This window comes from Caballeronia temeraria (assembly GCF_001544795.2).
Lineage (GTDB): Bacteria > Pseudomonadota > Gammaproteobacteria > Burkholderiales > Burkholderiaceae > Caballeronia > Caballeronia temeraria.
The window spans coordinates 115,343-171,909 of the sequence record NZ_FCOI02000008.1; the positions used below are offsets into that span (position 1 = coordinate 115,343).

56 protein-coding genes and 1 pseudogene (2 of these 57 running past the window's edge) are annotated in these 56,567 nt (G+C 61.3%); 36 read left to right on the plus strand and 21 right to left on the minus strand.

What is annotated here, in order from left to right; all coding sequences use genetic code 11:
• Both AWB76_RS14175 and AWB76_RS14180 read right to left on the minus strand, forming a co-directional pair.
• Positions 1-607, minus strand: the 5' portion of a protein-coding gene (locus AWB76_RS14175; protein WP_061160756.1) for a universal stress protein. 221 nt of this gene lie to the left of the window's left edge; only the first 607 of its 828 coding nucleotides appear in the window; it begins with the start codon at positions 605-607; its stop codon lies off the left edge, out of view.
• 50 nt (positions 608-657) lie between these two features.
• Positions 658-1,497, minus strand: a complete 840-nt coding sequence (locus AWB76_RS14180; protein ID WP_061160757.1) for a putative universal stress family protein — start codon at positions 1,495-1,497, stop codon at positions 658-660.
• Between the two features lie 206 nt (positions 1,498-1,703).
• On the opposite strand from AWB76_RS14180, the gene AWB76_RS14185 reads away from it, so the two are divergent.
• Genes AWB76_RS14185 through AWB76_RS14195 form a run of 3 tightly spaced genes read left to right on the plus strand, consistent with a single transcriptional unit; the run spans position 1,704 to position 3,585 of the window.
• On the plus strand, positions 1,704-2,210 hold the full coding sequence (locus tag AWB76_RS14185) for a flavodoxin family protein (RefSeq protein WP_063936349.1): 507 nt from the start codon (positions 1,704-1,706) through the stop codon (positions 2,208-2,210).
• 52 nt (positions 2,211-2,262) lie between these two features.
• Positions 2,263-2,703 carry a universal stress protein gene (locus AWB76_RS14190; RefSeq protein ID WP_061160759.1) on the plus strand — a complete coding sequence of 147 codons (441 nt, stop codon included), beginning with the start codon at positions 2,263-2,265 and terminating at the stop codon, positions 2,701-2,703.
• 57 nt (positions 2,704-2,760) lie between these two features.
• A complete protein-coding gene (locus AWB76_RS14195) occupies positions 2,761-3,585 on the plus strand; it encodes a potassium channel family protein (RefSeq protein WP_061160887.1) in 825 nt (274 codons plus the stop codon).
• A gap of 35 nt (positions 3,586-3,620) precedes the next feature.
• Here the strand turns inward: AWB76_RS14195 and AWB76_RS40895 are convergent, their stop codons facing one another.
• From AWB76_RS40895 to AWB76_RS14210, 3 genes are all read right to left on the minus strand, one after another.
• Positions 3,621-3,992, minus strand: a complete 372-nt coding sequence (locus tag AWB76_RS40895; RefSeq protein ID WP_157696125.1) for a hypothetical protein — start codon at positions 3,990-3,992, stop codon at positions 3,621-3,623.
• A 65-nt stretch (positions 3,993-4,057) separates the two neighbouring features.
• A complete protein-coding gene (locus AWB76_RS14205) occupies positions 4,058-4,468 on the minus strand; it encodes a DUF3564 family protein (protein ID WP_061160761.1) in 411 nt (136 codons plus the stop codon).
• A 20-nt stretch (positions 4,469-4,488) separates the two neighbouring features.
• Positions 4,489-4,839, minus strand: a complete 351-nt coding sequence (locus AWB76_RS14210; RefSeq protein ID WP_061160762.1) for a c-type cytochrome — start codon at positions 4,837-4,839, stop codon at positions 4,489-4,491.
• Between the two features lie 140 nt (positions 4,840-4,979).
• On the opposite strand from AWB76_RS14210, the gene AWB76_RS14215 reads away from it, so the two are divergent.
• Complete coding sequence (locus AWB76_RS14215; RefSeq protein WP_063936344.1) at positions 4,980-5,378, plus strand: DUF1488 family protein; 399 nt, start codon at positions 4,980-4,982, stop codon at positions 5,376-5,378.
• Positions 5,320-6,312 carry a zinc-dependent alcohol dehydrogenase family protein gene (locus AWB76_RS14220; RefSeq protein ID WP_061160763.1) on the plus strand — a complete coding sequence of 331 codons (993 nt, stop codon included), beginning with the start codon at positions 5,320-5,322 and terminating at the stop codon, positions 6,310-6,312. The genes AWB76_RS14215 and AWB76_RS14220 overlap by 59 nt, the downstream gene beginning before the upstream one ends.
• 9 nt (positions 6,313-6,321) lie before the next feature.
• On the opposite strand, the gene fnr is transcribed toward AWB76_RS14220, so the two are convergent.
• From fnr to AWB76_RS14235, 3 genes are all read right to left on the minus strand, one after another.
• On the minus strand, positions 6,322-7,110 hold the full coding sequence (gene fnr, locus AWB76_RS14225) for a fumarate/nitrate reduction transcriptional regulator Fnr (RefSeq protein ID WP_061160764.1): 789 nt from the start codon (positions 7,108-7,110) through the stop codon (positions 6,322-6,324).
• A 190-nt stretch (positions 7,111-7,300) separates the two neighbouring features.
• Positions 7,301-7,954: a response regulator gene (locus tag AWB76_RS14230; RefSeq protein ID WP_061160765.1), complete on the minus strand. Its 654-nt coding sequence runs from the start codon at positions 7,952-7,954 to the stop codon at positions 7,301-7,303.
• Entirely contained in the window at positions 7,951-9,297 is a 1,347-nt protein-coding gene (locus tag AWB76_RS14235; RefSeq protein ID WP_244173350.1) for a PAS domain-containing sensor histidine kinase, read from the minus strand. The genes AWB76_RS14230 and AWB76_RS14235 overlap by 4 nt, the downstream gene beginning before the upstream one ends.
• Positions 9,298-9,417: 120 nt before the next feature.
• On the opposite strand from AWB76_RS14235, the gene AWB76_RS14240 reads away from it, so the two are divergent.
• The 7 genes from AWB76_RS14240 (at position 9,418) to AWB76_RS14270 (ending at position 16,251) form a co-directional block, all read left to right on the plus strand.
• A complete protein-coding gene (locus AWB76_RS14240; protein ID WP_157696126.1) occupies positions 9,418-9,786 on the plus strand; it encodes a hypothetical protein in 369 nt (122 codons plus the stop codon).
• A gap of 78 nt (positions 9,787-9,864) precedes the next feature.
• A complete protein-coding gene (locus tag AWB76_RS14245) occupies positions 9,865-10,527 on the plus strand; it encodes a GntR family transcriptional regulator (RefSeq protein WP_061160767.1) in 663 nt (220 codons plus the stop codon).
• Between the two features lie 195 nt (positions 10,528-10,722).
• Positions 10,723-12,039, plus strand: coding sequence for an MFS transporter (locus tag AWB76_RS14250; RefSeq protein ID WP_061160768.1), 1,317 nt, complete (start codon positions 10,723-10,725; stop codon positions 12,037-12,039).
• Between the two features lie 146 nt (positions 12,040-12,185).
• Entirely contained in the window at positions 12,186-12,971 is a 786-nt protein-coding gene (locus AWB76_RS14255; RefSeq protein WP_061160769.1) for an SDR family oxidoreductase, read from the plus strand.
• Positions 12,972-12,984: 13 nt separating this feature from the next.
• Positions 12,985-14,118 carry a pyridoxal phosphate-dependent aminotransferase gene (locus AWB76_RS14260; protein WP_061160770.1) on the plus strand — a complete coding sequence of 378 codons (1,134 nt, stop codon included), beginning with the start codon at positions 12,985-12,987 and terminating at the stop codon, positions 14,116-14,118.
• Between the two features lie 19 nt (positions 14,119-14,137).
• Positions 14,138-15,019 carry an alpha/beta fold hydrolase gene (locus tag AWB76_RS14265; RefSeq protein WP_061160771.1) on the plus strand — a complete coding sequence of 294 codons (882 nt, stop codon included), beginning with the start codon at positions 14,138-14,140 and terminating at the stop codon, positions 15,017-15,019.
• Positions 15,016-16,251 carry a hydantoinase/carbamoylase family amidase gene (locus tag AWB76_RS14270; protein WP_061160772.1) on the plus strand — a complete coding sequence of 412 codons (1,236 nt, stop codon included), beginning with the start codon at positions 15,016-15,018 and terminating at the stop codon, positions 16,249-16,251. Before AWB76_RS14265 ends, AWB76_RS14270 begins: the two co-directional genes overlap by 4 nt.
• Before the next feature lie 51 nt (positions 16,252-16,302).
• On the opposite strand, the gene AWB76_RS14275 is transcribed toward AWB76_RS14270, so the two are convergent.
• Positions 16,303-17,208, minus strand: a complete 906-nt coding sequence (locus tag AWB76_RS14275; protein ID WP_061160889.1) for a LysR family transcriptional regulator — start codon at positions 17,206-17,208, stop codon at positions 16,303-16,305.
• A gap of 101 nt (positions 17,209-17,309) precedes the next feature.
• On the opposite strand from AWB76_RS14275, the gene AWB76_RS14280 reads away from it, so the two are divergent.
• The 3 genes from AWB76_RS14280 to AWB76_RS42895 all read left to right on the plus strand — a co-directional run bounded on the left by AWB76_RS14280 (position 17,310) and on the right by AWB76_RS42895 (position 20,325).
• Entirely contained in the window at positions 17,310-18,170 is an 861-nt protein-coding gene (locus tag AWB76_RS14280) for an alpha/beta fold hydrolase (protein ID WP_061160773.1), read from the plus strand.
• A gap of 88 nt (positions 18,171-18,258) precedes the next feature.
• On the plus strand, positions 18,259-18,765 hold the full coding sequence (locus tag AWB76_RS14285; RefSeq protein ID WP_061160774.1) for a YkgB family protein: 507 nt from the start codon (positions 18,259-18,261) through the stop codon (positions 18,763-18,765).
• Between the two features lie 129 nt (positions 18,766-18,894).
• A complete protein-coding gene (locus AWB76_RS42895; RefSeq protein ID WP_061160775.1) occupies positions 18,895-20,325 on the plus strand; it encodes an alpha/beta fold hydrolase in 1,431 nt (476 codons plus the stop codon).
• Between the two features lie 138 nt (positions 20,326-20,463).
• Here AWB76_RS42895 and AWB76_RS14295 read toward each other — a convergent pair whose 3' ends face one another.
• Complete coding sequence (locus AWB76_RS14295) at positions 20,464-20,805, minus strand: YciI family protein (RefSeq protein ID WP_061160776.1); 342 nt, start codon at positions 20,803-20,805, stop codon at positions 20,464-20,466.
• A gap of 159 nt (positions 20,806-20,964) precedes the next feature.
• Here AWB76_RS14295 and AWB76_RS14300 point away from each other — a divergent pair, with 159 nt between their 5' ends.
• The gene (locus AWB76_RS14300; RefSeq protein ID WP_061160890.1) at positions 20,965-21,456 is read left to right on the plus strand and encodes a flavodoxin family protein; all 492 of its coding nucleotides are present in this window, start codon (positions 20,965-20,967) and stop codon (positions 21,454-21,456) included.
• Between the two features lie 66 nt (positions 21,457-21,522).
• Here the strand turns inward: AWB76_RS14300 and AWB76_RS14305 are convergent, their stop codons facing one another.
• Positions 21,523-22,686 carry an acyl-CoA dehydrogenase family protein gene (locus tag AWB76_RS14305; protein ID WP_061160777.1) on the minus strand — a complete coding sequence of 388 codons (1,164 nt, stop codon included), beginning with the start codon at positions 22,684-22,686 and terminating at the stop codon, positions 21,523-21,525.
• Positions 22,687-22,707: 21 nt separating this feature from the next.
• Positions 22,708-23,550, minus strand: coding sequence for an HTD2 family dehydratase (locus AWB76_RS14310; protein WP_061160778.1), 843 nt, complete (start codon positions 23,548-23,550; stop codon positions 22,708-22,710).
• Between the two features lie 380 nt (positions 23,551-23,930).
• Here AWB76_RS14310 and AWB76_RS14315 point away from each other — a divergent pair, with 380 nt between their 5' ends.
• From AWB76_RS14315 to AWB76_RS14330, 3 genes are all read left to right on the plus strand, one after another.
• Entirely contained in the window at positions 23,931-24,716 is a 786-nt protein-coding gene (locus tag AWB76_RS14315; RefSeq protein WP_157696127.1) for a dienelactone hydrolase family protein, read from the plus strand.
• Between the two features lie 177 nt (positions 24,717-24,893).
• Positions 24,894-25,448 (plus strand): fasciclin domain-containing protein, encoded by a 555-nt coding sequence (locus AWB76_RS14320; RefSeq protein WP_061160891.1) that lies wholly within the window; start codon positions 24,894-24,896, stop codon positions 25,446-25,448.
• Between the two features lie 697 nt (positions 25,449-26,145).
• Positions 26,146-26,793 (plus strand): TetR/AcrR family transcriptional regulator, encoded by a 648-nt coding sequence (locus tag AWB76_RS14330; RefSeq protein WP_061160781.1) that lies wholly within the window; start codon positions 26,146-26,148, stop codon positions 26,791-26,793.
• A gap of 228 nt (positions 26,794-27,021) precedes the next feature.
• Here AWB76_RS14330 and AWB76_RS39170 read toward each other — a convergent pair whose 3' ends face one another.
• The gene (locus AWB76_RS39170; protein ID WP_074171348.1) at positions 27,022-27,333 is read right to left on the minus strand and encodes a DUF4148 domain-containing protein; all 312 of its coding nucleotides are present in this window, start codon (positions 27,331-27,333) and stop codon (positions 27,022-27,024) included.
• A 438-nt stretch (positions 27,334-27,771) separates the two neighbouring features.
• Between AWB76_RS39170 and AWB76_RS14335 the strand changes: the two genes are divergently transcribed.
• The 3 genes from AWB76_RS14335 to AWB76_RS43045 all read left to right on the plus strand — a co-directional run bounded on the left by AWB76_RS14335 (position 27,772) and on the right by AWB76_RS43045 (position 29,633).
• On the plus strand, positions 27,772-29,016 hold the full coding sequence (locus AWB76_RS14335) for a hypothetical protein (protein ID WP_244173351.1): 1,245 nt from the start codon (positions 27,772-27,774) through the stop codon (positions 29,014-29,016).
• A gap of 94 nt (positions 29,017-29,110) precedes the next feature.
• A complete protein-coding gene (locus AWB76_RS42165) occupies positions 29,111-29,440 on the plus strand; it encodes a hypothetical protein (protein WP_061160783.1) in 330 nt (109 codons plus the stop codon).
• Positions 29,352-29,633 (plus strand): phosphatase PAP2 family protein, encoded by a 282-nt coding sequence (locus AWB76_RS43045; protein ID WP_157696128.1) that lies wholly within the window; start codon positions 29,352-29,354, stop codon positions 29,631-29,633. Before AWB76_RS42165 ends, AWB76_RS43045 begins: the two co-directional genes overlap by 89 nt.
• 221 nt (positions 29,634-29,854) lie before the next feature.
• Here AWB76_RS43045 and AWB76_RS14345 read toward each other — a convergent pair whose 3' ends face one another.
• The 4 genes from AWB76_RS14345 to AWB76_RS14360 form a co-directional block, all read right to left on the minus strand.
• Positions 29,855-30,985 (minus strand): amidohydrolase family protein, encoded by a 1,131-nt coding sequence (locus AWB76_RS14345; RefSeq protein WP_061160784.1) that lies wholly within the window; start codon positions 30,983-30,985, stop codon positions 29,855-29,857.
• Between the two features lie 2 nt (positions 30,986-30,987).
• A complete protein-coding gene (locus tag AWB76_RS14350) occupies positions 30,988-32,295 on the minus strand; it encodes an MFS transporter (RefSeq protein WP_061160785.1) in 1,308 nt (435 codons plus the stop codon).
• An 81-nt stretch (positions 32,296-32,376) separates the two neighbouring features.
• On the minus strand, positions 32,377-33,651 hold the full coding sequence (locus AWB76_RS14355) for a CaiB/BaiF CoA transferase family protein (RefSeq protein ID WP_061160786.1): 1,275 nt from the start codon (positions 33,649-33,651) through the stop codon (positions 32,377-32,379).
• Positions 33,648-34,631, minus strand: a complete 984-nt coding sequence (locus tag AWB76_RS14360; protein WP_061160787.1) for a hydroxymethylglutaryl-CoA lyase — start codon at positions 34,629-34,631, stop codon at positions 33,648-33,650. The genes AWB76_RS14355 and AWB76_RS14360 overlap by 4 nt, the downstream gene beginning before the upstream one ends.
• A 157-nt stretch (positions 34,632-34,788) precedes the next feature.
• Between AWB76_RS14360 and AWB76_RS14365 the strand changes: the two genes are divergently transcribed.
• The 9 genes from AWB76_RS14365 (at position 34,789) to AWB76_RS14400 (ending at position 44,399) form a co-directional block, all read left to right on the plus strand.
• Positions 34,789-35,607 (plus strand): IclR family transcriptional regulator, encoded by an 819-nt coding sequence (locus AWB76_RS14365; protein WP_061160788.1) that lies wholly within the window; start codon positions 34,789-34,791, stop codon positions 35,605-35,607.
• Positions 35,608-35,648: 41 nt separating this feature from the next.
• On the plus strand, positions 35,649-36,161 hold the full coding sequence (locus AWB76_RS14370; protein WP_061160789.1) for a flavin reductase family protein: 513 nt from the start codon (positions 35,649-35,651) through the stop codon (positions 36,159-36,161).
• Positions 36,162-36,662: 501 nt separating this feature from the next.
• Positions 36,663-37,007 (plus strand): response regulator, encoded by a 345-nt coding sequence (locus AWB76_RS14375; protein ID WP_061160790.1) that lies wholly within the window; start codon positions 36,663-36,665, stop codon positions 37,005-37,007.
• A 110-nt stretch (positions 37,008-37,117) separates the two neighbouring features.
• On the plus strand, positions 37,118-37,336 hold the full coding sequence (locus tag AWB76_RS14380; RefSeq protein ID WP_061160791.1) for a hypothetical protein: 219 nt from the start codon (positions 37,118-37,120) through the stop codon (positions 37,334-37,336).
• 132 nt (positions 37,337-37,468) lie between these two features.
• Positions 37,469-38,680 (plus strand): DUF2252 domain-containing protein, encoded by a 1,212-nt coding sequence (locus tag AWB76_RS14385; RefSeq protein ID WP_061160792.1) that lies wholly within the window; start codon positions 37,469-37,471, stop codon positions 38,678-38,680.
• A 96-nt stretch (positions 38,681-38,776) separates the two neighbouring features.
• Complete coding sequence (locus AWB76_RS39180; protein WP_082864441.1) at positions 38,777-39,139, plus strand: HigA family addiction module antitoxin; 363 nt, start codon at positions 38,777-38,779, stop codon at positions 39,137-39,139.
• Positions 39,129-40,628 carry an ATPase domain-containing protein gene (locus AWB76_RS14390; RefSeq protein WP_061160793.1) on the plus strand — a complete coding sequence of 500 codons (1,500 nt, stop codon included), beginning with the start codon at positions 39,129-39,131 and terminating at the stop codon, positions 40,626-40,628. The genes AWB76_RS39180 and AWB76_RS14390 overlap by 11 nt, the downstream gene beginning before the upstream one ends.
• A gap of 31 nt (positions 40,629-40,659) precedes the next feature.
• Entirely contained in the window at positions 40,660-42,684 is a 2,025-nt protein-coding gene (locus AWB76_RS14395; RefSeq protein ID WP_244173352.1) for a hybrid sensor histidine kinase/response regulator, read from the plus strand.
• 554 nt (positions 42,685-43,238) lie between these two features.
• On the plus strand, positions 43,239-44,399 hold the full coding sequence (locus AWB76_RS14400) for a glycoside hydrolase family protein (RefSeq protein WP_061160795.1): 1,161 nt from the start codon (positions 43,239-43,241) through the stop codon (positions 44,397-44,399).
• A 115-nt stretch (positions 44,400-44,514) separates the two neighbouring features.
• On the opposite strand, the gene AWB76_RS14405 is transcribed toward AWB76_RS14400, so the two are convergent.
• Complete coding sequence (locus AWB76_RS14405; RefSeq protein ID WP_061160796.1) at positions 44,515-45,621, minus strand: NHL repeat-containing protein; 1,107 nt, start codon at positions 45,619-45,621, stop codon at positions 44,515-44,517.
• An 812-nt stretch (positions 45,622-46,433) separates the two neighbouring features.
• Between AWB76_RS14405 and AWB76_RS14410 the strand changes: the two genes are divergently transcribed.
• Positions 46,434-47,696 carry a YncE family protein gene (locus tag AWB76_RS14410; protein ID WP_244173353.1) on the plus strand — a complete coding sequence of 421 codons (1,263 nt, stop codon included), beginning with the start codon at positions 46,434-46,436 and terminating at the stop codon, positions 47,694-47,696.
• A gap of 166 nt (positions 47,697-47,862) precedes the next feature.
• Here AWB76_RS14410 and AWB76_RS14415 read toward each other — a convergent pair whose 3' ends face one another.
• Positions 47,863-48,837 (minus strand): ferritin-like domain-containing protein, encoded by a 975-nt coding sequence (locus AWB76_RS14415; protein WP_061160892.1) that lies wholly within the window; start codon positions 48,835-48,837, stop codon positions 47,863-47,865.
• Positions 48,838-49,092: 255 nt separating this feature from the next.
• Positions 49,093-49,823: pseudogene (locus tag AWB76_RS40145) on the minus strand (methyl-accepting chemotaxis protein); the annotation flags it as partial.
• A 208-nt stretch (positions 49,824-50,031) separates the two neighbouring features.
• Here AWB76_RS40145 and AWB76_RS14430 point away from each other — a divergent pair.
• Complete coding sequence (locus AWB76_RS14430; RefSeq protein ID WP_061160893.1) at positions 50,032-52,770, plus strand: MGH1-like glycoside hydrolase domain-containing protein; 2,739 nt, start codon at positions 50,032-50,034, stop codon at positions 52,768-52,770.
• 67 nt (positions 52,771-52,837) lie between these two features.
• Here the strand turns inward: AWB76_RS14430 and AWB76_RS14435 are convergent, their stop codons facing one another.
• Positions 52,838-53,794 (minus strand): GlxA family transcriptional regulator, encoded by a 957-nt coding sequence (locus AWB76_RS14435; RefSeq protein WP_061160800.1) that lies wholly within the window; start codon positions 53,792-53,794, stop codon positions 52,838-52,840.
• A 217-nt stretch (positions 53,795-54,011) separates the two neighbouring features.
• Between AWB76_RS14435 and AWB76_RS14440 the strand changes: the two genes are divergently transcribed.
• The 3 genes from AWB76_RS14440 to AWB76_RS14450 all read left to right on the plus strand — a co-directional run.
• Entirely contained in the window at positions 54,012-55,031 is a 1,020-nt protein-coding gene (locus AWB76_RS14440; RefSeq protein WP_061160801.1) for a nitrilase-related carbon-nitrogen hydrolase, read from the plus strand.
• 45 nt (positions 55,032-55,076) lie between these two features.
• Complete coding sequence (locus tag AWB76_RS14445) at positions 55,077-55,619, plus strand: carbonic anhydrase (protein WP_061160802.1); 543 nt, start codon at positions 55,077-55,079, stop codon at positions 55,617-55,619.
• 188 nt (positions 55,620-55,807) lie between these two features.
• On the plus strand, positions 55,808-56,567 hold the 5' end (the start) of the coding sequence (locus tag AWB76_RS14450; RefSeq protein ID WP_061160803.1) for an ABC-F family ATP-binding cassette domain-containing protein. The gene runs 935 nt beyond the window's last position; the window shows 760 of its 1,695 coding nt (coding positions 1-760); its start codon is at positions 55,808-55,810; the stop codon falls past the right edge of the window.

A 56,567-nucleotide genomic window follows, 5' to 3' on the forward strand; every position in this document is an offset into this window, starting at 1 on the left:
CGGAAATATCGATGCCGGCAGGCGCTTGCACGTCCTTGTTCCGCTCGACGGTGACGATCTCGATGAAGCGCGCGCGCCGCAAGACGGGCAGCGCATCGGCGACCGCACGGGCAGCTTCGCGGCTGTCGTCCCACGCAATGACCACATTCTCGCCGACGGTCCTGATATCGCCCGCGCGCGGCACGAGCAGCACCGGCCGTCCGGCGCCGATCACGACATCCTCGACGAAGTTCCGGACGACGAACGCGGTGGCATCGTCAGGATCGTCTTGCCCTAGAACGATGACATCGGCATGTCGGCCATGCAACAAGGCCGCATCGAGTACAGGGCCTGCCGGCGCGCGCCACTCCGCATTGATTCCCGCCGATTTCGCTGCGAGCTCGAAGGTTTCGCGCGCGTGGTCGAGTGCAGTTCGACGCTGTTGTTCGTAAGCACGCCGAAACAATGGCTCTGCCGGTTCGAAGATGTGATGAATCACGTCCTGACAAACCAGATAAAGGCCGATGACATGCGCATCGAAACGACGCGCGATGTCCAGCGCGAACTGCATTCGCGCGTCGCAACGCTGGCTGTCGTCGAGATGGACGAGAACGGTTTTCCACTTCATGACGTCGTCTCCTGCGAAAGGGTGATGTCGGGCTCCACGACCCGCCATGATCAATGCGACATCAGCACGGGCACGGTCATCGACGCGAGGAACGTGCGCGTGGCGCCGCCCAGCACGAGTTCCTGCCAGCGCGCGTGTCCATAGCCGCCCATGACCACGAGGTCGGCGCCCAGGTCCGCCGCGCGGGACAGCAGTATTTCGCCCGCGTCTGCCTCCGATGCAGCATCGGCCGAGACGACTTCCGCCTTGACATCGTGCCGCGCGATGCAGGTCGCGATATCGGCGCCGGGGATGCGGTCAGCGCGCGCGTCGCCACGGGCCGTATCGACGCTGACGATCGATACACGCTCGGCCGTCTTGAGAAAGGGCAGCGCGTCGTGCACGGCGCGCGTCGCTTCGCGGCCGCCATCCCAGGCGATCATCGGGTGCTTGCCGATCGAGGGAAAGAAGCCGGTGTAGGGGAGGAGCAAGACCGGCCGTCCGGAACCGAGGATCACCGTCTCGGGAAAACGATCGCCGACATAGGACTCGGGATCGGCCGGATCGTCCTGGCTCACGACGACGAGATCGGCGCATCGCGCAAAGCGGGCGACCGCATCGTTCGCGCGTTCCTGCGCTTCGATCCATTGACCGGAGACGCCCGCGCGTTTGAGTTCCGCATGAAAGAGGCGCTCGATCGCACCGCGTTGTTCGCGCCGTGTGGCCGCGTGCTGCTCGTAGTATTCGGCGGTCCCCGCCATGATGTTGAACGCGCGCGCATCCGGTTCGAAGATCGCGAAAAGCCCGATGACATGCGCATCGAAGCGTTTGGCCAACTGTAGCGCCGCTTCCAGTCTGGGGTGCGCGCGCACGCTGGTGTCCAGATGGACGAGAACTGTCTTGTAGCTCATCGCTGACTCCTCGGATCGAGACCGGTAAGGACGTGTTCGTCGGATAGGTATTGACGGCACCCAGTCTATGGACGCGGCGCATTCATCCGGTTGACTCAGGTCAAGGCTACGGTGCTTCGTCGGCACAAGTCACTGCGGTTGACTCAGGTCAATCGGCGATGCACGCGCAGGAATACAGTGGCCGCATCTGCTTGCCGAGAACGCACATGTCGAAAGTCCTCGTGGTCTGTTTTTCCCGCAGCGGCAACACGCGCGCCTTGGGCGCATCATTGGCCGAGCGCCTGCATGCCGATTTCGAGGCGATCGACGAACCTGTCGATCGTTCGGGTCCGCTGGGTTATCTACGTTGTCTCGTCGATGCAGTGTTCGCGCGGAGCGTGCGCATCGGCGCATCGTCATACGACGTGGCGCAATACGATGTGATCGTTATCGGGACGCCGGTATGGGCAGGCACGGTCAGCGCGCCGGTGCGCGCATGGCTCGCGCTCCATCGGCGCAAGCTGCCGCACGTCGCATTTTTCTGCACGCAGCACATGCGAGGCGATGCCAGCACCTTCAGGGACATGACGAAGCTCGCAGGCAGGCAGCCCATTGCGCAATGTGCGATCGCAGCCTCCGTTGGCGCGCACGATAAGCAGCGCGCCATCGATATCTTCGTGGATCAGATCGAGCGCAGGCTCACGCGTATCGACAATCTCGAATGGGCGGCATGAGATCGAAGATCAACGGTGGACATCATGTATCGGAACATCAACGGTGGACATCATGTATCGGAACATCATCATCGCGCTCGATGGAAGCGAATCGTCGCAGCGCGCCCTGAACGAGGCGATCCGCATGGCGAAGATTTCGGGCGCTCTGGTGCACGCGGTATTTGTCGCGGACACGGCGGCACTCTCGTCGTTCCCGGTGGGCTATCGCTCGGAAGTGTTCCGCGATGCACGCCGCATGCTCGACGAAGGCCGCGCGCGGGTTCGGGCTGCGGGTCTCGAATGCGAGACGCAATTGCTGGAGACGCACACTCCGGACGATTCGATCGCGGCGTGCCTCCAGCGCCGTGTCGTGCAGTTGCAGGCCGATCTCGTCGTGATGGGCACGCACGGCCGCAGCGGCGTGCGCAGGCTGGTACTCGGGAGCGTCGCGGAAGCATTTGTGCGAGATTCGACGTGTCCCGTGCTCCTTATCCGCTCGCAAGCTCAGACGTGACACGCGCGTGCGGTCGCGGCTGATCCGGTCGTCACGATGAAACAACGCGCTCTCAAGATGAGACATTGGCTACGCACACTCGGCTCGTACGGCGTCGCGGCCCACGATGCGCCCGCTGCGGTGCGGGCGTGGCACCGAATGCGCTGGCCGCTTTTTGCGGCGCTGCTGCTCTGCATTCCAGCGTTTTATCTCGAACTGCTCGGTCTTGACGTCGCGCTTGGCGTGGCGCGAGGCGTGTACGCGTTGGCCGGCATGACGTGCTCAGGCGTGCTGTGCCGCATGCTCGCGCTGACGCGCCACCGGGCGACGTTTCTGCGTCGCAATGCGCTCGACGTGGGACTGACTCTGGCCGCGCTCGCGAGCATTTCAGGCGGAGCCGTGCCGTGGTCCGGGCTCGAATGGATACTTCGACTTTCGTTCATGGGCGCACTCGCGCTGCGGATCGTGCTGACTTTGCGTGCGTTGTTCGTGCCTCATCGTCTGTTGATCCTGCTGGCGATCGGCGCGCTCCTGCTGCTGCTCGCGGGCGCGGGTTTTTATTGTCTGGAGCCGCGCGTGCACAGTTACGCGGACGGGCTGTGGCTCGCTTTCGAGAGCAGCGCGACGGTCGGCTACGGCGACATCGCGCCGACGACGCCCGCTTCGCGCGTATTCGCCGTGTTCATCGTGCTGCTCGGCTATGGAATGCTGTCGCTCACGTTTGCGAGTATCGCGGCGCTTTTTATCGGCGAAGAAGAGAAGCAGCTTCGACGCGACATGCACCGGGACATCAAGCGGCTGGAGGCGGAAGTGGCCGGCATGCGGGATGACCTGCGGGCATTGCACGGTCTTCTCGCTCGTGCGCAAGCGCGAGACGATGCCGGCGTCGGTTGTGATGAATAAGTTACGCCGCCTGAGCGTGCATCGCTTGATGTGAGTCAATCCGTCGATGTATCGAAAGCGGAGGATGTTTGATGTCGCACCGGCAAGCTGGCAATCATGGTTGTTGGGAGAGAGAGATCATGGGCCTCGCAATGCAGATCGTTTATCAGGGCTTTGCAGGAACGAACGACGTCGAGCGCGAAGCCGGCGTCGAGCTTGTGCGCCTCGAGTGCGCCGCGATAGACATCGCGAACTGCCACCTGACGATCGAAGCATATAGCGACCAGACAGGAAAGCGACGCTACGATGCCCGCCTCGATCTCGTCACGCGTCAATTCGACCTGATTCCAGTCGAGCGAGGTTCGGATGCCGATGTGCGCACGGCCGTTCATCAGGCGTTCGACAATGCAATGCGTTGTCTTGAACAACGACGCCTCACGTCGACGTGAGGCGCGCGGTCGCCGGCTCGGTGTGCGCAAGCCAGAATGTGCGCTTACGTGATCAGACCGCCCGCGACGTTGGGCTCGTCCGAAAAGATCTCATGTTCGGCGACGCAGTTCTCCCGATCGATGCATTGAATGTGCCACACGCCTCGATACAGCTCTGCGGCCTCGATCGATTCGCCGGGGCCATAGAATTCGGCGTGGCCTCGTTGGGATGTTGCAGGTTGAAGGCTGTCCTGCCCTTCGATCTTCAGGCCATCGAGCATGACAACGGGTGAGCCGGCAGCGAGACCGCGCAGGAGCAATCCGCCCTGCACGCGTTCCCACGTTCCCCAAGTAGGAAGCTCGATGCACTCATGAGCCTCCCGTGACCAGCGGCCGCTTTCAAGGTCCAGCCAAAGTACGGCGTATGCCGATCCGGCCGGGCGAGCGAACGTGTCGAGCTTGATCGTGATGCGCATGGCGTGCTCCAGAAAAGCGTTCAATGACGCAGCACCCACTCGACGAGCGTATGCGCGTCTTCAGGCGAGAGAGGACCGCCGCGTTCCGCGGGCGAGGGCATCGCCATATTGCCCCAATGCGCCCGGCCGCCCACACGCAGCTTGTGTTCCAGCATGACCTGCGCGTTCGGGTTATCGCGGTAACGGTTGGCGATTTCCTGAAACGATGGAGCGAGGAACGGTGCATCGTTGGTATGGCAGAACATGCAATGCTGCTGATCGATGAGCGCGCTCGGCTCGGGTTGAGCGAGCGCTTGCGACGCGACGAGCAACAGCGTAACAAGCAGCCCGACCCGTGCGACGTGCGCGTCGATAGAACGATGTGTGGGCATGGCGGATAAACAAAATGAGGACACTGTGATGATGCGGGTCCGCCTGACCCGGCTCGTTGATCTGCATCAACGCTGGCCACGCGTCGAACGCGAACACTTGATCCTGAGGCATGAGCCCATGTCGATCAGGAAGCGTCACCATGAACATCGTGTTTCCGGCGCAAACGCCGGTGTACCTGGGCGATAGACGCGCCCTCGCGTTTCAGGCTCTCGTGGACGGCGAGCCCATCGAATGCACCATATCGGCCGAGGCGCTGGAGGATCACTTCGGCGCAGAATCGTCGCGTGAGGACGACTTGCAGCATGCCTTCGAAAACAACCGCGCCGTGATCGAAGGGGCGGCCGAACAATTGCTGACCAGCGTCGGGTGCAGACCGGTCGTGCTCCGCAGCGGATACTTCCGCTGCAGCGGAGGCGGCACGTCGGCGGGCATGCGCGTCCGTTCGCAAAACAAGGAACCGATACACAAGGAGCCGAATGATGCGCGCCATGCTCTACGACGGAACCGCTCCGCTGCTGCGGGCAGCGACAGTCGATGATCCGGTCGCGGGTCCGGGACAATTGCTCATCGACGTGACGGCGTGCGGCGTATGCCGGACGGACCTGCATGTGGTCGATGGCGAACTGCCGCATCCGAAGCGCCCCGTGATACCCGGACACGAAGTCGTGGGACGCGTCGCCGCAGTCGGCCCCGGCGTGCCGGAGTTCTTCTCGGTGGGCGATCGCGTTGGGGTTCCGTGGCTCGGCCATACGTGCGGCGAATGCCCGTATTGCGTCGATGAACGCGAAAACCTGTGCGACGCGCCGGGCTTCACGGGCTACACCCTCGACGGCGGCTACGCGGAGCGTCTCGTCGCCGATAGCCACTTCTGCGTGCATCTTCCGCGAAGCTATACGGACGTCGAAGCCGCTCCATTGCTCTGCGCGGGACTGATCGGCTTCCGGACGCTGCGCATGGCGGGGCACGCGAGACGGATCGGCATCTACGGCTTCGGCGCCGCAGCGCACATCGTCGCTCAGGTGGCGCATCACCAGGGCCGCACGATCTACGCATTTACTCGTCCGGGCGACACGGCCGCGCAGCAACTCGCATTGCAGCTCGGCGCCGATTGGGCCGGCAGCAGCACCGAGCGCGCGCCGGACGAACTCGACGCCGCGCTGATCTTCGCGCCCGCGGGCGCACTCGTGCCCGTGGCCTTGCGCGCGGTGTGCAAGGGCGGCGTCGTCGTTTGCGGCGGCATCCACATGAGCGACATCCCGTCGTTCCCTTACTCGCTGCTGTGGGGTGAGCGGCGCGTTCTGTCCGTCGCCAATCTGACGCGTGCCGACGCGCAGGACTTCATGCGCCTTGCAAGCGAAGTCCCGTTGCGCGTGCGCACGCAGGTCTATCCGCTCGCCGAAGCGAATCGGGCGCTTGCCGATCTGCGTGAGGGCCGCGTAGTGGGCGCGGCCGTGCTGCGCGTCGCCGAATGACGACGCGCGCTACACGCGTTCGAGGCCTTCCTGATCGAGGATGCGCACTTCCTTGCCGCGCGCATCGACGACGCCGGCCTTTTGCAGCTTCGAGAACATCCGGCTGACGGTTTCCAGCTTGAGGCCGAGATAACTGCCGATCTCCTCGCGCGTCATCCGCAAGACGAATTGCGCGGGTGAATAGCCGCGTGCCTTCATGCGCGTCGAGATGTTGAGCAGGAAGGCCGCGACGCGTTGCTCGGCCGTCATTGTGCCGAGCAACATCATGAGGTTGGATTCGCGCACGATCTCGCTGCTCATCAGGCGATGAACATGATGCTGGATCGTCTTGACCTCGCGGCAGAGCAGTTCGAGCAGGTCGAAGGGAATGATGCAGACGACGCTGTCTTCGAGCGCGATCGCATCGCAGCCGTGATGGTCCGTGCTCACGCCGTCCAGTCCGAGCGCGTCGCCCGCCAGATGGAAACCGGTGACCTGTTCGTTGCCGTCGCGATGCACGACGACGGTCTTGAAGCAGCCGCTTTGAACGGCGTACACGCTCTGGAAGGCATCGCCGCTCCGGTACAGCGTCTCGCCGCGCCGCACGCTTCGGGTGGAACAGATGAGCGCATCGAGCCGCTCGAATTCATCCGACGAGAGACCGCTCGGCATGCAGATATGCTGCATCGAGCAGGTCGAGCAGCGCATGCCCGTGCGTGGCGCGCTCTTCGGCGAGATATCGGCGACCTGAAAAGTGCGGCGTGACTCCGGCGCGTCCGCTTGCCGGGCCGGGGATCTCGCTTCGCTGACTGGGAACATGCCGTGTCTCCTGTCGAACCTGGATTCACGCTCACGAGCCGGAAGAGGGAGGATCCCGGCGTTTCGATACGCGGCGGATAAATCCATGCGTTCGATTATCGGCCGCGCCATCTCGAAATTAAATCGGCCGCGGCGGAAAGTGCTGTAGGGATTTTGGCGCGCGTGTAGGGAAATCCTGACAGACGAGCGCTTACGCGTTGCCGGTATCGTCGTCGAACAGCTCGTGGCGCACCGCATAACGCACGAGCGCTGCCTCGTGCGGCATCTGCATCTTCTCGAGAATACGGGCCTTGTACGTGCTGATGGTTTTCGCGCTGACACAGAGCGACTCGCCAATCTGATTGATGGATTCGCCCGCGCAAAGCCGCCGGAACACCTCGAATTCGCGGTCCGACAGGCGTTGATGCGGCAGGGCGTCGGCGGGCTCGGTGAGGCTTTGCGCAAAGCGCTCGGCCATCGCGATGCTCACGTACGCGCCGCCCGCGGCGACCTTGGCCACGGCGGTCAGCAGCTCCGTACTCGCGCTTTCCTTCGTCAGATATCCCGCCGCACCGCTCTTGAACGCCCGGGCGGCGTACTGCTGTTCGGCATGCATGGTCAGCACGAGAACGCGCAGCGCGGGCTTCTCCTCCTTGAGTTGCTTGAGCAGATCGAGACCGCTGCGACCCGGCATCGACAGGTCGAGGACCAGCACGTGCGCCGGCGTCGAGCGTACCAGCGCGAGCGTGCTCGCTGCGTCGCTGGCTTCGCCTGCCACTTCGAACCCGCTCGCATTGGCGAGAATGTGGCGGAGTCCCTCGCGTACCATCGCGTGATCGTCCGCAATCAGCACTTTCGTGGTCATGGTCGCGATTCCTTGTCTCGCACCGTCTCGCGCGGAAGGACGACTGTCAGCACGAAGCCGTTCTCCGGCATCGAATCGATGAAAACACGGCCGCCCAATGCATTCGCGCGTTCGCGTACGCCGAGCAGGCCGAACGGTTTGTTGCCGGCAGCGGGCAAGGCCGAGGCGCCGATGCCGTTATCGCCGACGCGCAGGACGCAGTGGTGGTCGCCGGCACTGAGCGAGAGATCGACGCGGCTCGCATGCGCATGCCGCACGACATTGGTCAGTGCTTCTTCAATGATACGAAAAACCGCCGTTGCTGCGTCGGAATCGAATACGAGATCGCCGGTATCGAGACTGTGTTTCACGTCGATGCCATAGCGCTGGATGAAATCGCCGACGAGCCAGTCGACCGCCGCCGCCAGTCCGAGGTCATCGAGCATGACGGGCCGCTGATGCGCGGCAATGCGCCTGAGCGACGCGATGTTTCGATCGATCAGTCCGACCATACGCTGCAATTGCGTGGCGACGCCATCGTTCAGCAAGGTATGCGTGCCAAGCTGCGCGTGCAGCGCGAATACGTTCATCTTCAGCGCGCTGAGCGTCTGCCCGAGATCGTCGTGCAGTTCCCGGGCGATGCGGCGTTTCTCCTGCTCGCGCAACTGCTGGAGATTGGCCGAGAGCGCGCGCAATTCCTCGCGCGACTGCCTGAGTTCGGCCTCGGCCTTCACGCGCTCGGTGACGTCGCGCAGAATCACCGTGAAGAGCTTGCCATCGTGCGATATCGACGCCTCGATGGGAAACTCTTCGCCGTCGGCGCGCAGCCCGTACAGCACGCGCTGCGGACCCATCCGACGATCCGACACGCCGGTGCTCCCGAACTGCCGCACCTGATGCTCGTGCGCCGCGCGGTAGCGCTCGGGAATGAAGCGCGACAGCGGCCCGCCGATGGCCTCGCTCGCGGCGCAACCAAAAACGCGCTCGGCCATCGGATTGAACAGCAGGATGCGCTGCGCGGCGTCGATCGTGATGATGGCGTCGGTCGTGGAGCGGATGATGCCGTCGAGCCGCGCGTGGCTCATGGCCGTCTGGCCGATAGTCGCGGGTCTGGCGCGGTGCGTGGCGCGAAGAAGCAACAGGCCCGCGAGCAACAGCGCGCACGTTGCGGCGGCTGCCAGGACCCACCGCCGTGCCGCGAGGCCGGGCGGGCATATCGTGGGCAGGTATTGCATGCCGGCCCACCAGACGCCGAGGAGTGCCGCTCCCGCGAGGATCGCTTGCGCGATAGAAACGCGCGACGGAGCATGGCGATCACCTGGACTGTCCGATAGCGCGGGATGCCGGCCTTCGTGCTCGTTCATATTGGCCTTCGGTTGTCGGCTGCACAATGAAGGAAGTGGGAATCGAGTCTGCAGGCAGGCGCCCGGATCGCGATTGACGCAAATCAAACGATCACGTCGCGGCGTCGATGAAACAGTCCCTTGACCTGGCTCAAGGGTGCGCAGCGTGACATCCGTACAGTCGACGGCATCCGCGCACGCCAGCGCATATCCGCATCACTCAAGGGGAGAGCCGTCATGTCACTCAAGGGAACGGTGGACGACGCCAACTGGACCGTCACCTGCACGACGGAACAAACGCAGAAAGGGATCGAATGTTCGATCAGCGTCGAGCAGCATGACGTCGATGGAGGGCGCTTCATGCACCGGTTCAAGCATGCCTGTACCTTCGACAACGAACGCGAGGCGGTCCTCGCCGGGTTGCGCGACGGCATGACGTGGGTTCGTCTCAAGGCCGAGCATACGATCAACTGGACCACCGACGACGCGACCGTCGCCAAGGGGGAATGAGAGGCAACGCCGAACCCCTCCTGACTCATGCGACAATCGTCCTCTTAGAAAATACAAGCATTGGGCCTGGAGATACATATGACCACGCGAGCGGATGAGATTCTGACGACGCTTGAGAGCGAAATTCTTTCCGGCCGTCTGCCGCCCGGCTCGCGGCTGGAGGAAACGGAACTCTCAGAGCGCTTCGAATGCTCGCGCACGCCGATTCGCGAAGCGCTGCGCCAGCTTGCGTCCGAAGCACTCGTCACCATGCGGCCGCGCCAGCCGGCAATGGTCGCCGCGCTGTCGGCGCGCAAGCTGCTGGAAATGTTTCAGGTCATGGCCGAACTCGAAGGACTGTGCGCGCGCCTCGCCGCGCGCCGCGCGACGCCGCAGCAGATCGCGCGGCTGCGCGACACGCAGGTCGAATTGCGCGGCGCGCTCGATGCCGACCAGGTCGACAGCTTCTACGAGATCAATCGCCGCTTTCACGAACTCGTCTATGAGGCGAGCCAGAACGAATTCCTCGCGGATCAGACGCGCGGCCTGCGCAACCGCGTGTCGATCTATCGAAAGATGGTCACGCAAAAAGTGCGGCGCCGTCTCGATACGGTCGACGAACACGAACAGGTAATCGCCGCCATCGAGCGCGGCGACGGCGACACGGCCGCCAAGGCCATGTCCGCGCACGTCAATCTGCTCGGCGAGCAGATGCTCGACTTCATCGCCCTGTTCCCGGAACCCGCTGAAGCCGTCGAGTAAGCGCGCTTCATCCCCGGAAGGTTATCGACGCTTGCCGCCAAGGCACGGCGCGTCTCCGCACTCGCCCTTTTTTTGAAAATCTCCTTGTCATGTATTTTGTATCGGTATTATATGGATACAAGAAATCCGACATGAAATACAAAATGTCGGGTTTTCACCGACAACACCGGCCGATGCCGACACAAGGAGCAGGCGATGAGCGACACGCTGCATGCCGCGAGCGACGTAGAGCAAGCGCAGAGAACCGAAGACCGCGTATACCGGAAGGTCACGATGCGGCTCATCCCGTTCCTGATCCTCTGCTATGTCGCCGCGTATCTTGATCGCGTGAACATCGGCTTTGCGAAGCTGCAGATGCTGAGCGACCTGCAGTTCAGCGAAACCATCTACGGACTGGGCGCGGGCGTGTTCTTCATCGGCTATTTCCTGTTCGAGGTGCCCAGCAATCTGATGATGCAGCGCGTCGGCGCGAAGGCGTGGATCGCGCGGATCATGGTGACGTGGGCGCTCATTTCCGGCGCGTTCTTCTTCGTGCAGACGCCGACGCAGTTCTACGTGCTGCGGTTTCTGCTCGGTTCGGCCGAAGCGGGCTTCTATCCGGGCGTCGTGTTGTATCTGATGCAGTGGTATCCGGCGCGCCGCCGCTCGCATGTGCTCGCCATTTTCATGGTCGGCATTCCGCTCGCGGGCATCATCGGCGGGCCGTTGTCGGGCTGGATTCTGGAGGCGTTCAACGGTGCGCACGGCCATCCGGGCTGGCGCTGGTTGTTTCTCGTCGAAGCGGTGCCGTCGCTCGTGCTCGGTATCGCGGCGTTCTTCTATCTGAAGAACCGGCCGTCCGATGCGACCTGGCTTACGCGCGAGGAAGCCCGTCTGATCACCAATGCGCTCGATACGCCCGGCGACCGTCACGGGCGCATTTCCGAAACCGTCGGCCAGGTGTTCCGCGATCCGCGCATGCTGCTGATGGCGCTGATCTACTTCTGCGTGATCATGGGCCAGTACGGTCTGACTTTCTGGATGCCCACGCTCATCAAGGCGTCCGGCGTGTCGGGCGCGCTGAAAATCGGGGTGCTGTCGGCCATTCCGTTCGCGGTCGGCGCCATCGCGATGGTCTCGTTCGGGCGCAACTCGGACCGCACCGGCGAGCGCCGCTGGCATCTGATCGTGCCGATGTTAATCGGCGCGGCCGGCTATGCGATCACGGCGTCGTCGGGGTCGAACGTGCCGCTGGCGCTCGTCGGCCTGTCGCTCGCGGCGGCGGGCGTGCTGACGCCGGGGCCGCTGTTCTGGGCGTTGCCATCGGCGATTCTCGCGGGAACCGGCGCGGCGGCGGGCATCGCGGCGATCAACGCCTTCGCCGGTCTCGCAGGATTCGTCAGTCCGTATCTGATCGGCTGGCTGCGCGACCTAACGCATACGTCCGTGATCGCGATGTACGTCTCCGGCGGCGTGCTGGTCGTCGGCGCGGCCATGATCCTGCTGATACCGGCCAAGCTCGTGAATCGCTGATTCGCGCCCATTCTCATCGTTCGTCACAAAAACGGCATGCCGTAACGCATGCCGTTTTTTTGTTCCCGACGCTGGTGTTTTGTATTTTTAGATGGTAGTTTATGTATTCGTACAGTGGTTTTGTGGATACACAAGGGGCGACACACATGGAACTGAACTTCAAGGGCAAGTCGGCGCTGATCACCGGCGCATCGAAGGGAATCGGACTGGCGACGGCGTGGGCGTTCGCTGCGGAGGGAATCGAGGAGCTGTATCTGGCGGCGCGCTCCGCCGATGCATTGCATCGCGCGCAGGATGAAATCGCAACTAAGCACGGCACGCGCGTGCACGTGTACGCGACCGATCTGTCGGTCACGCAAAACGCCATCGAACTCGCGCGCGCCTGCTCGAACGTCGACATCCTCGTGAACAATGCCGCCGATTCCAGCCCCGGCCCGCTCGACAAGATGACCGACGAGCAATGGCGCGCGAGCCTCGACATGAAGATCTTTTCCTACGTGACGTTGACGCGTGAACTGTATGCGTCGATGAAGCAGCGCGGCAGCGGCGTGATCGTCAACGACATCGGCAATTCGGGGGAGAACTGGGACGCGAACTACATCATCGGTTCGACGGGCAACGCCGCGATGATGGCCTTCACGCGCGCGATCGGCGGCTGGGCGCTGGACGACGGCATCCGCGTGGTCGGCGTGAATCCGGGGCCGGTTGCGACCGATCGCATGGTCAAGCTCATGAAGCGGCGCGCGCTCGACTGGTACAACGACGAGAGCCGCTGGGAAGAACTCTTCGACAAATATCCGGGCAAGCGCGCGGCGCAGGCCGAGGAAGTCGCCGATCTCATCGTGTGGCTCGCGTCGGAACGCGCGGGGTACATCACGGGCACGGTCGTGACCATCGACGGCGGCATCGCATCGCGCCGCTCGATCATCTGAAGGAGCCGCAAACATGCGCCGATTCGAGGAACGCAACGCCTATTTCGACCGCCTCTGCAACAGCGAAGGACTGATGTGGCTCGGTCAGAACACCAATCACTTCGAGCCGCATCCGGCCGTGCGTCAGGCCGTGATCGACGCGCTCGACGGCGGCGAGTATCACGCGTACGCGCCGCCGCTCGGCTTCGAGGAACTGCGCCAGTTGATTCGCGATGACATCGGCCTGTCCGATGCATCCGTGATGATCACGGACGGCGCCGTCGAAGCGCTATACAACGTGTGCCGCAACATCTGCGAAGCGGGCAAGGACTTCGTCACGACGAATCCGAGCTGGGCCTGGCCGATGCAGTTCGCCGCGCGCGCCGGTTCGCGCGTGATCGAAGTGCCGATCTATTCGCCGGAACAGAAGTACAAGCTCACGCCCGCGCAACTGCGCGCGGCGGTCAACGAGAACACGGGTGTCATTTATCTCGTCGATCCCAACAATCCGCTCGGCACCTGCCATACCGAAGACGAGATTCGCGAATTCGCGGAGATCGCGCGATCGGTCGGCGCGTACTTCATCCACGACGCGACGTACTTCCAGTTCGCGGATCACTTCACGCCGGCGTATCGCTTCTATCCCGAGAAGACCATCGTCACGTACAGCTTTTCGAAGTGGCTCGGTCTTGCGGGCATGCGGCTCGGCGCGGTGATCGCACATCCGGATCTGATCGAGCGTTTTGCGTCCGCGCCGCCGAATAACCTCGGCAGCAACGTGTTGTCGCAGCGCGCGGCCATCGCGGGATTGCGCACGAAGGCCGAATGGTTTCCTGAGATCAACCGGCGCCAGCGGCGCAATCAGGCGGCTGTGGTCGAAGCGGCGAAGAACGTCGAAGGACTGAGCGTGCCGGTGTTTCCGTCGCAGGCGAACCTGCTCGTGGTGGAAACGATCGGCGCGGGCATCACGCCCGAAGCGCTCGTCGAAGCGTTTCAGAAAGAGCGCGTGATGATCCGTCAGGGCGCGTATCACACGGCGCAGTTCGGACATCGCTTCGTCAAGGTGAGCCTGACGGTGCCGGAAGCGTGGGCGGATTGCTTCTGCGAATTGCTGCCGTCGATGGTCGAGCACGCGCGTTCGATCAAGGAACCCGCGAATCAATTCTGACTTTCGACGAGGACTGGACATGCCGTATCTGACGACATCGGATGACGTGAAGCTGTATTACGAGGAGGCGGGCGAGGGCACGCCAATCGTGTTCGTGCATGAATTCGGCGGCGATCTGCGCAGTTGGGAGCCGCAGATGCGCTACTTCAGCCGGCGCTATCGATGCATCGCGTTCGCGGCGCGCGGCTACACGCCGTCCGACGTGCCCGACGACATCGAACAGTATTCGCAGGCGATCGCCGCGCGCGATATCCGCGACGTGCTCGATGCGCTGAAGATCGATCGCGCGCATATCGTCGGCCTGTCGATGGGCGGCTTCGCGACGCTGCATTTCGGGCTCGATTACGCGGATCGCGCGCGTTCGCTCGTGGTCGCGGGCGCGGGCTACGGCGCGGAAAAGGAGTTCGAGGCCTACTTCCGCGAAGTGTCGCTCGAAGTCGCGAAGCAGTTCGATACGCAAGGCGCGCCGCAGTTCGCGAAGACGTATTCGCTCGCGGCATCGCGCATTGCGTTTCAGGTGAAGGACCCGCGCGGCTGGCTCGAATTCGCGACGATGCTCGGCGAACATTCGGCGCGCGGTTCCGCGCTCACGATGCGCGGCGTGCAGGCGCGACGTCCGTCCATCTACGACCTCGACGCGCGCCTGAAAGCGATGACGGTGCCCACGCTCGTCGTCGTCGGCGATGAGGACGATCACTGTCTGCAGCCCGGCATCTTCCTGAAGCGCACGGTGCCCGCGAGCGGACTCGTCGTCATGCCGAAGACGGGCCACACGCTGAACCTCGAAGAGCCGGCGCTCTTCAATCAGCACATCGCCGAATTTCTCGCGATGGTCGAAAACAATCGCTGGCTGCCGCGCGATTCGCGCGCGGTGCCCGCACAAATCATGAAGACGTCATGAGCGCGAGTGCGTATGTCGATGAAAAACGCCTTGCGCAACGGCTCGCGGCGATGGCGCGTATCGGCGCAACGGAGAACGGTGGCGTGAATCGTCAGGCGCTGTCGGCGGAAGACGCGGCGGCGCAGCGCCAGCTCGTGCAGTGGGGCGAGGCGCTCGGCCTGAAACCGTCGATCGATGCCATCGGCAATCTGTTTCTGCGGCTCGAAGGCGCGGACGCGGGCGCGCCGCCCGTGCTGACCGGCTCGCATCTGGACAGCCAGCCGACCGGCGGCAAGTTCGACGGCGTGTTCGGCGTGCTGGCGGCGTTCGAAGCGGTGGAAGCGATCATCGCATCGGGCGTGAAGCCGCGCGTATCGATCGATATCGTCGCGTGGATGAACGAGGAAGGATCGCGATTCGCGCCGGGCATGATGGGCTCGGCCGTGTTCGCCGGCGAGCGCGCGCTCGATGCCACGCTCGCCGTCGTCGACAAGCACGATGTGAGCGTGAAAGAAGCGCTCGCCGAAGTGCGCGAAAGCCTGCGCGACGTGCCCGAACGCGTGCTGGGAGAACGCGTGTCGGCGTATGTTGAGGCGCACATCGAGCAAGGTCCGCATCTGGAGAACGAAGGGCTTACGATCGGCGTGGTGACCGGCATTCAGGGCAAGCGCACGTTCAAGGTTCGTGTGGACGGCGAGGCGGCGCACGCCGGCACATCGACGCGCGCCGAGCGCAAGGATGCGCTGCTCGCCGCCATCGCGATGGTGCAGGCGCTCGCCGACGAGATGCACGACGACGAGGACATCGTGAAATTCACGGTCGGGCGCTTCGACGTGAAGCCGAGCGCGCCGTCGGTCGTGCCGAGTGCGGTGGATTTTTCCATCGACTTGCGTCATCCGGACTCCGAAATGTTACGCGTGTTGGGCGATCGGATCGCACCGATCTGCGAGGCGAACGCGGGCGTGTGCGCGGTGCGCGTGACGGAGCTTTCGTCCGCGATATCGCTCGATTTTCCTGAACCGATGCGCGCGCTGGTCCGCCAGGCGGCTTTGCGTTTGGACCTGCCGCATCGGGACATTCTCTCGACGGCGGGTCACGACGCGCGCTATCTTCATTACGTGTGCCCGTCCGCGATGATTTTCGTGCCGTCGCATCTCGGCCTCACTCACTGCGAGGCTGAATATACATCGTCGTCTGATCTCGCGGCGGGGGCAAAGGTGCTCGCGGATGTGTTGCGCGAACTTACCGCGTAGGGCGCAGTTTAGCCTTGGGTCGCGCGGGGCTCGACCGGGAGGCTCGCATTCTCAAAGACTCGCTTCCATCACGCGATCCCGCAATCGCGGAACCACGAAGTCGACGAATGTGCGCAGTTTCAGAGGCAGCCTGCGTTGCCTGTCATAGACGAGGTGAACCGGGCGTGGTTTAGGCTCGAATCTCTCCAGGACGACGCGCAAACGCTGCTGCCGTACATGTTCGACCACCTGATAGGACATGGCCCGAACCAGTCCTGCGCCCGAAAGCCCGGCATCGATGGCGGCATCGATGGTATTGACGCTCAACCGCGGCCGTATCGGCGTGTTGATCTCGACGCCATCGGACCAGAAGCTCCATCGCGCCGGCGCCGATATGCTTTCGAACGAGATCACGCTGTGAAGCACGAGTTCGTCCGGTCCGGCGGGCTCGCCCCGAGTATCGAGATATAGCGGACTGCCGCACACAACGCGCCTGATCGAGCCTAACCCGACCGCCACCAGGTTACTGTCCGGAAGATCCCCGACTCGCAGTGCCACATCCACCTGATCGTCAAGAAAATGGGTGACGCGGTCGGTCAGGACCAGGCCCACCGACACCTCCGGATACGAAGCCAGGAAGCGCGTTACAACGGGCAACACGTGCAGCCTGCCGAACATGATCGGCGCAGTCACGACCAGGTCGCCTTTCGGCTCCGCATACTCCCCCGCCGCAGTGCGCTCCGCTTCGACCACCTGCTCGAGAATCGCTTTCGCTGACGCTGCGTAGGACCGGCCCGCCGGAGTCAGTTCGAGCCCCTTCGCTGAGCGGATCAGCAGCGTGGCTTTCAGGTGTGTCTCCAGATCGGCCGTCTTGCGGCTGATCGTGGCAAGCGGCACGCCCAATTTTCGGCCTGCCTTCGAAAAACTCCCGGTTTCCACTGCGGCGAGAAATACCGCCATTGCATCGAGCTGGTCCATGGCCTTCCAGAAAATGAGAGGTCGCTTCCACATCTTAGTGTCTATCGCCGTTCTCTGGAAATGCGCAGACTGGTTTCACGACGCGCAACCAGGAGCCAACGATGAACACGCACACCTGCCATCGCACAGTAGAAGTGAACGGCCGGAAGATTTTCTATCGGGAGGCGGGTGACCGGAAGTCGCCGACGATTCTCCTTTTGCACGGCCTGCCGACCAGCAGCCGAATGTATCGTGACCTGATGCCGGCACTGGCGGACCGGTTTCATCTGATCGCTCCGGATTACATAGGCTTCGGTCATTCGGACGCGCCGCGGCGCCTCGAATTCGAGTACACGTTCGACAATCTGACGGCACACGTCTCGGGCTTGATCGATGCGCTCGAACTCGACTCGTACATTCTCTACTTGCAGGACTACGGTGGTCCTATTGGTTTTCGTCTCTTCACGCAGCGTCCCGAGCGTGTGAACGGCTTTGTTATCCAGAATGCCAACGCGTACATGGAAGGCGTCGGCGACGCACCGAAGAAGCTTCTGCTGCCGTTGTGGGCGAAGCGGACACCCGAGACGGAGAAGCCGGCACGCGATTTCCTCAGCCTCGAAGGAACGCGATATCAATGGCTGGTCGGTGCAAAGCATCCTGAGGCGATTAATCCGGATAACTGGGTTTTGGACCAGGCGCTGCTCGACCGTCCAGGCGTGCAGGATTATCAGGTCGATCTTCTCGAAGACTACAAGTCGAACATCGGGCTCTACGCGACGTGGCAGCAGGCGTTCCGTGACCATGCGCCGAAAACGCTGATCGTCTGGGGAAAGAACGATCCGTTCTTCATTCCACCCGGCGCGCGAGCATATTTGGGTGACCTTCCACATGCAAAGCTCGTCTGGCTCGATGCCGGGCATTTCGTTCTCGACGAAAACGCGACTCAGGTCGCAGCGGAAATCAAGTCGGTATTTATCGCTTGAGCAGGGCCGTCGACTCGCAACGCAACCTCAGACTGGTTGCGAGTGAGAGGCTATTTCTCTGGTTATTTTATTTACACGGAGTTTCATCATGGCATCGATTCATCAATCGACGTTGTCGGAGTTTGCAATCGCGGAGCGATCCTCAGGGACTTACATCTCGCAGGCTTTGCTGCGATGGTCGCTGGTTGTCGTGTTCATGTGGTTTGGAGGTATGAAGTTCACGAGCTACGAGGCGCATGGCATTGCTCCGTTCATCGCGAATAGCCCGATCATGAGCTGGTTGCACGCGGCATTCGGCATTCAGGGTGCAAGTTATGTGATCGGCACGATCGAACTGTCTACCGGCGTTGCGCTTGCAGCCGGCGCATTCGTTCCGCTGTTCTCCGCGCTCGGCGCAGCGATGTCCGCGATGACATACCTGATCACGTTGACTTTCTTTGTCACGACACCGGGGGTAGCGGAAGCAACTGCCGGCGGATTCCCCGCGATTTCCGCGCTGCCAGGTCAGTTTCTGCTGAAGGACCTGGTGCTTCTCGCGGCTTCGTTCAGTCTCCTGGCGACGTCGTTGCCGCGCCTGTTCTCCCGGTCACGTTGACTGATCTCCGGCGCTGCGCGGCCACGTAAGTCGCGCAGTTCCACACACATTCGTCTACCGCAAGGACCGATCTCGCCTCGATCTCGTGTCCGCACTCGCCTCGACTTTTTGGCCGAACTGGAGGTTGTCATGTCTGCTACGCCCACTTATCAAACGGTCTCTGTTGCCGATCGTCGCACGGGATCGACCATCGATGTGTTCTACCGCAATGCCGGACACAAGGACGCTCCGGTCGTCCTTTTGCTGCACGGCTTTCCGACGTCGAGCCACCAGTTTCGCGGGCTCATCGCCCGGCTCGCCGACAAATATCGTGTGGTCGCCCCCGACTTGCCGGGCTTTGGCTTCTCCGATGCACCTGCAGCCAGCACCTTTACCTATACGTTCGACCATCTGGCCGAAGTGGTCGAAAGCTTTACCGATACGATCGGCCTAAATCGTTACGCGCTTTATGTTTTCGACTACGGCGCGCCCGTCGGCTTTCGACTGGCTGCGTCGCGACCGGAGCGCGTGAGCGCGCTGATTTCACAGAACGGCAATGCCTATGAGGAAGGTCTCAGTGAGGCCTGGAATCCGATTCGCACTTACTGGGAAGCGGACACGGACGAGAACCGCAGTAACCTCCGCGCGTTCCTGAAGTCCGAGACGACTTCATTTCAGTACATGCACGGGGAGTCGGATACATCGCTGATCACCCCCGAGTCGTACACGCTCGACCAGCATTTTCTCGATCGACCCGGCAACGCCGACATTCAACTCGATCTGTTCCGCGACTACAAATCGAACGTGGCGGCGTATCCGCGTTTCCACGAATATTTCCGTACTCATCGTCCACCGACGCTGGCTGTCTGGGGAAAGAACGATCCATTTTTTCTGCCCGCGGGTGCAGAAGCCTTCCGGAGAGATCTTCCGGAGACGGAAGTTCACTTCGTCGACGCCGGTCACTTTCCGTTAGAAACGCATCTCGACGAAGTCGCGGCGATCGTTCGGGCATTTCTGGCACGGACGGTGGATTCGGCGCAAGGTGCGTCTCTGTTCGGAGTGCTTGGAGATTCACATGCACCTGCCGAGGCGAAAGGGTTGCTCGATGTCATGCATGGCGTGTTCGGCTTCGTGCCTAACCTGGGTTATGCGATTGCCGCGGAGCCGTCGGCGCTCGGCGCTTATATCTCGATGCTTCAGGCGCTTGGGGAGAGTTCGCTCGACCCCGTCGCTCAGCAAGTCGCGATGGTCTCCGCAAGCCGCGCAAACTCCGCGGAATACGGAATTGCCGTGCACGCAACGCTTGCAGCCAAACTTGGCGCGTCGGCTGAAGTCGTCCAGGCATTGCGCAACGGTGGCACGATTGACGATCCCCGGCTGGAAGCAGTGCGTCGCTTTGCCGGGGCAATCGCGACGAACCGGACGCAGGTATCGGACAGCGACGTCAATGCCCTGAAAGCCGCGGGATTCGATCGCCGTGCGATGGTTGCTATCGCATTGGCCGCTGCCGCGAAGACACTCGTCAATACGGTAGCTCATCTCTCGCGGCCGGAAATCGACGAGGCTTTCCGGGGCGAGTAGTGCAATGACGGGAAGGCGTTTGTTTTAGGTGCTTCCGATCTGCCACCGCCTGCAAAAAGTCCTCGTAGGCAGACGCGCCGGCGCAAGCCTCGGGTGGCGTGCCGCCGCCTCGTTCGCATCCGGCTGCGACCCCGCCGGTCAACTCTCCGGGTCGTATCCGAACTCGCGGAGTTCCTGTGAACAGCGGCAGGCCTTGGCGATTCTCGCGGCCCATTCGACGGCGGCTTCGCGCGACGGAAGTTCCAGGACGCAGAAGCCGCCGTCGAACTCCTTGGTCTGCGGGTAGGTCTCGTTCGTGGCAGTGCCGTCAGCGGCGACCATCAGCGGCGCGACGTGCTCGTTAACACCACCGCCGAACACATAGACGCCAGCTTCCTTCGCCTCGCGTATGACCGCGCGCGCCGCTTCGCCAACCGCAGGCATGTCTTCGTCGGAGATGTCCATCGCCGATGCGGGGAAGGAGATAAGGTACTTCGTCATCGTTCGATCCTCCGGGTGTGGGTTCGCTCGCCGGTCGGGCTATCTCGCGCCGCGATGAGGCTGGGCTATTCCGGCGACTTCTGTTGGATCGTCTCAACGATACACTGAATGGGCGAAAATACAGTCTGCAAAAAACCGGAACGGGAACACGCAGCCGCCATGAAGAAGTTATTGATCGTCTATCACACGATGACCGGAGGCACGCAACAAATGGCCGAGGCAGCAGCGGCCGCCGCTCGGGAGCAGTCCGGTGTCTCGGTCGACATGAAGCGGGCCGTCGAAACAGGTCCGGACGACGTGCTCCAGGCCGACGGCTATCTCTTCGCAACGCCGGAGAACCTCGCGACGATGTCGGGTCTGATGAAGGACTTCTTCGACCGCTGCTACTACCCGGCGCTCGATCGCGTGAACGGACGTCCGTATGCGGCGATGATCTGTGCCGGCAGCGATGGGCAAGGCGCATTGCGCCAGATCGAACGCATCGCCACGGGATGGCGTCTCAAAGCCGTGGCGCCGGGCATCATCGTCTGTACGCATGCACAGACGCCGGAGCGCATTCTGGCGCGCAAGGTCATCGGCAGGGCCGACCTTGCGCGCTGCGCAGAGCTCGGCGCGGGATTGGCGGCCGGGCTCTCGCTTGGCGTGTTCTAGCGTCGCATCGACGTCGAACGTTCGGCTCTGCGTACGAGCGATTACGGTCAATGCAGATGCGCGGAATCAGAAGGATCGCGGCAGACCGAGAATATGCTCGGCGACGTAGGACAGGATGAGATTCGTCGAAATCGGCGCGACCTGATATAGACGCGTTTCGCGGAATTTACGCTCGACGTCGTATTCGGATGCGAAGCCGAACCCGCCATGAAATTGCAGACACGCGTTCGCGGCCTCCCATGAGGCATCGGCGGCCAGCAGCTTCGCCATGTTGGCTTGCGCGCCGCAGTGCTCATGCTTGTCGAAAAGCTCGCACGCCTTGTAGCGCATGAGGTTCGCCGCTTCGACATTGACCAGCGCCCGCGCGATGGGAAACTGCACGCCCTGATTCTGTCCGATCGGCCGGCCGAAGACCACGCGCTCCTTCACGTACTGCGACACCTTGTCGATGAACCAGTAACCATCGCCGATGCATTCCGCCGCGATCAGCGTGCGCTCCGCGTTGAGGCCGTCGAGAATGTACTTGAAGCCCATGCCTTCCTCGCCGATCAGGTTGTCGGCGGGAATCTCCAGGTTGTCGAAGAACAGCTCGTTGGTCTCGTGATTGACCATGTTCGGGATCGGGCGAACCGTCATGCCGTGGCCGATCGCTTCGCGCAGATCGACGAGAAAGATCGACATGCCTTCGCTCTTCTTCGTGACATCGGCGAGCGGCGTGGTGCGCGCAAGAAGAATCATCAGATCCGAATGCTGGATGCGCGAGATCCAGACCTTCTGCCCGTTGATGACATAACGATCGCCCTTGCGATGCGCGGTCGTCTTGATCTTCGTCGTGTCGGTACCGGTCGTCGGCTCGGTCACGCCCATCGACTGAAGGCGTAATGCGCCCGAGGCGATCTGCGGCAGATAACGTTCCTTCTGCTCTTTCGAGCCGTGCCGCAGCAACGTGCCCATGTTGTACATCTGGCCATGACACGCGCCCGAGTTGCCGCCCGAGCGATTGATCTCTTCCATGATGACCGATGCTTCCGTCAGGCCAAGCCCCGAACCGCCGTAGTCTTGCGGGATCAGTGCGGCGAGCCATCCGGCTTTGGTGAGCGCATCGACGAAAGCTTCAGGATAGCCGCGTTCTTCATCGACCTTGCGGAAGTATTCGGATGGAAACTGCGCGCAGAGATCGCGCACGGCATCGCGAATGTCCTGATGAGCATCGGCGGTGGTATTGAACATGATGAGATCTTCCGGAGCGGGTTAGGCGAGCGTGGCGCGGGCGGTCATGCCGATCCACCCTTCGTGGTCGTTCGACCATAACTCCACCGTCTTGCCATCCGCCGACGGCTTGCCGCACAGATGAAGCGCGTTTCCGGCGAAGCAGGGACGCATGGCCTTGAACGCGAACTCGACGACGCGGCCATCGGGACGCTGTCTGCGCACGAGATCGAGGAGCAGCGTGGCGATCAACGGACCATGCACGACGAGGCCGGGATAACCTTCGACCTCGGTGACGTAAGGTTTGTCGTAGTGAATGCGATGACCGTTGAATGTCAGCGCCGAGTATCGGAAGAGCAGCACTTCGTCGGGAACCAGCGTACGTTGCCACGTGGCATCGGCGGGCGCGGCGGTCGGCGTGGGCGCGGGTGCGCCGGGCGCGGCCGGCTCGCGATAGACGATGTCGTGTTCTTCCTCGATAGCGAGCGCGCCATCGCACGAAATGCGATGCGCGACGGTCACGAAGCCGAGCTTGCCGGTCCTGCCTTGCTTCTCGGTCACATCGAGAATGCGCGACTCGCGCGCGATCGTCTTGCCGACGATGATCGGCGATTCGAAACGAAGCCGTCCGCCCGCCCACATGCGGCGCGGCAGGCCCAGATCGGGCAGAAAGTCGCCCTTTTTCGGATGCCCGTCTTCCGCGATCAAGGACTGCGCGGCGGACGGACGAAAGAAAATCCAGTGCCACAAGGGCGGAAGCGCGTCGCCGTCGATCGGCGGCTGAGCGTAATCGAGCGTTGCGCTGAGTCCGGCTGCGTGCGTGGGCGCGACGAAATCGGCGGCTTGTTCGGTACGTTCCTGAAAGGCTTCGGACCGGCTATTCATGCTTGTCTCCTGACGGCCAGCTGTTCGTTGTCGGTGGAACAAGTCTAAGGGAATCGTTCGAAGCGCGGAAATACCCGTTCTATGTGCCAGTCATGGAGCGATCCTGTTGCAGCGGCCTCTTCCTCGTCCTCGGGAAAGCATGTCGAGTGGTTCGACTTCATCGTTTACTCGTTCTGTTCAATCTCTCGCGCTATGCTCCCTTGCCATCATCCCTTTGAGCGAGGTGAGAAGTGAAGCGTGACTGCATCGGTCGCAACACACGAACGTCCACTCGTCTGAGTCTCTTCATAACACTTATCATATTGATTAGGTTCGTGGCGGGGTGCGCATCGACCGTCAATGAGGTCGAGCCTCTTGCCGTCGACCTCCATGAAACCATCGTGCAAGTCCCCGTCAACGAGCACGGACTACTCGGCGACCATGTGCGCGACATCGTGGCCACGATCTACATGCCCGATGGCGCTGGCCCCTTTCCGTTGATCGTCCTGAGTCATGGTAGTCCGCCTGATCCGGGAGATCGGCCGAAGATCGGCCGCTTTCGCAAGTTGCCGCAGATACGGACGTTCGTCGGTCTCGGCTTTGCTGTCATCGTGCCGATCCGGCGTGGCTACGGGGCGACGGGCGGCACCGACGAGGAAGAGATCCGCTCTTGCCGGAACCCCGATTACGCGAATGCCGGCAAGGAGGCGGCGCGGGATGTGCTTGCAGCAGTCACATACGCGCAGAGCCTGCCTCAAGTCGATCGAAACCGGGTTGTGCTGGTGGGGCAATCAGCGGGCGGGTTCGCTTCACTGGCGGCCGCAAGCTATGCACCGAAAGGCGTGGTTGCGGTCGTCAACTTCTCGGGCGGTCGAGGAGGGGACCCGTTGAAACATCCGGGCGTTCCGTGCGATCCTCAGCAGATGGCCGACACCATCGCGCAATTCGCATCGACCACCCGTGTTCCCGTTCTCTGGCATTACGTTCAGAACGACCAGTACTTTTCACCTGAAGTGGTCAGGACATGGTATTCGGCCTTTCGGGCAGCAGGCGGTCAGGGGCAGTTGATCATCGAACCGCCATTCGGCAACAACGGTCACGGCATGTTTAATGTCGACCGGTCAATCCCGATCTGGTCGCCTCACTTCCAGCAATTCGTCGCGCCGCTCGTTTCGATGGAGCGGTGAGAGTCTGCGTGTCTTTCGGCGATCAACCGAATGGATGTAGTTCTCCATGTCGATCGTTCCCGCACCCAATGCGTCCACGACGCCGTTCATGGGGCGTTCCATTTGCATCCAGATGCTGAGGTCTCCCGTATATGCCGACAGTGGCGCAATAATGTGCCGCGACTTCTGGAGACCAGCATGAATCGCAAAATGATCCTCACGATAGCTGCCTTTGCTATGACCGCGTCCGCTATGGCCGCCGCAGGTGAAGCCGTCACGGTAGGCGGGCAGGCGATGTATCCCAGCAAAGATATCGTGGAAAACGCGGTCAACTCCGCAGACCACACAACGCTCGTGGCGGCAGTCAAGGCGGCGGGTCTTGTCGAGACGCTGAAGAGCAAGGGCCCATTCACGGTGCTGGCGCCGACCAATGCCGCGTTCGCGGCGTTGCCTGCCGGCACAGTCGAAACACTCGAGAGACCTGAAAACAAGGCCACGCTTGCCAGCATCCTCACGTATCACGTCATTCCCGGACGTTACGATTTTCGTAAGCTCGACACGGCGATCAAGGACGGTGCAGGAAAGGCAGAACTCAAAACCGTGAACGGGGACACGTTGACCTTCTCCGAGAATGGCCCGCATAACATTACCGTCGCCGACGAGTCGGGCCACACGGCCAGCATCTCGACGTATGACGTGATGCAGAGTAATGGCGTCATCATGGTTGTCGACAGAGTCCTCATGCCGAAGTGACCGGGCACGCGTGATTCGCCGTCCTCTCTGCCGTGACGATAGTTCAAAGTCAAAACCGGGGATCGGATGCCAGTGAGCGAACGTTCATTGCGCCAACTTCGATTAAGCAGGCGTGCGTGATGGCTTTCAGGACGTCACGCTTCGCTAGGGAAGTATCGTCCTGTTTCCGCCGAAGGATTCGGTGCTCGCTGGAGTCGCCGTCGGGGAAGCGGACGCATTCGCCGACGGCGGATCTGGCGGAATCGAAGCCTTCAGAAGATATCCACTCGACGTGAGGAAAATCGTAAGCAAAAGAACGAATTCCATGACGTTCACCTCGCTCGTGCGCGTGCCTGTGAGCGGGCAGACACTCGCCTGGTTCGACTAAAAGGAGCGCGGCGCCGAAGACGCCTCATGCGTCGCAAAAGAAAACGCCTGCACGATGCGCAGGCGTTTCCGTGGCCCCGCTACCGCGCCCCAAACGAACGATTTCTCATCCGCCTTTGTGTCAGGGGCCGGCTTCCGCGCGGCTGCTTTTAGTATAGGTCGTGTTGCGGGATTTCCAAGTCGGCCAGAGAACCTTTAGTCGGTCGAGAATCGTCGGACGCTCGGCCGACAAATCGATATCCGGGCGCCGATCGGTGTTTGTGCCAATGACGGGCGGCATGTTTGCAGCTATTAATTAAGTTGTCGCCATCTGATCTATCGCAGCCCAGATATGAGCGAACTACGAGTAAAACGAGACCCCGAAGGCACGCGGCGGCGGATTCTCGAAGCCGCCGCCGAGCAGTTCACGAAGTTCGGCCTCGCAGGCGCGCGCGTCGATGCTATCGCGACGGTAGCCGGCACGAACGAGCGAATGCTTTACTACTACTTCACGAGCAAGGAAGGGCTGTACGTTGCAGTGCTCGAAGCCATGTATGCCCAGTTTGCGGAGCGAGAGGGCAGCCTGGATCTGTCCGGCCTGCAGCCGTCCGACGCGATTCGGAAGCTGGCGCAATCGATCTGGACACACCTTCGAGACAATCCCCAATGGCTCAATCTCGTCAATAACGAAAATTTGCACGAAGGGCGTTACCTCGAACGGTCAAGCAGGTTGCGTGAGACGATCTCCCCGGTGGTTGACCTTTTGCGCGCAATCCTCGAACGCGGCGCTTCGGAGGGGCAGTTTCGGCCGGGTATCGATCCGCTCGATTTCTACGTGACCCTGGTTGGGATGGGTTATTACGTCGTGTCGAACCGCTTCACCCTGGAAGCGTTCACTGGCCGAAATTACGCAGAGCAGCGCAACCATGAGTCGATTTCCAGGCTGCATGTCGACATGCTGCTGTCCTATCTGCGTCCGGACTCTCGCACAATGGATTGATCAACTGACCATTGCTGTCCAGGACAGTGAGTATGAAAACGCGAGTGCCTCACTAGTTTCGGCATGAGGCTTTATTGGGTCAATCGCTTTCGTCGATAGTGCTCAGTTGTGCCACTCCGTAGCGGCACTTCGCAATTGCTATGTGCATTCGTCGAAAGCGAGGCCCGTGGGGCGGTATACGGGCCATGCTCCAAGGCTCAAAAGGACTGTAGTGGTTGTGGGGGTATCTCACTTGGATTGAGACGCCTTGCATTCCGTTTCAAACCAATGATCGACCCGGCGCTGCGCCGCGTGCAGATCCGCTGGGTAGTTTGGATCGTCGTGCCACGGCGACGGGTTGTAGCCCGCCTTGCTCAGCGCTGAAAGCTCGCTTCGATGCTGTGACCTCGTCTTTGGAGCGTTGCTTTTAGTCGCGGCCAGATCACGGCACTCGGTTTCGCTCAAATGTCGTCCGCCTTGTGTCGCGCCGGCTGAGGGATTTCCAGTCAGCAGGAGCGCCAACGCAGCAAGCGCCGCGCAGGTATTCGTGAGATTTTTCATGGCACATCTCCGTACGTCCGAGTGCGCAACGCAAACGGTGAGATGCCGCCGATCGCGCCTCGTCCGAATATATCTTGCCTCATTCAAGCCATCCGGAGAGGTGCACATTTCAAAGATGAGACAGCATCTGCTCGAACCAGCGGCGCTTCCGGGAAAAAAATTCAGCCTGCAGTGTTGTGGCGCTCAAGTCCGATCATCGCCATATGTTCTCAACGAATCCACGATGATGACACGCCATATCGCACAAGCATGACCTGGATTAATCTGCGCGACCTGTCCCGGCTCTAGCATGAGACTCAAGCCGATGACGATGTGTGAGGCTGCCTGCCCATCGTCCTCGTCGCCTTGCGGGCGGCAAGATGCTTTTGTCGTCGCGTCTGCATGTTGCGAAGTGAATGCCGACGCTCGAGATGAATGAGCAGAAGGAGGCACCGAACCGTGAATCGCTATATGGGCTTGGGACCACAAAGAACAGACCATACGATCCCGACTGCTGAAGACATCCTGCGCGACACCCAGAATTTCTCCCTCGTTCTGGGCGGCCCTCTCTTCCAGCTGCTGCGCCGGACGCACATGGCCGACGATGCGCTGGAGCTCGTACGACAGCGGGTTCTCGTGATCTCCCTTGTGGCGTGGCTGCCATTGCTAGTGCTCTCTGCTCTGGACGGACACCTGCTGGGCCGCAGTGTGGCCGTGCCGTTCCTGCTGGATCTGGAGGTTCATATTCGCTTCCTGGTGGCAGTACCTCTCTTGATCCTTGCTGAACTGGTTGTGCATCGGCGGCTGCGTCCGATCGCGCGAGCCTTCCTCGACAGGAAGATCATTCCGGAAGCGTCCGTCACACATTTCGATGAGGTCGTCAGGTCCGCATTCCGTCTGCGCAACTCGATAGCCGCCGAGTTGCTGATGATCGCGCTCGTGTACGGCGTGGGCATCCTCGTTGTCTGGCGCCAATACACCGCGCTGCAAACGACGACATCATGGTACGCAGTGCCCGGCTCCGGCGGCCTGTCGCTTTCGCTCGCCGGATTCTGGTATGGCTATGTGAGCGTGCCGATATTCCAGTTCCTCTTGATCCGCTGGTACTTCCGGCTATTCATCTGGACGCGCTTTCTGTGGCAGGTATCGCGCATTGAATTGAGTCTTGTTCCCACGCATCCGGACCGCGTCGGCGGCTTGGGATTTCTTGCCAACACGGTCTACGCGTTCACGACCCTCCTCGTTGCGCACGGCGCGATGCTCGCCGCTCAGTTCGCCAACCGCATTTTCTTCGCCGGGGCCGCACTCACGGAATTCAAGGTCGAGACAGGGGCGATGGTTCTCTTCCTGCTGTGCCTGGTCTTTGCTCCGTTGCTGGTCTTCGCGCCTCAGCTGGCTCAGGCGAAGCGCACGGGCCTGAGCGAATACGGCACGTTGGCGGAGCGCTATGTGCGCGAGTTCGACGCCAAATGGCTGCGGGGCGGCTCGCCCGCTGGCGAGGCGTTCGTGGGCAGCGCCGATATTCAATCGCTTGCCGATCTCGCGAACAGTTTCGACGTCGTCCGCACGATGCGAATCGCCCCGATTACCAAGGATGCCATCGTGCGCCTCGCGGCTGCGGTACTGGTGCCGATCGTGCCGCTGGCGCTGACGATGATGTCCCTCGAGGACCTGCTAAAGCGGCTGTTCGGACTGTTGTTCTAGACGTGGGCCTTCATCGCCGTGCCACATCATTCGCTGATGAATCGGATCACGCAGTCGAATATCGGACACTGCGCTCGGCCGCCGCTACACGCAGATGTCCAGGCTCGGCAGCTTCGATCGCCCCGTCACGCAGACCGCGATCGATCAGGCCGGCGATGGCGCGATCGGCGAACAGTCGGCGGTGCTGCTGAAGAACACCAACAACCTGCTGCCCTTCGATCCAGAAGCGATTCGCTCCGTCGCGCTGATCGGCCAGTCCGCGTATGCGGGCAAGGCGGTCTCCGGCTGGCTCATTGAAAATGGTCGATCTTTCGAACGTCCAAGGTTTGGTGTCGATGCCATCCTTTCATACGGCATTGGCGGTCCTGTTCACTTATTCGCTCGCGAGGTTTCGTTGGCTGCTCTGCATTGCGATACCGCTTAACGTGACTATGATAATTTCCACACCGACGCAGGGCGGACATTATCTGGCAGACGTTGTGGCAGGACTTTTCTTGTCCATACTGACCGTCCGGACTTACAGCGAAATTGCCAGACGAGGCGAGCGCAGCTTAGCTACCCGTCGCACGCCTTCCACCGCAAATATCGCTGAGATCATTCCGGAGCGTCTGCTTTAGGAGTGTCCCTCCGACCGCAAGGGGTCGCGGGCCGTCCTTGTGCCATTTCTGCCGCTGGAAGTCCAAGCAGGAAGTTCGAAGTTCAGCGTATCAAAAGCAAGGTAGTTCAAAGTTACGCGAACCAGCGATTCAAACTTGAATGAGCAATATCGTTCGAGATGCAAGTTTCGCGGCCAGCACGGTTCAGATTTTCGTAAATCTGGACGTCCGCCGCCTACGATTCACCCCAGGCGATAGACCCTCGCAACCGTGCCTCGAAACAACGCCTGCCGGTCCTCGATGCTTGCCTGTCGCGTCATTCGCTTGAACGCATTCCAGCCGTTGCTGAATGGATAGGAGCCTTTGTCGACCGGGAAATTGCTTTCGAACATGCAACGATCCGCGCCGAACGTTTCGATGCAGGTCAGCATCCACGGCTTCCAGGCTTCGGCCAGTTCTATCGAAGAGGGTGGCCGCTCACCTTTATCGAAGTCGAAGCCATTGATCCGCATTCCGAGTCCGCCCACCTTCACATAGACGTTCGGCAACTGCGCGAGCTTGCGCATCGAACGTGACCATGTGTCGAACACTTCCTTGCGCTGATGCGCGTAGCTGGCGATTCTCACCACGCCTCCGCAATGATTGACGATGAACGGCGTGTCGGGATTTGCCTTGGCTAAATCGAATAACTCGGGAAGCTGGGGGAAGAACAACCATGCGTCGTAGGAGAGTCCCAACGGTTTCAGTTGAGCAACGCCCGCCCGATAATCGGTGTCGAGCAAGAGTCCACGAGGAACGGCCGACAACGGGTTCACAAGCGTAGCGTCGGCATCCCACGTTACGAGGTGCCGTACACCGCGCAAGCGGCCGTCGCCAGCCTCCAGTTCCGCCTCGAGGACGTCTCGTACAGCAGCGCCACGCCGGAGATCCGCGTATCCGACAATGCCCTTCGCGACCTGCGGCTTTTCTGTCTGCATCGGCGCGGTGACTTGAGCGACATACTCGACTTCGCCAACCGGGCGCAATGGTTCCGGACCCGTGGTGCGATACCGTGTCAATGCCTGCATGAAGACAGACGCAGTGATGTTGTGTCCGGAACGCACATCCTCCAGATACTCGTCGAGCAAATACGTCCAGCCCGGGCGCTCATAGAAATGATGATGCGCGTCGATGATCGGCATGTCCGGTTCGAGCGCCGCTTCCGTGCCGGATGCGAGCCACTCGGCCCGAACGGGAAGGTAGTTGCTGCTTGTACTCATACTCCGTGTTTCCTCTTTGGCAAAAGCGCGGTGCACGCCGAGCGCAGGCATCAGGACGGACGCGGCGGCCGCGCCGAGCAAGTGGCGCCGGCGAATCGAATGAGAAGATGGCATTTTCATTCCCCCTTGTTGAATGCATAGAGGGAAAGCGTCAGCAACGTCGTGATCGCCAATACGACGGCGAGACCGACCATGCCCGCGGTGAACGTGCCGAAACTGTCCTTCAGGTAGCCGACGAGATACGGACCGGCAAAGCCGCCGAGCGCGCCGATAGAGTTGATCAGCGCCAGCCCGCCGGCAGCCGCCTGACCGGACAGGAAGCGTGCGGGTAGCGTGTAGAAGATCGTGCGACCCGCGATGGTCCCGATCAACGCCAGCGTAATGCCCGTCAACGCAGGCACCAGTTGCTCGAAACAGGTCGAGATGCCAAGCGCAACCGCACCGATGAAAAGACCCGCCGCAAGGTTAGCGATATGACCGCCGCGCCGGTCGACGCGTTTGGCCCACCACAGAAGCGCGATGGTCGCGAAGAAGTAGGGCGCAGCCGATACCCAGCCCGTTTGCGTCACGCTCATGCCGTGCGCTTTGAGCATCTGCGGCAGCCAGATGCCGATGCCGTAAGAGCCCATCGTGAAGCCGAAGGAAATCATCGCGAGGATGTACATCCGCACATCTTTGAGCGCTGCGCCGAAGTCCTTCTTCTTCTGGCTCGCATTGCCCTCGCGATCGAAGGCGCTTTGCAAAGCCTGGCGTTCGTCTGGCGAGACCCACTTCGCATCGGCGGGTCTGTCCGCCAGCATTTTCAGTACGAAGAAGCCGAGAATGCACGCCGGCAGGCCCTCGACGATGAACATCCATTTCCATCCGGCGAGCCCGAGCAAGCCGTCCAGCTTGAGGAGCCACGCGGACAACGGCCCGCCCACCAACGATGAAAGCGGCGTCGAGACGGTGAACCAGGCCAGCACCCGCGTGCGATAGCTGGCCGGGAACCACACCGCCAGAAAGAAGATGACGCCCGGAAAAAACCCCGCTTCGCCGATGCCCAGCAGAAGACGAATCACGTAGAAGCTCTTCGGTCCGACCGCGAGCGCCGTCGCGGCAGCGAAGAAGCCCCACGTGATCATGATGCGCGCGAGCCATCGCCGGGCGCCGAAGCGATACATCGCGAGATTGCTCGGCACTTCGCAAAGGCAATAGCCCGCGAACATGATGCCCGCGCCCCAGCCAAACTGTGTCGCGGTCAGGCCGAGGTCGCGGTTCATCGTGAGGGCCGCGAAGCCGACGCTGGTGCGATCGAGATAATTGAAGAAGTAGGCGAGCGCAAGAAGGGGGATGAAACGCCACGCTGCCTTTTTGACGGCTTGCTGTTCGAGCGTGGTATCGACGGCGGTTTCGGCCGCGATATTCGAGGATAGGGATGTCATGCTTCGTCTCCGGACGAAACACCGGACGCGCGCCTTCATGCCGGCCTGCGCGCAGCGGTGCTCCTTTTTGTGCTGTTGTGCTCAGGCGCTCGCCAGTTCGTTGGCGGAGGGACTGGACGTATCGCGGGAATGGGGCGACTGACACTTCACGACGCCGGCATCCGCCAGTTGCCTGAGGTCTTCCGGCGAGTAACCCAGCTCCATCAGCAGCGCCTGCGTGTCCTGACCCAGCGATGGCGGACCTGCGCGAAGTTGCAGACGCTCGCCGCCGAGGGTCAACGGCAGCAATGCCGTCTTCGTCGATATCGGCTGGCCTGCGCCGCTCGCGTCGGATGGCAAGGTGACGTCGGCGAGTCCGTTTGTCGCGAGCAGATGCGGATCGTCGAACAGATCCTGCGGCTTCGTAATCGGCGCGTACGGCAATCCGCAGCGCTCGAAGATGGCGCTGATCTCGGCTGCGGTGAACGCTTCCATATGCGCACGAAGCCGCGGCATCAGCCAGTCGCGCGCTTGCACGCGCTGGTTGTTGGTGACGATGCGTTCATCGGCCTTCAGGTCGTCGAGGGCGAAGGCGTCGCAGAAGAGCGCCCATTGCGTATCGGACACGACCGCGAGGAAGATCTGCTCGCCGTCCTTCACCGAGAAGACGTCATAGACCGCCCACGCCGAAATGCGGCTCGGCATCGGCGCGGCGGCGTTTCCCGTGACGGCGTACTGCATCATGTGCTGCGCGACGAGGAACACGTTGTTCTCAAACAAGGCGCTCTGCACCTCTTGTCCCCGGCCGGTGCGCTCGCGTTGCGCCAGCGCCGCCATTGCGCCGATCGCGCCGAACATGCCGCCCATGATGTCGTTGACGCTCGTGCCTGCCCGCAAGGGCCGCCCTTCGGGACCGGTCATGTACGCGAGTCCGCCCATCATCTGCACGACTTCATCGAGCGCGGTGCGATGATCATAGGGACCGGGCAAGAAGCCTTTGTGCGACACGTAGATCAGACGAGGATTGAGTCTGGACAGGGCCGCGTAGCCGAGCCCCAGCTTGTCCACCGTGCCGCTCTTGAAGTTCTCGCTGAAGATATCGGCGCCCGCGAGAAGCTTGTGCACGATCTCCACGCCGCGCGGGTCTTTCAGATCGACGGCGATGCTTTTCTTGTTCCGGTTGAACGTACTGAAGAAACCGGCGCCGGAGCCTCGCAGATTGCGGGTGCTGTCGCCGCTGATCGGCTCGATCTTGATGACTTCCGCGCCGAGATCCGCCAGCACCATGCCGCACGTCGGCCCCATCACCATGTGCGTCATTTCCACGACGCGCACGCCGCTGTACGGCAAGGATTGATTCGATTCCACTTCGCTCATTGCGCGGCTCCCAGCAAACAGCCTTCCGGTTGGGGCGCACTGGGTGCGCGCCCGTCTGCATACGAGAAGCCTTTCGGCAATCCCGCGTCTTGTACGTGTCCGTAGAGCGCTTCGCCCGGAAGCGCCTGCGCCAGAATCGCGCGCGCCGCGATGAGGCTGTCGATGTCGACGCCCGTGTCGTAGCCCATCGCCTCAAGCAGAAACGCGAGGTCTTCGGTGACGATGTTCCCCGTCGCGCCGGGCGCGTAGGGACAGCCGCCGAGGCCCGCCTGGCTCGAATCGATCGTGGTGACGCCCGCATCGAGTGCCGCGACGACGTTCGCCAGGCCTTGACCGCGCGTGTTGTGGAAGTGAGCGCCGCCCGCCTTCTCGCCGACTTCGGATTGCAACCGTCGAAACAGACGACGAACCTGAGCGGGGTTGGCGTAGCCGCTCGTATCGGACAGGCCGATTTCGTCGACGCCGCATTCGGCCATCGCGAGGCACATGCGCATGGTCTGGTCGTCGGTCACGGTGCCTGCGATCGTGCAGCCGAATGCGACCGATACACCCGCTTCGATCTCGATGCCGGGGAAGCGCTCATCGCGCAACGCGACGATGTTGCGCACCTCTTCGATCAACTGCGCGGTGGATTTGCGGACATTGGCCAGCGCGTGTTCATCGGTGACGGAGACCGGCAACGTGACTTTATGCACGCCGGCTTCGAACGCGCTTTGCGAGCCGCGCAGGTTCGGCGCCAATACGGCGACACGGAGGTCTGGAATGGACAAAGCGTGAGCGACGACGTCGGCGATATCGGCCATTTGCGGCAACAGCTTCGGCGGAACGAACGAGCCGACTTCGATCTCCTTCAGGCCGGCTGCGGCCAGCGCGGAGATCCATCTGAGTTTGGCCGGCGTCGGCATGACGCTTTTGATGCTCTGCAAGCCGTCGCGTGGCCCGACTTCGCTAATCAGTATTCGAGGACGTGTGGCGTTCATTTCGCTCCTTAGTTCTGCCAGGTAGACCCAGGTTTCGTTAGAGAGAACTATAGGCGCACACCGGCGACCTCGAAAAGACGGGTTAACCCAATATTTTAGAACTGGAGTTCTGTCAGATAGAACTGTATAGTGGTGGAAACATGACGAGGTGGCTTAGATGACAGAAGGGACGCCGCAAGAAGGCCGGCCGAATGATTCGAGTGAAGCGTCCAGTGGCGTGGCCGTCCTGGACCGGGCGTTCGCCATCCTCAATGCGTTCGGGCCGACCGACGACCGGCTGACGCTCACCGAGCTTTCACGCCGGACGGAGCTTTATAAAAGCACGGTTTTGAGACTGCTCGGCGCTTTGGAGCACGGCGGGTTCATCCGAAAACTGAGCGACGGGCAATATGCGATCGGTCATCAGCCGTTGCGGCTCGCGACGCTCTATCAGCGGTCGTTTCAGGTGGGACCTGTCGTCGAACCCTTGCTGCAACAGTTGAGCCGGGATCTTGGCGAGACGGCGAGTTTCTACGTGCGGCAGGGCGATCATCGTCTGGTGCTGTATCGCGTCGAACCTAGCCGCAGCGTGCGGGTATCGATTCGGGTCGGAGAAGAGTTCGCGATCGACAAGGGTGCCTCCGGGAAGGTATTGCTCGCGTTCACGGAGACGGAGGATCCGCGCTGGCAAGAGATCCGGGAACGGCTATGGGCCGTCTCGTTCGGCGAGCGAGATCCGGAAACAGCATCGGCTTCGGTGCCCGTGTTCGATTCAACCGGAGAGTTGCAGGGCGCGTTGACCCTTTCAGGACCCAAAGGCCGTTTCGATGCCCCGGCGGTCATCGATGCTGCATTGGCGACATTGCTCGATAGCGCCCGGCGCGCGACGATTGCGTTGGGCGGCAAAGGATCGAGGTACGACGCAAGCATAGCGAGCTTCGCGAAAGCGCCAGCGGCTACCGATGGAAGCGAGAACGTCGACCGGGCGGGGCGTTGATCTGCTGGCCAACGTTCAGTCATTGAAGGAGACGAAGTGCGATGACCAACAGAATGGCTGACCTCTTCCGATGTCTCTCGGCTGGCGTCTATGTGATCGGCGTGGCGGACGGCGCAACGAGGAACGCGTTCACGGCCAGTTCGGTCATGCAGGTTTCGTTCGACCCGCTGCTTGTTGCGCTCGCCATCAATCCGTCGCATGCGTCCTATCCGATACTCGACCGGGGACGGGCCTTTTCCATCAACGTGTTGCGCTCGGATCAGAAGCCGTTAGCCGAGCACTTCGGCACACACACGGGCAGCACGATCGACAAACTGTCGTCGACCCCTTGGCGGGCCGGCCGGAGCGGCGCGCCGCTGCTGCTCGATGCGCTGGCGTATTTCGACTGTCGGCTCTTTACCGAGGTCGAAGCCGGCGATCATCGTCTGGTGATCGGCGGTGTGATCGACGGCGCGGTCCTTTCTCCGGAAGCGCAGCCGTTGTTGTATGTCGCGACCGGCGATCTGGATCAGAGCGCCCAACTCTACGCAAAGACGTTCAACGAGTCGAAGTAGTCAATACCGCGTACCGTGATGATCGGTTCGACCGGCGCTGCCCGATTCGGAGCAGCGCCGCTCGTGGTTACACCTCGGTGGCCTTCCCGGCGCCGAGATCCGCGCCGGTCGTCGGCTCGGCCGACGGGTCCGACGCCTTCACGGTCTCGGCGCGAATCATCAAGGTTGAACGGTTTCGCTCGCAGCGACCAAGAGGACGCCGGAGCGTCGCTTACGGTCGTGATGCTGCAAGCCTCAGCGCGAAGGCACCGCACTGGCGTATCGCGGAGGGAAACCGCGTCGTGGAATGAAAAGGCCGCCTGTCCGGATCGAGTCCGCGACATCGGCCTGAATGGGAATCAGCAACGCGTATGCCACGTGATTCGCGTTGATTGCAGGGGCGGGCATCGTCGATGCTTCAGAGGCAATGGAGAGCGCTTCGATCAGGTCGTCGATGCACGCGGCATCGAAGCGCGATTTTTTAAAGCCACCGGAGCTGGCCGCAATCGGCCAGGATCGACAATGCTGTTTCTGTTCGTCGAAGATGATGAAAACGTCGCAACGGCATTTGCCGAACTGGCCGCGTCGCTCGGCCATCACGCGGACGTCGCGCGCACCGGCGGCGAGGCGTTGCGCATGACGGGCCAGACGCGCTACGACTCCGTTTTCATGGATATCGGATTGCCCGATATCGACGGACGCAAGCTTTGCGAATTCGTTCGCTGCGCGGGCGCATCCACGGAAGCATGCATCGTCGCAGTGACCGGCACGCGTGGATTCGACATGGATTCATCGCGTCAATTCGACGGCTTTCTGCTCAAGCCTGTGACCGCATTGGAACTCGCGGAAGTCATTCGGAGTTGTTGAGGCGTGAATTCGGCCAGCAAGGCGCGGATCGGGCGGCAACGTATCCTGCATAACATTCGCTTAAGGTGCGCCGCGCTACGATCGCAACACGACAACGCCCGTGCGCCTTCATGAATCGATACTTCACCAATAAGCAGGGCGCCGTCCGCCGCATCATCGATCTGAAGCGCAATGGACCTGAGGCGTTCCGTGCGATGGTCGTCGGCACGCAGAAGGATGGCAGGGAAGTCCACGGACTCGAGCAGGTGCTCCTTCATTTGCGGATCGGGCGAATTGCGCATTTCACTTGCAGTAGTTCATTCGGCCCGGAGATCGTCTTCGTCAGCTAATGCGCTCTGATCGCGTCGCGTCGCGCCGCGTCGGTACGCGATCGTTGTGGGAACCTCGCCGGCCGCGTAAGCCGTTTGCAAGACGACGGCACAGCTCCTGCTCCGGTTGCTGACCACCCACGGCAAACGGATATGAGCAAGAACAACAAAGCGGATAAGGGGCTGCCCGCGCCCGATGATCGACAGGCGCTTCTGACCGAACTGCGCCGTTGCAAGATGGCGCGCTCGCCGCACGCGTACGTCAGAGGCAATACAGAGAGATTCTACGAGTGGGTGATCGAGGCGAATGGAGATTCGCTGCCTCACGGCCCCGCGATCTGGATTTGCGGTGACTGCCACACCGGCAATCTCGGGCCGATTGCCAATGCGAAAGGCAAAGTGGAAATTCAGATTCGCGACCTCGATCAGACGGTGATCGGCAACCCGGTGCATGACGTCGTTCGCCTCGGATTGTCCCTTGCAACGGCTGCGCGCGGGTCGGCATTGTCCGGCCTGAACGTCGTTCGAATGATCGAGGCGCTGGCCGCCGGATATGAAGCGGCCTTCGCGGATACGGTTGTCGACACCAAACGTCCCGAGCCTGTTCACGTGACGATGAAGGAGGCCGTGCGTCGATCGTGGCAGCATCTCGCGCGTGAGCGCATCGAAGATCTGCATCCGGCCATTCCCCTGGGAAAACGATTCTGGCCTCTTGCACCAGACGAGCGAAAGGCGATCGAAGCGCTCTTCGCCGACGAGAACATCGCGAGTCTGCCGACCAGCCTGAAGGGTCGCAAGGATTCGGGCGAGGTCGTCGTGCTGGACGCAGCATATTGGGTGAAAGGTTGCAGCTCGCTCGGCCGTCTGCGCTATGCGGTGCTACTCGATGTCGATGGCGGCGTCGTGGAAGGCGACGACCTGTGCCTGATGGACATCAAGGAAGGCGTGAAGGCCGCGGCCCCGCGTTACGAGGACGTGGCGATGCCGCGCGACAACGCCTTGCGGGTCCTCGAAGGTGCGCGACACTTGTCGCCGTATCTCGGCGAACGTATGCGCGCAGCACGCCTGCTCGATCGCGGAGTGGTGATACGCGAGTTGTTGCCGCAGGACATGAAGCTCGAGATCGAGCAACTCGGCAAGGATGACGCGATGCATGTCGCGCACTATCTCGCGGCTGTCGTAGGCAAGGCGCACGCGCGGCAAATGGACGACGCAACAAAGCGAGCGTGGCGAACGGAACTCGGCCGCAATCGATCGAAGACCATCGACGCGCCGCTATGGCTATGGAACAGCATCGTCCAGTTGGTGAGCAGCCATGAAGCGGGGTATCTCGAGCACTGCCGGCGTTACGCGACCGGAGCTTGATGACACGATTCAAGCCGGTATGCAGGGCGGCTTGTGATGACGGAACACGGAGCGCCGCGTGCTATCCTCCGAGGGGTGTCACGTTCAGAGTTACACATGAACACCCACGCGTCCGCAAAAATGAGTCGCCACGAACCTGAAGCGCTTCACCCAGGAAGTCTTCTGGGCGACTTTGTTCTCCCGCGCCTCGATGTCACGATAAGCCAGGCGGCGCGAGACTTGGGCGTGTCTCGTCAGACGTTACATCGAATTCTTGATTCTCGCGCCAGTGTCACGCCGGAGATGGCCGTGCGGCTGGAGGCGTTTTGTGGAATTCCTGCGGTGTTCTGGCTTGAACTGCAGTGCGCGCACGATCTTCGCCGCGCTCGAGCGTCCCTGGTACAGGCGCTTCCTCGCATTCCACGATATCGGCTTTCTCGCCTGGCGATGAGGCAACTCGGAGCAATTGATGGTCGCTAACACCGTATCGCCCCAATACGCCCGAACGGGCGTCACAGGACTCGACGATATCCTTTCTGGCGGTCTCAGCAGGGGCAGCGTCTTCTTGCTCGAGGGTAGTCCCGGCACCGGCAAGACGACCATCGCGCTGAGTTTCCTTCTAGCGGGTGCGGAACTGGGCGAACCGTGCCTCTACATCACGCTATCGGAAACCGCATTGGAGTTGCGAAAGGGCGCGCTGTCACATGGCTGGCACCTTCGCGATGAAATCATCATTTTCGAAGTCAGCCCCTCCGAGAGCTTGCTCGATGCGGACCAGCAACAGACCTTACTGTATTCATCGGACCTGGAATTGGGCGAAACGACGCAACTGATTCTTCGCGAGTTCGAACGCGTCAAGCCGAAACGAGTCGTGATCGACAGTCTGTCCGAGATACGCCTGCTGGCGCAAAGCTCGTTACGTTACCGCCGCCAGATCCTCGCATTCAAACACTACTTCGTGGGGCGTGACGCAACCGTGTTGCTGCTGGACGATCTCACGTCCGAGACGCCTGACAAGACGGTCCATAGTGTGGCTCATGGCGTCATCAAGCTCGAAGAGCTATCGCCACAGTATGGCGCGGAACGGCGTCGGCTCAAGATACTCAAGTATCGAGGTCAGCAGTTCCGGGGCGGATATCACGACTTCACCATCAAGCATGGCGGCGTGTCTGTTTTCCCGCGCCTGGTGGCCGGTGAGCACCGCACCAGCTTTGCACGCAAGCAAATGACGAGCGATGTCGCCGAGTTGGACGCCCTGCTGGGCGGTGGCGTTGAGCAAGGCTCGAGCACACTCATCCTTGGACCGGCAGGTACAGGCAAGAGTCTTTTCGCTATTCAGTTCGTGGTCGCCGCTGTCAGACGAGGCGAAAAGGCAGCGCTCTTCGTGTTCGACGAGGAGCTCGGATTGCTCTTCGACAGGGTCAACCAGATGGGCATCGACCTGGAAAAGATGAGAGCGGAGGGAAGTCTCCATATCGAACAGGTCGACGCAGCCGAATTGTCGCCGGGTGAGTTTGCCTACCGTGTTCGTGCGAGCGTCGACACGGCGCGCGCGAAGACCGTTGTCATCGACAGTCTCAACGGCTATCAGGCAGCGATGCCCGAGGAAAACGCCCTGGTCCTGCACGTGCATGAGCTCTTGCAGTACCTGAACCGGCAAGGCGTGAACACTTTCCTGACGGTGGCGCAGCATGGCCTGGTTGGCGATATGAAGGCGCCGGTCGATGTGACGTATCTCGCCGATACCGTCGTCCTGCTTCGCTATTTCGAGGCGCTGGGACGTGTCCGACGCGCGGTATCGGTCATCAAGAAGCGTACCGGCGCGCATGAAGAGGCGATCCGCGAGTTTCGAATCGGAGCAACCGGTCTGCAGCTCGGCAAACCCTTAGCCGACTTCCAGGGCGTGCTGCGCGGTGTTCCGACTTTCGTTGGAAACGCATCGCCGTTACTTACCCCGAACAGGGATTGACGAGCGCATGTCGGGGAACGATCGATGCCCGGTGCTGCTGCTCACGCCTTCAGGGCGTGATCTTGCTGTTGCACAGTCGCTTCTGGCGGCGGCAGGCATCGGCTCGGTGGCCTGCGCGAACGTGCAGCAGCTTGAGGGCAAAATGAGCGACGATGTCTGCTGCGCGATCGTTGCCGACGAAGCCCTCAACGGAGCCGACTTGACGCCTCTCGCCGATTGGGTTTCGTCGCAGCCGGCCTGGTCGGATCTGCCATTTGTCGTCCTGACGCAGCGAAGCGGAGGGGCCGACCGTCGACCGATGGCCGAACGGCTGACCCGGGCGCTTGGAAACGTCACGTTCATCGAGCGTCCATTCCACTCGACGACATTCGTCAGCGTCGTCCAGACAGCCATGCGCGGCCGTTACCGGCAGTTCGAGGCGCGGGGGAGGATGCTCGAGCTGCACGAAGGCGAGGCGCGTCTGAGAACAGCTTTGACCGCGGGACAACTGGGCTCGTGGACGCTTGATCTCGCCACGCGGACGCTCAGTGCATCGGCCACCTGTAAAGCGATTTTCGGTCGACGCGAAACCGACAGCTTCACTTACGCCGATCTCCTGACGAGTGTTCATCCGGGAGACATGGACCGAATGCAGGCGGCAGTGGCACGCAGTATCGAAACCGGCTGCGACTACGCCATCGAGTATCGCAACGTATGGCCTGACGGAACGATGCATTGGGTCGATATCAGGGCGCGCATCGTGCGCGATGCGCGCGATCAAGTGGCGCAACTTGTCGGCGTCTCGTCCGATATCACGCCGAGAAAGACCTCCGAGGATCAACTGCGGCGTATCAACGAGTCGCTCGAATCGAAGGTGCTGGAGCGCACCGCCCAACTCGAACACGCTCATCAGACCGTCCTGGAAGAGATACAACAGCGGGAGCATACGGAGAAGCTCCTACGCCAGGTCCAGAAGCTTGAAATGATCGGTCAGCTCACAGGCGGCATCGCCCACGATTTCAACAATCTTCTGATGGCGATCATGGCGAACCTGGAGCTGGTGCGAAAGGACGTGCGGAAAGAGGAGCGGGTTGGCCGTCTGGTAGAGGGAGCGCTGAAGGGCGCTCAACGCGGTGCGGCACTGACTCAACGACTGCTCGCTTTTGCCCGGCAGCAGGTGCTGAGTGTCGAGCCGGTTCGGTTGTCGACATTGGTGCATGGCATGACCGACCTGCTCGAGCGATCGATCAATTCGACAATCGAGTTGAAGATTGAAACAGCGAACGACGTTCCCTACACGTCGGTGGACGCGAATCAGGTCGAACTCGCGATTCTGAATCTGGTCGTGAACGCCCGCGACGCGATGCCTGACGGCGGGACGATTTACATCGATGTCGATACGGCCGTCTCAATCGATGACAAAGAGCTCAAGTCGGGCGACTACGTTCGCGTTACCGTGCGAGACACAGGCATAGGCATGGACGCCGCGACGCTCGCAAAAGCGATGGAGCCGTTTTTCACGACGAAGGAACCGGGGAAGGGAACAGGGCTCGGCCTGTCGATGATTCATGGTCTTGCGCGGCAGCTGCAAGGGGCGCTGCGTCTCGAAAGCACGGTGAGACAGGGCACCGTTGCATCGCTCTGGCTTCCTGTTTGCGAGGTCGAGCCGCAACTCGCGGAAACCGGGGCATTGACACCGGGCGACACGTCAACCGGTACGCCGGACGTTCGCGCGGTGATTCTTGTAGTCGACGATGACCCGCTTATCGCATCCAGCACAGCGTACCTTTTGCAGGATCTGGGTCAGGACGTGATCGAGGTGAATTCCGGAGAAGAGGCATTGAACGTTCTGCGCAGCGGCAGGGCGGTTGACGTTCTGCTCACGGATTATTCAATGCCGAAGATGACAGGCGTCGAACTGGCGAGTGCTGCAAGAGCACTTCGGCCTGCGTTGCCGGTCATTCTCGCAACGGGATATGCCGAGTTGCCGGACAAAGCCGCGGCGGATTTGCCCCGTTTGCGCAAGCCGTATCAGCAGAGCCAACTCATGATTGAAATAGCCAAGGCCGTGCGCTAAAAGAGCGAAACGGTCATGGGCCGAACCAACTTCGCGCTTGCCTTGTAGCGTCTTCGTGCAGAGCGTTGTCAAACGGGGAAAGCAATGGATTCCGTCCTCTGAGCGAAATCCGGAACAATGATTCCAATGGCCGCCAGAGCGTAGAGACGGAATAGCACGCGACGTAATCGCCATGCGGCTCACATGGCGCACGTTGCCTTGCCAAGGCCACGCGAGGGTGTGCCCTTGCAGTGCTGGCCGCCATGAAAGTCGCCAATGACGGGAACGATTTCACTTTCCGACCGCGGATCTTGGAGTCCCTCGCGCGCCCTTCGACCATTTCGATATCGCTCTCGCATTGGATCGACAACGGCGATGCATAACGGCCCTATCGCAACTATTTTACTAAGGACTTTGATTTTCGCGCCGTAAACAAAACAAGCGCCGAGACGTTTGTTCGTCGCCTGTCGCTTCATCCCTTTTGAGGCGCAAATCAACTCGACTCCGCTGAGTCGCGCATTTGTCAATCGAGAGAATTTCTCGTGACCTCGACACGCCCCAATATCTGCAGCACGATGCGTCGAAAAGTCCTTTCGACGCTCGTCTTCGGCACCGGCTCTCTTGTGCTGACCGCTTGCGGCGGCGGCGGGAATTCACCCGCTGGAGCGGGCGCGTCGAACAAGACGAGCCCCGGCACGAACACGGGCTCGCAGGACACGAGCGGCGCCGCTCCGAGCACGGCCACCAGTCCGAGCACGGCCACCGGTGCGCAGAGCGCGAGCGATGCCAGTCCGGGTAAGTCCAGCGGCACGAGCAGCGCGAGCGACACCATTCCGAACGGTGTTCTCACCGACGTGTCCTTCGGCGTGAAGGGCGACGGAACGACAAACGACCGCGTTGCGTTGCAAGCCGCGATAGACGGATCGGTCGGGCAGGTTCTCCTGATCACCGGGCAAAGCCGGATCGACAGCACGGGCCTCACGCTGCGTTCGAACACTCACATCCGCTTCGCACAGGGCGCTTCGATCAAGCTGCTGGCTCACAATGCCGACTCGTATCAGATGATGCGCGTCTGGGATGTGAGCAACGTGATCATCGAGTCGCCAACCCTCGACGGCAGCAAGTCGCTCAATGCGGCCACGTCGGGCGAGTGGGGCATGGGCATCTCGATCGCCGGCGGCTCGAACGTCACGATTACGTCGCCGACGACCATCAACTGCTGGGGCGACGGCATTTACATCGCCAACAGCTATAACGATAGCGGCGTGACGAGCAAGGCCGTCACGATCAGCAATCATCTCGCGGATGGCTGTCGTCGCCAGGGTGCGACGATCATTTCGGGCGACACCATCACCTTCGACAATCCGGTGTGGCGGAACATAGCGGGCACGGCGCCGCAGGCGGGCCTCGACATCGAGCCGAATGACAACACGGCGGTGCTCCGCGCGATCAGGATCGTCAATCCGACGACGCTGGGTTGCGCCGGCGCAGGCATTCAGGTCTTTCTGGGATCGCTCGCGGGACCGGTCGCCAGGACAGTCGATATTCAGATCACCAACCATATCGATAGCGACCCGGACGATTGCCCATTCAGCGTCGGCGGACTGTATCCGAGCGGCTACATCGTGACGGGCGCGATCACGAGCACGAATCCGGTATGGAAGCAGAACTGGTTTATGGGTGACTGGATACCGGCAGGCCCGACGATCTCGGTCGTGAACCCGAGGATCGGCTAAGTTCGCGACCCGGGCGTCTGATGGAGAACGAGTTCGATCAATAGCGCCGCGGTCGCGTGCACAGGTAAAGGACCCACGCGCAGCGACCGTATCGCATCGGTATCGGGCGATGGCATCAACGCCGGTCATTGTCGAAGGGCAGGCTCCACGCGGTGATGTTGGGCACGTTGTCATTGACCGCCGCGAATTGCACGGTGTCGTGGCGCGGCATCGAGAACGCGAGTCCGAATGCGCCACCCTGCGCGGGGTCGACCGATAATTGCGCGATGAAACGTCCTTGCGGCGTGAATTCGGTGATCTCGCTTGGCTGATTCGGATCGCCGTTGATCGCGTCACCGTTCGCGGTGAAAAGATGACCGTTCGGCCCCAGTGCGAGTGCGAGCGGCCCATGCAGATGCGCATTGTCCGCGTACGTCAGCACGCCCTTGCCGCCGTCGTGCCGCGTGCTGCCCGCGCCGTACACGGCGAAGATCGCATTGTCGACTGTCGACGCGACATAGAGAACGTCGCGCTGCGGATCGTAGGCGAGACCCGTCGGACCGACAACCAACGCAGCAGGATCACCGCGGAACGGATAGCCGGACGCGATCCGCGTGCTGTGCTGAAGGTGGACGCCGCCCTCGTCGATCGTGATGTCGAGACGCACGACAGTGCCGTTCAGAACGTTCGACACGAAGATTTTCGCCCTGTTGCCCATATCGAGGATCGTCAGATCCCAGGGGCCGTCGAGCCCTGCGTTCGACGCTGTCCATTGCGTGACGATCGAGCCGGTCCTGTTCAGCACGATAAGGGAGCCGGGCTTGATGGTGGCGAAGGTGCCGTCATCCGTAGGCACGTTGCCGACGAGTACGAACCCGGCTTTGAGCACGCCGAGCGCCGTCGTCAGGCCAAGACCCTGCGCCCCTTGAAAGAATACGGTCGGATTGCCGTTCGGCGTTATCTTGACGATGGTGGTACCTGTGCCTTGCAAGTTCTTCGCGTTGTTGAAGTTGGACACGAGCAGATCGCCGGGGGCGATCGTGCCATAGGACGCGAAGCCCTGCGGCACGTAGGCGACGCCATAGGGATTGACGTCGCCGTTCGGCGGCACGGTCGACGATGTGACGAAGGGTGGCGGCAGCAACTGTGCATCGCCGGCAATGGCGGGCGCGCTTGCGTTGAACATCAGACCTGCGGCACATAGTGTCGCGATGACCACCGAACGTGGAAGGACACGACTCATGGCTGTTCTCCGTGAATGCCGCGGTGGCGAAAACACGCGAGCCAGCCGCGAGCAGGTTGAGTCCTTGTGCACGAGAGATCTGAAAATCCTTGGCGAGCGCCAGTTACGCGGTTTTCGCAGCAGGACTCTTGCGTGATAGCCCCCGTGCAATAGGGCTAGTGAAAGACCGACGTCCGAAGTGCTTCACGCGGAAGAAATATTAATCGGACAGTGCGCTGTAAACGATCGGGCAATGCGCGATATTCCGCGATTGCGATTTGGATTTGAGTCGCACGCAAATATCCAAGCCCTGCACACGGATGCAACATTTAGATTGAGAAGTGCCGGCGGCATAGGTTGAGAAATAAAAACGCCGCGGCATGAAGATTGTATTGAGCTAAAGCTTATGGCGAGCTTAAGAAGAAGGGCAAGTTATCCAAATGCACGAACTTAATTTTCTATGTGTTTTTAGTCGTCGAGATTCAGATGGCAGATAGCATCGGTGTTTTTACTTAAAGCGTGTCGGGCAGCCTTTTATTTTCAACTAGGATAACTTACAAATCTCAACTGACTGCATTACGGCGGGAGACATCGGGGGGCGCGCAGAAGCGAATCGGATGCGCAGCGCAGCGCAGTGTTTGCGCCAGGCAGGTTATCGAGGCATGGCTTCTGGCCAGGGTCGAACATTACTAAAACAGTAAGACCTCTCCTTCCGGAAACTTACAGCCGCCGTACGTCCATCAACCATTCCATATAGAAACCATCAAATTATTTGCTGTGCATTATTACGAACGCTTGCGCATGCTTACGCCCATGAATCTCGTTGCGGTGTCTTGACGCCGTCGCGGCATGCGAGCGGCGCTTCGTTAGAAAAAAGACAAGCGCTCCGACGGAAGGAATCTGTACTTTGCCGGTCCCCTGTCCAACGAAGGAGCAAATCGATGAAAATGCCTTTGATCGCGTTACTTGTTACCGCAACGGCCGTGATAGCTGGATGCGGTGGCGGCGACGATTCGAATTCGACCCAGTCGAGCACACCTTCAACCACGACACCCGTGAACTCGAAGCTCCTGACGAATATCGCCGTGCCGAATGCGACGAGTCCGGCGTTCAGCTTTGATATCGGCTATACGGAAGCCGGGCGCTATTATCTGGCCGATCGCAATAACAAGGCCGTCGATGTCGTCGATACGAAATCGAATACGCTCATTGCTCAGATTACCGGCTCCTTTACCGGCGCAGGTGCATCGACCGATGTTTCCGGCCCCGATGGGATCGTGGGAATCACCGGCACGAATACGCTCTTCGTGGGCGACGTGGACTCGATCAAGGTCGTGGATACGGCTGCGCTGAAAACGGTCAAGACCATTCCTGTCAGCACCTCCGGTTCACGCGTCGATGAAGGCTGTTACGACCCGGACGATCATCTCGTGATGTTCGCGAGCCCAGGAGAGACGCCGCCCTTCGCCACGTTCATCTCGACGACTACTCAAACCATCGTGTCGAAACTGGTCTTCAACGGATCGTCAGGGCTCGAAGCCTGCACCTATGATTCGACCACGAAGAGTTTCTATATCAACAACGACGGAACGACAGCCCATCCCGATGGCGAACTCGACGTCATCACGGCAAAGTCGGTGACGGCTGGCGCACCCGTTGTCAGCAAAGCTTTCGCGCTCGATAAATGCTCGCCCACGGGCATAGCACTGGGACCGAATAGCGACGTGCTGGTTGGATGCGATCCTTCAGCCGGCAGCCCGCTCATCACGCTGATTCTGGACCGCAATACGGGGGCGCAGCTGGCTTCCGTGCCTTTCGGTGGCACCGACCAGGTGACATACGATCCGGCCTCGAATCGATACTTCCTGCCCGCGAGGCACTATGTTGCAAGCGGCACGGCTGCTTCGTCGGGGTTCAGTCCTCAGATGGGCGTGATCGACGGCACGACGCGGCAGTTGCTCTACAAGGTCCCGGTTGGCGCGGGCGCGCATTCCGTAGCCGTCGACAGCGGTCTTGGCGAAGTCTATGTCCCGTTCCAGGCGAGCACTTCGACTGCGTTTCCAAACGGAGGCATATCGGTGTTCGCGACGAAGTGATTGCGCAGGACGCTTAAGTTGGGCCATGTGAAAGTTTCAAATGGTACGGACTGCGAACGTTCAGGGTGTCGTCTGAACGTTCGCTTCGTGCTTGAGAGGAGGCTGGGAAACGTCACGCGGCGACCCCTTGAGCCGCCGCGTGGCCATTCGCCGATCGACGTCGGGGCTATGCGAAGGCGCTGCTCATGTGGAGTGACCCGTTCACGCCGGCCGGGAAAAAACCGCCTTGTGTCACTGCGCCTTTATTCAGGTAGACGATGTTGAGCACGTCGTCATAGCTGCGACTGAACGCAATGCCGTTGTTATCGAGCGGCACGATATTGGAGATCTGGTTGTTGACACCGGCAATCCCCTGATCGACGTCGGTCGATGAATCGAGCGAGTCGCGTGCGTCCGAAATGGCCTGCGTCGCGGTCACGAGGCTCGGCGTCTGGATGCCCTTCGAATAGAGCACCGTCCTGACGAGGCTGGCATGGTAGGCCTCCGCCGCGAGAATCCCGGCCGCAGCCTCGAGGTACGTCTTGTTCGTGATGAGCGGAGCGGCGCCCTTGTAGGCCGTCACGCCGACATCTTCGAAAATGAATGCGCCGAGCAGGAAGTTGTTGTCGTTGAGATACGGGTTGAAGGCCGTCCCCGCGGGCGCAAGGCCGGCGGCCTGAGCGGCGAGCGAGAATGCGCCGTTGGGATCGGTGCCCCCGACGTCCAGCGCAGGCATGGCCACCGCAGAGCCGCCTAGCGCGGTTCGCAGGAACGCGACGTGTTCGAGTTCGTCCTTTGCGATCTCCCGAGCGTACGCCGCGACGACAGGATCGGAGAACGTCACCTGCTGACCCGGAATCACTTTGCCTGGCGTGCCCACGCCGCTCATGAGATTGGCCGGGAGTCCTGCCCCGGTCGTCGCATACGCATAGAAGGTCGCTTCGAGATATTCGAGGTTCAGTGCGAAGTTCAGAATCTCGGGATCGGTCGGGCCGGTGGCTGCGTTTGCGTTATCGCCCGATCCGCCGCCGCATGCACCGAGTATGGTGCCGCCCACTAATCCCAGACCCAGCCCTCCCGCGCTGCGAAAAAACTGACGTCGCTTCTCGCGCCGCTCGACACGTCGATCGAGTACGTCTGTCATCGCGTTTGTATCGGCCATGTCCATCTCCTTGTGTTGATAGTTGGACAGCGCCGAGCCGATCCTCTGTTGAATCGAATTCGACGCCGGGAGAGCGGGACGGTTTGCCGGCTAGAGCTTTGCAGCAGCGCAGACCACTCTCAATGGCGCATACGAAACAGGAAGCGAAGACAGATTCGCCGCGTAACAGATTCTTTCAATTGCACCGTACGGCAACAGGGCTTTACCGATAACGAACACCAAGGACTTGCAAACTCGACCGAACGTCTAGTTGATTCAGTGCGTCGCAAGTCGAAAGAACGATACGGCTTCGGTCCGGCGACGTCCCTGATCGTCGAGCGATTGCGATGCCGCCGCCGCTTCCTCGACGAGCGCCGCATTTTGCTGCGTCACCTGATCCATCTGCGCGATCGCGAGGCTCAACTGCTCGATGCCGCGGCTCTGTTCGTTCGATGCCGCCGCGATCTCGTTCATGATGTCGCTCACCTTCGATACGGCGAGCAGCACTTCGGACATCGTCGTGCCCGCGACGCCCGCGAGCGTCGAGCCTTCCGCGATGCGTCCGACAGACGCGCCGATCAGCTCCCTGATTTCCTTCGCCGCGCCCGACGAGCGTTGCGCGAGGCTGCGCACTTCCGCTGCGACGACCGCGAAGCCGCGTCCTTCCTCGCCCGCGCGCGCCGCCTCCACGGCTGCGTTCAATGCAAGGATGTTGGTCTGGAACGCGATGCCTTCGATGATGCCGATGATGTCCGCGATCTGCCCGGAGCGCGCGCCGACAACGTGTTGGCATGCTGCGCGTTCTCCGCGTTCTGCCGCACCGTGGACGTGAGTTGCTCCACGCTCGACGCCGTCTCTTCGAGCGACGCGGCCTGTTCCTCGGTGCGCGTGGAGAGGTCGACGTTGCCGGTTGCGATCTGGCTCGAACCCGTCGCGATGCTGTCGGCCGATTCCCGCACGTTGCCGATGAGCGTAACGAGGTTCTGCTGCATCATGCTCATCGAGGCGGCATCGCTTTACGTCGGTCGAGTCACGATCGGTAAAGAATGGTATTCATACAAGCGGCATCGCTCTGCCACAGAGCAGCTTGATTGCAGCTCTTAATTAATTCCTGCAATAGAGTGAGCCGCCGCGCTACGAGCGAGCATGAAGGCACTCGGCGCCGGATTGTCGAAGCGGCAATCGGTCAGTTCCACGAAATGGACGGAGGAGCAAGTGACTGCAGAACATGACCGGCTCGATGAGGCCCGACGCGGCGGCACACCCTGGAAGAAGTGGGGACCTTATCTGTCGGAACGGCAGTGGGGCACGGTGCGCGAGGACTACAGCGAATCGGGCGACGCCTGGAACTATTTCAATCACGATCAGGCGCGCTCTCGAGCGTACCGATGGGGCGAAGACGGCCTGGCCGGAATCTCCGACGACGAGCAACTCCTGTGCTTCGCCGTGAGTCTATGGAACGGCAACGACCCGATACTCAAGGAAAGAATGTTCGGTCTGACCAATGGCGAAGGAAACCGGGGCGAAGATGTTAAGGAATACTATTGTTATCTCGACTCGACGCCGACGCATTCGTACATGAAGTATCTGTACAAGTATCCGCAGGCAGCTTATCCCTACGACGATCTCGTGAAGACGAATCGTCAGCGCAGCCGCCAGGAACTCGAGTATGAGCTGATCGATACCGGCGTGTTCGACGACGACCGCTATTTCGACATCTTTGTGGAATACGCGAAAGCTTCCGCGGAAGACATACTGATCCAGATCACGGCGATCAACCGCGGCCCCGATCCGGCCGCACTGCATGTCCTGCCGACGCTCTGGTTCCGCGATGTCTGGTCATGGGCCGAAGCGGTGGCGCGGCCGTCGCTTCGTCAGGCCCGGGCAGACGACGCCGGGAGCGTCATCGCCGCTTCTCATCCGGATCTGGGAGCATGGCGGCTCTATTGCGAAGGCGCCGCTTCGGTTCTCTTCACTGAAAACGAAACCAATACCGAGCGCCTCGACGGCACCCCGAATCGTTCGCCTTACGTCAAGGACGGCATCGACCGCTATATCGTGCATGGTCAGGAAGCGGCGGTGAACCCGGAAAAGCGCGGGACGAAGGCCGCCGCGCATTATGCGTTGATGGTCGGGCCGGGTGCGTCAAACGTTCTGCGCATGCGCCTCGTCCGGGATACGCGCGCGCCCGATGCTTCGGCAGAGATTGCGTGCAGCGAAGCGTTCGGCAGCGCTTACGACGCAATCCTGCAAGCGCGCCATCGCGAAGCGGACGAGTTCTATGCGAAGGTCATTCCGGCATCGCTCAATGCAGATGAAACGAACGTGATGCGTCAGGCGCTCGCCGGCATGATGTGGTCGAAGCAGTTCTATTACTACGACGTCGACAGATGGTTGACCGAACGCGGCTCCAATCCGTTCGATCCCAGACGGCGCGCACCGCGCAACGATCACTGGCATCACATGTACAACGCGGACATCGTCTCGATGCCGGACAAATGGGAGTACCCGTGGTATGCGGCGTGGGATCTTGCCTTTCACGTCCTCGCGCTCACGCTCGTGGATGAAGACTTCGGCAAGCAGCAGCTCGACCTGATGCTGCGGGAGCGTTATCTGCATCCGAGCGGACAGCTTCCGGCGTACGAGTGGAACTTCGGCGACGTCAATCCGCCGGTGCATGCGTGGGCGACCATCTTTACGTATCGTCTCGAGCAATACCGCCACGGACGGGGCGATCTCGTCTGGCTCGAACGGTCCTTTCACAAGCTTCTCCTTAACTTCACGTGGTGGGTGAACCGCAAGGATCGGGAAGGCAACAATGTCTTCGAAGGCGGCTTTCTGGGCCTCGACAACATTGGCGTCTTCGATCGAAGCGCACCGCTGCCCACGGGCGGATATCTGGAACAGGCGGACGGCACCGCCTGGATGGCGCTTTTCTGCCAGAACATGCTCGAGATCGCCGTGCAACTCGCGCTGAATAACCCCGCCTATGTGGACACGTGCGTGAAGTTCGTGTCCCACTTCTTATGGATTGCTTCGTCGATGTTGCGCACCGGCGAAGGCAGCGGCATGTGGGACGAAGAAGACGGGTTCTTCTACGACGTGCTGAGATTGCCCGATGGCCGCGCCGAGCGGCTCAAGGTGCGCTCGATGGTGGGACTGCTTCCGCTTTGCGCCGTCACCTCGTTCGATGGAGCGCTGACGGAGCGTTATCCCGATGCCTTCGAAAATCTCAAACGGTTTTTCGCGGCGCGTCCGGAGATCATGGCTTCCATTCACGACATGACGTCGAAGGGTGTCGCCGACCGCCGTCTCGCGTCGATCCTCAACGAGAGGAACCTGCGGCGCGTGCTGTCGAAGATGCTGGATGAGAACGAGTTTCTGAGTCCCTACGGCATCCGCTCGCTGTCCCGGTATCACGCGGATCATCCTTACGTGTACCGCCTGGGTGAACAGGAATATCGCGTTGCGTACTTGCCGGCGGAATCCGACACCGGCATGTTCGGCGGCAATTCCAACTGGCGCGGCCCCGTCTGGATGCCCGTGAACGGTCTCATCATTCGTGCGCTGCTGCAGTATTTCAGCTACTACGGGAACGATTTCAAGGTGGAGTGTCCGACCGGCTCCGGACATCAGATGACGCTCTATGAAGTCGCTGAAGAGATCACCCGAAGGTTATCGAGCATCTTCCTGCGCGGCAGCGACGGCCGCCGGCCTGTTCATGGCGGCAATCGAAAGTTTCAGGAAGATCCGCACTGGCGCGATTGCCTGCTGTTTTACGAGTACTTCCACGGGGACAACGGCGCGGGGCTCGGCGCCAGCCACCAGACGGGCTGGACGGGCATCATCAGCCGGGCAATGCACTTGTTCGCGACCTCCACGCCGGAGCAGTTTCTGCAGACGGGAAGAGCCGCGGCGTTCGTCGAGATAGCGGCCACGAGCGGGACACGATAGGTGGTTACACCTGTACATCAGGCCTTGTCCCGCAACCGCCGTGTCCGGCTGCGTGAACCGGGCGGTTTCAGTTGCCGGTGGCGGGTTCCCGCCGGGCGGTTCTGCGCATGACATCGGCGGGCACACCGAACGTTCGGAGAAACGCACGGCGCATGCGCTCCCGGTCCGCGAAACCCGTTTCCTGCGCGACCACGTTGATCGTGTGGCGGCCTTGCTCGATCATGAATCGGGCTGCTTCCAGGCGAAGCTGTTCCACGGCTTTTGCCGGCGACTGGCCGGTCTCGGCAACGAAGGCACGGCTGAACTGACGCGGACTGAGGTTCGCCACGTCGGCAAGTTCCTCGATGGTGAGGGGATTGCGCAGGTTGCGGCGAATGTGCGTGAGGACGAGTTCGATCCGGTCGGACTTGGGCGTCATATCGAGCAGCGCGGAGTGTTGCAGCTGCCCGCCAAGACGACGCTGATTCATGACGAGGAGCCGCGCGACCATTTTCGCGGTATCGGCACCGAGGTCATTGTCGAGCAACGCCAACGCAAGGTCGATACCGGCCGTCATTCCAGCCGACGTCCAGATCGGCCCGTCGTTGATGAAGATCCGGTTTTCCTCCGTGATGACGTTCGGGAACCGCGCCCTGAATTCCGATGCATGCGCCCAATGCATGGTCGCGCGCCGGCCATCGAGCAGGCCGGCTTCGGCCAGAACGAATGCACCGCTGCATATCGACGCAATTCGTCTCGATACCTCGGCTGCCTCTTTCACGAAAGCCACCACGGCAGCATCGGGGGACGAGATTCGCATTTCCGTGATCGAGCCTACGATGACCGTGTCGAATGCGGCATCGCCAAATGCTTCGGTCTCCAGCTTCATGCCGCCCGAAGACTCGACGGGACCACCGTGTTCAGACAGCACACGGACGTCGTAGCTCCGGCCTCCATGAGGCATGTTCGCAATCTCGAACACCGTCAGGGCCGCGAGGCTCATCATCTGAAATCTTGGCGGCACGATGAAGCCAATCCGGTGCATATCTGATCCTGCCGTCCGAAAAAGGAACGTGATGTGGATGGGCGTTTGCCTGGATGCATTCCCAGATAGTAGCCGCGCGATCCAGAGCAGTGCGCGGTCCGCGCCCGAGCGGTGGATGTCATGAATGGTGGCAACAACGACATAGATCGTAATGGCTCGCGACGTTAAGGTACAAGCACTTCTCTCAACGCTTCGCAGCAACGAAAGGAACATCATCATGTCGAAAATCATCCGGGCCGCAGCCGTTCAGATCGCGCCTGTTCTCTACAGCCGGGAAGGCACCGTCGATAAAGTCGTCAGAAAGATTCTGGAGCTCGGCAAGCAGGGCGTCCAGTTCGCGACGTTCCCCGAGACTGTCGTTCCCTATTATCCGTACTTCTCCTTCATCGAATCGCCATTTGCGATGGGCGCGGAGCATTACAAGCTGCTGGAGCAGGCGGTGACGGTACCGTCGGACACGACGCGCGCAATCGGCGAAGCAGCACGCCAGGTTGCGATGGTGGTGTCGATCGGCGTCAATGAACGCGACGGCGGAACGATCTACAACACGCAACTGCTGTTCGACGCCGATGGCACGCTCGTGCAGCGGCGCCGCAAACTCTCGCCGACCTATCACGAACGAATGGTCTGGGGAATGGGCGATGGCTCCGGCTTGCGCGCAATCGATACAGCCGTGGGGCGAGTGGGCCAGTTGGCCTGCTGGGAGCATTACAACCCGCTCGCACGATACGCGCTGATGGCCGATGGCGAGGAAATCCATTCGGCCATGTACCCGGGTTCGTTCGCTGGTGATCTGTTCTCCGAGCAGATCGCCGTGAACATCCGCCAGCACGCGCTGGAGGCGGGCGCCTTCGTGGTCAACGCGACCGCCTGGCTGACGCCCGAGCAGCAACAGCAGATTCTGCAGGATACCCGCACGACCCAGATCGGCCCGATTTCCAGCGGCTGTTTCACCGCGATCGTTTCGCCGGAGGGCGAGTACATGGGCGGCGCGCCGCTGCGTGAAGGGGAGGGCGAGATCATCGCCGATCTGGATTTCTGGCAGATCGACAAGCGCAAACGCATGATGGACTCGCGTGGTCATTACAGCCGTCCCGATGTGCTTGGCCTTGTGATCGACCGCGCGCCGAGGTTACACGTCATCGAGCGGTCGGTACGTGCGCCGAGTGAAGAGCGCGGAATCAGCGATACCGGCGTCGAGTGCGCATCGCGTGAGGGCGCTGCGGCAAACGCCTGACATTCAACCACGCAACATCGAGTCAACTACGAAGGAGTGAGCAGAATGAACTTCAACGATGTCATGCTGGAGCGCAATGCCGAGTTCGCACACACGGCGTTCGCCCCTGAACTGAAGATGATGCCGTCGACGGGAACGATCGTCATCGGATGTGTCGATCCGCGCGTCGATCCCGCTACTGTGCTTGGCTTGAAGCAGGGTGAGGCGGCCGTCATTCGCAACGTCGGCGGCCGGATCAACAAGCCGTTGCTGGAAACGCTGGCGGTGCTGAGGGTTGTAGCGAAAGCAGCGGGACGTCCCGATGGTGCGCGCAATCTCGTCCTGCTTCAGCACACGGATTGCGGGATCATCGGCTGCCACACGCACGCACCCGCGTTGCTCGCGAAGCATCTTGGTGTCGAGGCGGACACGCTCGACGAACTCGCCATCACCGAGCCATACGAGGCGGTGGCCCTCGACGTCGCGGCACTCCGGGCCAACAAGGACCTTCCCGATGATCTGGTTGTGTCGGGGCTGGTTTACGACGTTAAAACGGGCCTCGTCAAGACTGTTGTTCCTCCCGCGCCATTGCGTGAGACTGCAGGCTGAGATCCGCTGGAGGAAGAGCAGGCACGTCGCCGTGTCTTCGTCAGGCCCGGTGAATCCAGTACCCGCCACGCTTTGTGGGCCGATGTGCCCCGCAAATCGCAACTGGCCCTGCGCTCGTCCAGCCAAAAAAGCGATAGGCCTGTAGGTCAGGTGGGCTATCATGCCTTTCCTCTCCGAAGTAGCTCCCTATGATTTCCGTCCGTAATGTCACGCTGCGCCGCGGCGTGAATGTCGTGCTCGACCGCGCATCCGTCACCTTTACCCCCGGCGAAAAGATTGGCCTGGTTGGCCGCAATGGCGCCGGCAAGTCGTCGTTCTTCGGCCTTCTCAACGGCACGCTGCACGAGGACAGCGGCGAGTTCTCGATTCCAGCTGCGTGGAAGATGGGCCAGGTTGCGCAGGAGATGCCGGAGACCGAGCAGAGCGCGACCGACTTCGTTGTCGAGGGCGACACCGTGCTGCTGGCCGCGCAGGCCGAAGTGGCAGCCGCCGAGGCCAGCGACGACGGCATGCGCATGGCGCACGCCTATATGGACCTGCACGATGCCGGAGCGCACGATGCTCCGGCGCGTGCCCAGGCGCTGATCCTGGGCCTCGGTTTCACTGACGCGCAGCTTAGTCAGCCGGTCAACAGTTTCTCCGGCGGCTGGCGCATGCGACTGCAACTGGCGCGCGCGCTCATGTGCCCGTCGGACTTGTTGCTGCTCGACGAACCGACCAATCACCTTGACCTCGACGCGCTGGTCTGGCTGGAAGCGTGGCTCAAGCGCTATCAGGGAACGTTGGTCGTGATCAGCCACGATCGCGAATTCCTCGATGCGGTGACGCAGGTCACGGTGCACGTCGACAACGCCAAGCTCGTGCGCTATGGCGGCAATTACAGCAAGTTCGAAGACATGCGCGCCGAGCAGCTCGTGTTGCAGCAGGCGGCGATGGCCAAGCAGGCGG

Bases quoted from the DNA above. Each gene is read 5' to 3' on its own strand.
- AWB76_RS14350 (WP_061160785.1), bottom strand. From the start codon at position 32,295: ATGACATCCCTATCCTCGAATATCGCGGCCGAAACCGCCGTCGATACC.
- AWB76_RS14280 (WP_061160773.1), top strand. From the start codon at position 17,310: ATGAACACGCACACCTGCCATCGCACAGTAGAAGTGAACGGCCGGAAG.
- AWB76_RS14245 (WP_061160767.1), top strand. From the start codon at position 9,865: ATGACCACGCGAGCGGATGAGATTCTGACGACGCTTGAGAGCGAAATT.
- AWB76_RS42895 (WP_061160775.1), top strand. From the start codon at position 18,895: ATGTCTGCTACGCCCACTTATCAAACGGTCTCTGTTGCCGATCGTCGC.
- AWB76_RS14330 (WP_061160781.1), top strand. From the start codon at position 26,146: ATGAGCGAACTACGAGTAAAACGAGACCCCGAAGGCACGCGGCGGCGG.
- AWB76_RS14215 (WP_063936344.1), top strand. From the start codon at position 4,980: ATGAACATCGTGTTTCCGGCGCAAACGCCGGTGTACCTGGGCGATAGA.
- AWB76_RS14405 (WP_061160796.1), bottom strand. From the start codon at position 45,621: ATGAGTCGTGTCCTTCCACGTTCGGTGGTCATCGCGACACTATGTGCC.
- AWB76_RS14250 (WP_061160768.1), top strand. From the start codon at position 10,723: ATGAGCGACACGCTGCATGCCGCGAGCGACGTAGAGCAAGCGCAGAGA.
- AWB76_RS14365 (WP_061160788.1), top strand. From the start codon at position 34,789: ATGACAGAAGGGACGCCGCAAGAAGGCCGGCCGAATGATTCGAGTGAA.
- AWB76_RS14180 (WP_061160757.1), bottom strand. From the start codon at position 1,497: ATGAGCTACAAGACAGTTCTCGTCCATCTGGACACCAGCGTGCGCGCG.
- AWB76_RS14270 (WP_061160772.1), top strand. From the start codon at position 15,016: ATGAGCGCGAGTGCGTATGTCGATGAAAAACGCCTTGCGCAACGGCTC.
- AWB76_RS14235 (WP_244173350.1), bottom strand. From the start codon at position 9,297: ATGAACGAGCACGAAGGCCGGCATCCCGCGCTATCGGACAGTCCAGGT.
- AWB76_RS14370 (WP_061160789.1), top strand. From the start codon at position 35,649: ATGACCAACAGAATGGCTGACCTCTTCCGATGTCTCTCGGCTGGCGTC.
- AWB76_RS14445 (WP_061160802.1), top strand. From the start codon at position 55,077: ATGAACTTCAACGATGTCATGCTGGAGCGCAATGCCGAGTTCGCACAC.
- AWB76_RS14320 (WP_061160891.1), top strand. From the start codon at position 24,894: ATGAATCGCAAAATGATCCTCACGATAGCTGCCTTTGCTATGACCGCG.
- AWB76_RS42165 (WP_061160783.1), top strand. From the start codon at position 29,111: ATGTCCAGGCTCGGCAGCTTCGATCGCCCCGTCACGCAGACCGCGATC.
- AWB76_RS14300 (WP_061160890.1), top strand. From the start codon at position 20,965: ATGAAGAAGTTATTGATCGTCTATCACACGATGACCGGAGGCACGCAA.
- AWB76_RS14345 (WP_061160784.1), bottom strand. From the start codon at position 30,985: ATGCCATCTTCTCATTCGATTCGCCGGCGCCACTTGCTCGGCGCGGCC.
- AWB76_RS14390 (WP_061160793.1), top strand. From the start codon at position 39,129: ATGGTCGCTAACACCGTATCGCCCCAATACGCCCGAACGGGCGTCACA.
- AWB76_RS14385 (WP_061160792.1), top strand. From the start codon at position 37,469: ATGAGCAAGAACAACAAAGCGGATAAGGGGCTGCCCGCGCCCGATGAT.
- AWB76_RS14440 (WP_061160801.1), top strand. From the start codon at position 54,012: ATGTCGAAAATCATCCGGGCCGCAGCCGTTCAGATCGCGCCTGTTCTC.
- AWB76_RS39170 (WP_074171348.1), bottom strand. From the start codon at position 27,333: ATGAAAAATCTCACGAATACCTGCGCGGCGCTTGCTGCGTTGGCGCTC.
- AWB76_RS14220 (WP_061160763.1), top strand. From the start codon at position 5,320: ATGCGCGCCATGCTCTACGACGGAACCGCTCCGCTGCTGCGGGCAGCG.
- AWB76_RS14185 (WP_063936349.1), top strand. From the start codon at position 1,704: ATGTCGAAAGTCCTCGTGGTCTGTTTTTCCCGCAGCGGCAACACGCGC.
- AWB76_RS14400 (WP_061160795.1), top strand. From the start codon at position 43,239: ATGCGTCGAAAAGTCCTTTCGACGCTCGTCTTCGGCACCGGCTCTCTT.
- AWB76_RS14195 (WP_061160887.1), top strand. From the start codon at position 2,761: ATGAGACATTGGCTACGCACACTCGGCTCGTACGGCGTCGCGGCCCAC.
- AWB76_RS14285 (WP_061160774.1), top strand. From the start codon at position 18,259: ATGGCATCGATTCATCAATCGACGTTGTCGGAGTTTGCAATCGCGGAG.
- AWB76_RS43045 (WP_157696128.1), top strand. From the start codon at position 29,352: ATGCCATCCTTTCATACGGCATTGGCGGTCCTGTTCACTTATTCGCTC.
- AWB76_RS14205 (WP_061160761.1), bottom strand. From the start codon at position 4,468: ATGCGCATCACGATCAAGCTCGACACGTTCGCTCGCCCGGCCGGATCG.
- AWB76_RS14360 (WP_061160787.1), bottom strand. From the start codon at position 34,631: ATGAACGCCACACGTCCTCGAATACTGATTAGCGAAGTCGGGCCACGC.
- AWB76_RS14305 (WP_061160777.1), bottom strand. From the start codon at position 22,686: ATGTTCAATACCACCGCCGATGCTCATCAGGACATTCGCGATGCCGTG.
- fnr (WP_061160764.1), bottom strand. From the start codon at position 7,110: ATGTTCCCAGTCAGCGAAGCGAGATCCCCGGCCCGGCAAGCGGACGCG.
- AWB76_RS14435 (WP_061160800.1), bottom strand. From the start codon at position 53,794: ATGCACCGGATTGGCTTCATCGTGCCGCCAAGATTTCAGATGATGAGC.
- AWB76_RS14255 (WP_061160769.1), top strand. From the start codon at position 12,186: ATGGAACTGAACTTCAAGGGCAAGTCGGCGCTGATCACCGGCGCATCG.
- AWB76_RS14190 (WP_061160759.1), top strand. From the start codon at position 2,263: ATGTATCGGAACATCATCATCGCGCTCGATGGAAGCGAATCGTCGCAG.
- AWB76_RS14210 (WP_061160762.1), bottom strand. From the start codon at position 4,839: ATGCCCACACATCGTTCTATCGACGCGCACGTCGCACGGGTCGGGCTG.
- AWB76_RS14260 (WP_061160770.1), top strand. From the start codon at position 12,985: ATGCGCCGATTCGAGGAACGCAACGCCTATTTCGACCGCCTCTGCAAC.
- AWB76_RS39180 (WP_082864441.1), top strand. From the start codon at position 38,777: ATGAACACCCACGCGTCCGCAAAAATGAGTCGCCACGAACCTGAAGCG.
- AWB76_RS14415 (WP_061160892.1), bottom strand. From the start codon at position 48,837: ATGGCCGATACAAACGCGATGACAGACGTACTCGATCGACGTGTCGAG.
- AWB76_RS14310 (WP_061160778.1), bottom strand. From the start codon at position 23,550: ATGAATAGCCGGTCCGAAGCCTTTCAGGAACGTACCGAACAAGCCGCC.
- AWB76_RS14230 (WP_061160765.1), bottom strand. From the start codon at position 7,954: ATGACCACGAAAGTGCTGATTGCGGACGATCACGCGATGGTACGCGAG.
- AWB76_RS14295 (WP_061160776.1), bottom strand. From the start codon at position 20,805: ATGACGAAGTACCTTATCTCCTTCCCCGCATCGGCGATGGACATCTCC.
- AWB76_RS14355 (WP_061160786.1), bottom strand. From the start codon at position 33,651: ATGAGCGAAGTGGAATCGAATCAATCCTTGCCGTACAGCGGCGTGCGC.
- AWB76_RS14375 (WP_061160790.1), top strand. From the start codon at position 36,663: ATGCTGTTTCTGTTCGTCGAAGATGATGAAAACGTCGCAACGGCATTT.
- AWB76_RS14275 (WP_061160889.1), bottom strand. From the start codon at position 17,208: ATGGACCAGCTCGATGCAATGGCGGTATTTCTCGCCGCAGTGGAAACC.
- AWB76_RS14265 (WP_061160771.1), top strand. From the start codon at position 14,138: ATGCCGTATCTGACGACATCGGATGACGTGAAGCTGTATTACGAGGAG.
- AWB76_RS14380 (WP_061160791.1), top strand. From the start codon at position 37,118: ATGAATCGATACTTCACCAATAAGCAGGGCGCCGTCCGCCGCATCATC.